Source organism: Pararhodonellum marinum (assembly GCF_015354735.1).
In the GTDB taxonomy this organism is placed as follows: Bacteria; Bacteroidota; Bacteroidia; order Cytophagales; family Cyclobacteriaceae; genus Pararhodonellum; species Pararhodonellum marinum.
In genome coordinates this window covers 229,924-287,594 of sequence record NZ_JACEFJ010000005.1, presented here as the reverse complement: position 1 = coordinate 287,594, position 57,671 = coordinate 229,924, and the positions used below count along the sequence as shown (strand labels likewise).

54 protein-coding genes and 1 tRNA gene (1 of these 55 running past the window's edge) are annotated in these 57,671 nt (G+C 42.2%); 14 read left to right on the top strand and 41 right to left on the bottom strand.

Annotation, left to right across the window (positions count from 1 at the left end; translation table 11 throughout):
- Nucleotides 1–440: 440 nt before the first annotated feature.
- The 7 genes from H1A14_RS12345 to H1A14_RS12315 form a co-directional block, all read right to left on the bottom strand.
- Nucleotides 441–517: transfer RNA gene (locus tag H1A14_RS12345), tRNA-Arg, on the bottom strand.
- Nucleotides 518–782: 265 nt separating this feature from the next.
- Nucleotides 783–1,544: a hypothetical protein gene (locus tag H1A14_RS12340; protein WP_194776557.1), complete on the bottom strand. Its 762-nt coding sequence runs from the start codon at nucleotides 1,542–1,544 to the stop codon at nucleotides 783–785.
- Between the two features lie 27 nt (nucleotides 1,545–1,571).
- The gene (locus tag H1A14_RS12335; protein WP_194776556.1) at nucleotides 1,572–2,867 is read right to left on the bottom strand and encodes a TRAP transporter large permease; all 1,296 of its coding nucleotides are present in this window, start codon (nucleotides 2,865–2,867) and stop codon (nucleotides 1,572–1,574) included.
- 3 nt (nucleotides 2,868–2,870) lie between these two features.
- Nucleotides 2,871–3,350, bottom strand: coding sequence for a TRAP transporter small permease (locus H1A14_RS12330; RefSeq protein ID WP_194776555.1), 480 nt, complete (start codon nucleotides 3,348–3,350; stop codon nucleotides 2,871–2,873).
- Nucleotides 3,343–4,329 (bottom strand): TRAP transporter substrate-binding protein, encoded by a 987-nt coding sequence (locus tag H1A14_RS12325; RefSeq protein WP_194776554.1) that lies wholly within the window; start codon nucleotides 4,327–4,329, stop codon nucleotides 3,343–3,345. Before H1A14_RS12325 ends, H1A14_RS12330 begins: the two co-directional genes overlap by 8 nt.
- Before the next feature lie 18 nt (nucleotides 4,330–4,347).
- Complete coding sequence (locus H1A14_RS12320; RefSeq protein ID WP_194776553.1) at nucleotides 4,348–5,004, bottom strand: beta/alpha barrel domain-containing protein; 657 nt, start codon at nucleotides 5,002–5,004, stop codon at nucleotides 4,348–4,350.
- Between the two features lie 33 nt (nucleotides 5,005–5,037).
- Complete coding sequence (locus H1A14_RS12315; protein ID WP_194776552.1) at nucleotides 5,038–6,033, bottom strand: sugar kinase; 996 nt, start codon at nucleotides 6,031–6,033, stop codon at nucleotides 5,038–5,040.
- A gap of 174 nt (nucleotides 6,034–6,207) precedes the next feature.
- Here H1A14_RS12315 and H1A14_RS12310 point away from each other — a divergent pair, with 174 nt between their 5' ends.
- The 4 genes from H1A14_RS12310 (at nucleotide 6,208) to H1A14_RS12295 (ending at nucleotide 10,780) form a co-directional block, all read left to right on the top strand.
- A complete protein-coding gene (locus H1A14_RS12310) occupies nucleotides 6,208–7,854 on the top strand; it encodes a UxaA family hydrolase (protein ID WP_194776551.1) in 1,647 nt (548 codons plus the stop codon).
- A gap of 128 nt (nucleotides 7,855–7,982) precedes the next feature.
- Complete coding sequence (locus tag H1A14_RS12305) at nucleotides 7,983–8,795, top strand: SDR family oxidoreductase (RefSeq protein WP_194776550.1); 813 nt, start codon at nucleotides 7,983–7,985, stop codon at nucleotides 8,793–8,795.
- Between the two features lie 149 nt (nucleotides 8,796–8,944).
- Nucleotides 8,945–10,111: a mannonate dehydratase gene (gene uxuA / locus H1A14_RS12300; protein WP_194776549.1), complete on the top strand. Its 1,167-nt coding sequence runs from the start codon at nucleotides 8,945–8,947 to the stop codon at nucleotides 10,109–10,111.
- 144 nt (nucleotides 10,112–10,255) lie between these two features.
- Nucleotides 10,256–10,780 (top strand): NADPH-dependent FMN reductase, encoded by a 525-nt coding sequence (locus tag H1A14_RS12295; RefSeq protein WP_194776548.1) that lies wholly within the window; start codon nucleotides 10,256–10,258, stop codon nucleotides 10,778–10,780.
- Nucleotide 10,781: 1 nt separating this feature from the next.
- On the opposite strand, the gene ftsZ is transcribed toward H1A14_RS12295, so the two are convergent.
- The 14 genes from ftsZ to H1A14_RS12225 form a co-directional block, all read right to left on the bottom strand.
- A complete protein-coding gene (gene ftsZ / locus H1A14_RS12290; protein WP_194776547.1) occupies nucleotides 10,782–12,389 on the bottom strand; it encodes a cell division protein FtsZ in 1,608 nt (535 codons plus the stop codon).
- Between the two features lie 112 nt (nucleotides 12,390–12,501).
- Nucleotides 12,502–13,821, bottom strand: coding sequence for a cell division protein FtsA (ftsA, locus tag H1A14_RS12285; RefSeq protein WP_194776546.1), 1,320 nt, complete (start codon nucleotides 13,819–13,821; stop codon nucleotides 12,502–12,504).
- Between the two features lie 2 nt (nucleotides 13,822–13,823).
- A complete protein-coding gene (locus H1A14_RS12280) occupies nucleotides 13,824–14,591 on the bottom strand; it encodes a cell division protein FtsQ/DivIB (RefSeq protein WP_194776545.1) in 768 nt (255 codons plus the stop codon).
- A complete protein-coding gene (murC, locus tag H1A14_RS12275; RefSeq protein ID WP_194776544.1) occupies nucleotides 14,578–15,978 on the bottom strand; it encodes a UDP-N-acetylmuramate--L-alanine ligase in 1,401 nt (466 codons plus the stop codon). Before murC ends, H1A14_RS12280 begins: the two co-directional genes overlap by 14 nt.
- A complete protein-coding gene (murG, locus tag H1A14_RS12270) occupies nucleotides 15,975–17,087 on the bottom strand; it encodes an undecaprenyldiphospho-muramoylpentapeptide beta-N-acetylglucosaminyltransferase (protein ID WP_228527751.1) in 1,113 nt (370 codons plus the stop codon). The genes murC and murG overlap by 4 nt, the downstream gene beginning before the upstream one ends.
- Before the next feature lie 9 nt (nucleotides 17,088–17,096).
- Nucleotides 17,097–18,263, bottom strand: a complete 1,167-nt coding sequence (locus H1A14_RS12265; protein WP_194776543.1) for an FtsW/RodA/SpoVE family cell cycle protein — start codon at nucleotides 18,261–18,263, stop codon at nucleotides 17,097–17,099.
- Nucleotides 18,260–19,615, bottom strand: a complete 1,356-nt coding sequence (gene murD / locus H1A14_RS12260; protein ID WP_194776542.1) for a UDP-N-acetylmuramoyl-L-alanine--D-glutamate ligase — start codon at nucleotides 19,613–19,615, stop codon at nucleotides 18,260–18,262. The genes H1A14_RS12265 and murD overlap by 4 nt, the downstream gene beginning before the upstream one ends.
- Nucleotides 19,616–20,827, bottom strand: coding sequence for a phospho-N-acetylmuramoyl-pentapeptide-transferase (gene mraY, locus H1A14_RS12255; RefSeq protein ID WP_194776541.1), 1,212 nt, complete (start codon nucleotides 20,825–20,827; stop codon nucleotides 19,616–19,618).
- A 2-nt stretch (nucleotides 20,828–20,829) separates the two neighbouring features.
- A complete protein-coding gene (locus tag H1A14_RS12250) occupies nucleotides 20,830–22,293 on the bottom strand; it encodes a UDP-N-acetylmuramoyl-L-alanyl-D-glutamate--2,6-diaminopimelate ligase (RefSeq protein WP_194776540.1) in 1,464 nt (487 codons plus the stop codon).
- Nucleotides 22,293–24,401 (bottom strand): penicillin-binding protein, encoded by a 2,109-nt coding sequence (locus H1A14_RS12245; protein WP_194776539.1) that lies wholly within the window; start codon nucleotides 24,399–24,401, stop codon nucleotides 22,293–22,295. The genes H1A14_RS12250 and H1A14_RS12245 overlap by 1 nt, the downstream gene beginning before the upstream one ends.
- Entirely contained in the window at nucleotides 24,398–24,781 is a 384-nt protein-coding gene (locus H1A14_RS12240) for an FtsL-like putative cell division protein (protein ID WP_194776538.1), read from the bottom strand. The genes H1A14_RS12245 and H1A14_RS12240 overlap by 4 nt, the downstream gene beginning before the upstream one ends.
- 1 nt (nucleotide 24,782) lies before the next feature.
- Nucleotides 24,783–25,688: a 16S rRNA (cytosine(1402)-N(4))-methyltransferase RsmH gene (gene rsmH, locus H1A14_RS12235; protein WP_194776537.1), complete on the bottom strand. Its 906-nt coding sequence runs from the start codon at nucleotides 25,686–25,688 to the stop codon at nucleotides 24,783–24,785.
- A 1-nt stretch (nucleotide 25,689) separates the two neighbouring features.
- Nucleotides 25,690–26,133 (bottom strand): division/cell wall cluster transcriptional repressor MraZ, encoded by a 444-nt coding sequence (gene mraZ, locus H1A14_RS12230; RefSeq protein WP_194776536.1) that lies wholly within the window; start codon nucleotides 26,131–26,133, stop codon nucleotides 25,690–25,692.
- A 547-nt stretch (nucleotides 26,134–26,680) separates the two neighbouring features.
- The gene (locus tag H1A14_RS12225; RefSeq protein WP_194776535.1) at nucleotides 26,681–27,652 is read right to left on the bottom strand and encodes a polyprenyl synthetase family protein; all 972 of its coding nucleotides are present in this window, start codon (nucleotides 27,650–27,652) and stop codon (nucleotides 26,681–26,683) included.
- A gap of 203 nt (nucleotides 27,653–27,855) precedes the next feature.
- On the opposite strand from H1A14_RS12225, the gene H1A14_RS12220 reads away from it, so the two are divergent.
- The gene (locus tag H1A14_RS12220; RefSeq protein WP_194776534.1) at nucleotides 27,856–29,556 is read left to right on the top strand and encodes a 1-acyl-sn-glycerol-3-phosphate acyltransferase; all 1,701 of its coding nucleotides are present in this window, start codon (nucleotides 27,856–27,858) and stop codon (nucleotides 29,554–29,556) included.
- Nucleotides 29,531–30,589, top strand: a complete 1,059-nt coding sequence (locus H1A14_RS12215) for an NAD(P)H-dependent glycerol-3-phosphate dehydrogenase (protein WP_194776533.1) — start codon at nucleotides 29,531–29,533, stop codon at nucleotides 30,587–30,589. The genes H1A14_RS12220 and H1A14_RS12215 overlap by 26 nt, the downstream gene beginning before the upstream one ends.
- Here the strand turns inward: H1A14_RS12215 and scpA are convergent, their stop codons facing one another.
- Together scpA and H1A14_RS12205 are read right to left on the bottom strand one after the other, a co-directional pair.
- Nucleotides 30,590–32,704 (bottom strand): methylmalonyl-CoA mutase, encoded by a 2,115-nt coding sequence (gene scpA / locus H1A14_RS12210; protein WP_194776532.1) that lies wholly within the window; start codon nucleotides 32,702–32,704, stop codon nucleotides 30,590–30,592. It abuts the gene before it with no gap.
- Nucleotides 32,701–33,921 (bottom strand): methylmalonyl-CoA mutase family protein, encoded by a 1,221-nt coding sequence (locus H1A14_RS12205; protein WP_194776531.1) that lies wholly within the window; start codon nucleotides 33,919–33,921, stop codon nucleotides 32,701–32,703. Before H1A14_RS12205 ends, scpA begins: the two co-directional genes overlap by 4 nt.
- Before the next feature lie 127 nt (nucleotides 33,922–34,048).
- Between H1A14_RS12205 and H1A14_RS12200 the strand changes: the two genes are divergently transcribed.
- The 3 genes from H1A14_RS12200 to dnaA all read left to right on the top strand — a co-directional run bounded on the left by H1A14_RS12200 (nucleotide 34,049) and on the right by dnaA (nucleotide 37,246).
- The gene (locus tag H1A14_RS12200; RefSeq protein WP_194776530.1) at nucleotides 34,049–34,801 is read left to right on the top strand and encodes a 5'-nucleotidase C-terminal domain-containing protein; all 753 of its coding nucleotides are present in this window, start codon (nucleotides 34,049–34,051) and stop codon (nucleotides 34,799–34,801) included.
- A gap of 1 nt (nucleotide 34,802) precedes the next feature.
- Nucleotides 34,803–35,732 carry a bifunctional metallophosphatase/5'-nucleotidase gene (locus H1A14_RS12195; protein ID WP_194776529.1) on the top strand — a complete coding sequence of 310 codons (930 nt, stop codon included), beginning with the start codon at nucleotides 34,803–34,805 and terminating at the stop codon, nucleotides 35,730–35,732.
- Between the two features lie 86 nt (nucleotides 35,733–35,818).
- Nucleotides 35,819–37,246 carry a chromosomal replication initiator protein DnaA gene (gene dnaA, locus H1A14_RS12190; RefSeq protein ID WP_194776528.1) on the top strand — a complete coding sequence of 476 codons (1,428 nt, stop codon included), beginning with the start codon at nucleotides 35,819–35,821 and terminating at the stop codon, nucleotides 37,244–37,246.
- A 6-nt stretch (nucleotides 37,247–37,252) separates the two neighbouring features.
- Here the strand turns inward: dnaA and H1A14_RS12185 are convergent, their stop codons facing one another.
- Both H1A14_RS12185 and meaB read right to left on the bottom strand, forming a co-directional pair.
- On the bottom strand, nucleotides 37,253–37,999 hold the full coding sequence (locus H1A14_RS12185) for a DUF3298 and DUF4163 domain-containing protein (protein WP_194776527.1): 747 nt from the start codon (nucleotides 37,997–37,999) through the stop codon (nucleotides 37,253–37,255).
- Nucleotides 38,000–38,052: 53 nt separating this feature from the next.
- The gene (meaB, locus tag H1A14_RS12180; RefSeq protein WP_194776526.1) at nucleotides 38,053–39,057 is read right to left on the bottom strand and encodes a methylmalonyl Co-A mutase-associated GTPase MeaB; all 1,005 of its coding nucleotides are present in this window, start codon (nucleotides 39,055–39,057) and stop codon (nucleotides 38,053–38,055) included.
- A gap of 139 nt (nucleotides 39,058–39,196) precedes the next feature.
- Here meaB and H1A14_RS12175 point away from each other — a divergent pair, with 139 nt between their 5' ends.
- From H1A14_RS12175 to H1A14_RS12165, 3 genes are read left to right on the top strand one after another with little or no spacing between them, the layout of a single operon-like run.
- On the top strand, nucleotides 39,197–39,733 hold the full coding sequence (locus H1A14_RS12175) for a CopD family protein (protein WP_194776525.1): 537 nt from the start codon (nucleotides 39,197–39,199) through the stop codon (nucleotides 39,731–39,733).
- A gap of 27 nt (nucleotides 39,734–39,760) precedes the next feature.
- On the top strand, nucleotides 39,761–40,426 hold the full coding sequence (locus tag H1A14_RS12170) for an SCO family protein (RefSeq protein ID WP_194776524.1): 666 nt from the start codon (nucleotides 39,761–39,763) through the stop codon (nucleotides 40,424–40,426).
- Nucleotides 40,416–40,862, top strand: coding sequence for a c-type cytochrome (locus tag H1A14_RS12165; protein ID WP_194776523.1), 447 nt, complete (start codon nucleotides 40,416–40,418; stop codon nucleotides 40,860–40,862). The genes H1A14_RS12170 and H1A14_RS12165 overlap by 11 nt, the downstream gene beginning before the upstream one ends.
- Here H1A14_RS12165 and H1A14_RS12160 read toward each other — a convergent pair.
- Both H1A14_RS12160 and H1A14_RS12155 read right to left on the bottom strand, forming a co-directional pair.
- On the bottom strand, nucleotides 40,859–41,278 hold the full coding sequence (locus H1A14_RS12160; RefSeq protein ID WP_194776522.1) for a hypothetical protein: 420 nt from the start codon (nucleotides 41,276–41,278) through the stop codon (nucleotides 40,859–40,861). The two genes, H1A14_RS12165 and H1A14_RS12160, sit on opposite strands and share 4 nt — an antisense overlap.
- 53 nt (nucleotides 41,279–41,331) lie before the next feature.
- On the bottom strand, nucleotides 41,332–41,799 hold the full coding sequence (locus tag H1A14_RS12155) for a MerC domain-containing protein (RefSeq protein WP_194776521.1): 468 nt from the start codon (nucleotides 41,797–41,799) through the stop codon (nucleotides 41,332–41,334).
- 18 nt (nucleotides 41,800–41,817) lie between these two features.
- Here H1A14_RS12155 and H1A14_RS12150 point away from each other — a divergent pair, with 18 nt between their 5' ends.
- Nucleotides 41,818–42,639 (top strand): aminotransferase class IV, encoded by an 822-nt coding sequence (locus H1A14_RS12150; RefSeq protein WP_194776520.1) that lies wholly within the window; start codon nucleotides 41,818–41,820, stop codon nucleotides 42,637–42,639.
- Between the two features lie 15 nt (nucleotides 42,640–42,654).
- Here H1A14_RS12150 and H1A14_RS12145 read toward each other — a convergent pair whose 3' ends face one another.
- The 5 genes from H1A14_RS12145 to H1A14_RS12125 are packed head-to-tail and all read right to left on the bottom strand — an operon-like array spanning nucleotide 42,655 to nucleotide 49,631.
- Nucleotides 42,655–43,092, bottom strand: coding sequence for a hypothetical protein (locus H1A14_RS12145; protein ID WP_194776519.1), 438 nt, complete (start codon nucleotides 43,090–43,092; stop codon nucleotides 42,655–42,657).
- A 15-nt stretch (nucleotides 43,093–43,107) separates the two neighbouring features.
- A complete protein-coding gene (locus H1A14_RS12140; protein WP_194776518.1) occupies nucleotides 43,108–44,328 on the bottom strand; it encodes an ABC transporter permease in 1,221 nt (406 codons plus the stop codon).
- The gene (locus tag H1A14_RS12135; protein ID WP_194776517.1) at nucleotides 44,325–44,960 is read right to left on the bottom strand and encodes an ABC transporter ATP-binding protein; all 636 of its coding nucleotides are present in this window, start codon (nucleotides 44,958–44,960) and stop codon (nucleotides 44,325–44,327) included. Before H1A14_RS12135 ends, H1A14_RS12140 begins: the two co-directional genes overlap by 4 nt.
- Nucleotides 44,961–44,964: 4 nt before the next feature.
- On the bottom strand, nucleotides 44,965–46,143 hold the full coding sequence (locus H1A14_RS12130) for a hybrid sensor histidine kinase/response regulator (RefSeq protein ID WP_194776516.1): 1,179 nt from the start codon (nucleotides 46,141–46,143) through the stop codon (nucleotides 44,965–44,967).
- Between the two features lie 56 nt (nucleotides 46,144–46,199).
- Nucleotides 46,200–49,631 carry an ATP-binding protein gene (locus H1A14_RS12125; RefSeq protein WP_194776515.1) on the bottom strand — a complete coding sequence of 1,144 codons (3,432 nt, stop codon included), beginning with the start codon at nucleotides 49,629–49,631 and terminating at the stop codon, nucleotides 46,200–46,202.
- Nucleotides 49,632–49,760: 129 nt separating this feature from the next.
- On the opposite strand from H1A14_RS12125, the gene sucD reads away from it, so the two are divergent.
- Nucleotides 49,761–50,642 (top strand): succinate--CoA ligase subunit alpha, encoded by an 882-nt coding sequence (gene sucD, locus H1A14_RS12120; RefSeq protein WP_194776514.1) that lies wholly within the window; start codon nucleotides 49,761–49,763, stop codon nucleotides 50,640–50,642.
- A 90-nt stretch (nucleotides 50,643–50,732) separates the two neighbouring features.
- Here sucD and cysM read toward each other — a convergent pair whose 3' ends face one another.
- From cysM to rpsD, 9 genes are all read right to left on the bottom strand, one after another.
- Nucleotides 50,733–51,611 (bottom strand): cysteine synthase CysM, encoded by an 879-nt coding sequence (cysM, locus tag H1A14_RS12115; RefSeq protein ID WP_194776513.1) that lies wholly within the window; start codon nucleotides 51,609–51,611, stop codon nucleotides 50,733–50,735.
- A complete protein-coding gene (locus tag H1A14_RS12110) occupies nucleotides 51,608–52,444 on the bottom strand; it encodes a serine O-acetyltransferase (protein ID WP_194776512.1) in 837 nt (278 codons plus the stop codon). The genes cysM and H1A14_RS12110 overlap by 4 nt, the downstream gene beginning before the upstream one ends.
- An 11-nt stretch (nucleotides 52,445–52,455) precedes the next feature.
- Nucleotides 52,456–53,028, bottom strand: coding sequence for a hypothetical protein (locus H1A14_RS12105; protein WP_194776511.1), 573 nt, complete (start codon nucleotides 53,026–53,028; stop codon nucleotides 52,456–52,458).
- On the bottom strand, nucleotides 53,009–53,296 hold the full coding sequence (locus tag H1A14_RS12100; protein ID WP_194776510.1) for a septum formation initiator family protein: 288 nt from the start codon (nucleotides 53,294–53,296) through the stop codon (nucleotides 53,009–53,011). Before H1A14_RS12100 ends, H1A14_RS12105 begins: the two co-directional genes overlap by 20 nt.
- A gap of 165 nt (nucleotides 53,297–53,461) precedes the next feature.
- Nucleotides 53,462–54,739: a phosphopyruvate hydratase gene (gene eno / locus H1A14_RS12095; protein WP_194776509.1), complete on the bottom strand. Its 1,278-nt coding sequence runs from the start codon at nucleotides 54,737–54,739 to the stop codon at nucleotides 53,462–53,464.
- Entirely contained in the window at nucleotides 54,736–55,860 is a 1,125-nt protein-coding gene (gene carA / locus H1A14_RS12090; protein ID WP_194776592.1) for a glutamine-hydrolyzing carbamoyl-phosphate synthase small subunit, read from the bottom strand. The genes eno and carA overlap by 4 nt, the downstream gene beginning before the upstream one ends.
- A 128-nt stretch (nucleotides 55,861–55,988) precedes the next feature.
- A complete protein-coding gene (gene rplQ, locus H1A14_RS12085; protein ID WP_194776508.1) occupies nucleotides 55,989–56,618 on the bottom strand; it encodes a 50S ribosomal protein L17 in 630 nt (209 codons plus the stop codon).
- 5 nt (nucleotides 56,619–56,623) lie between these two features.
- On the bottom strand, nucleotides 56,624–57,613 hold the full coding sequence (locus H1A14_RS12080; RefSeq protein ID WP_194776507.1) for a DNA-directed RNA polymerase subunit alpha: 990 nt from the start codon (nucleotides 57,611–57,613) through the stop codon (nucleotides 56,624–56,626).
- A 33-nt stretch (nucleotides 57,614–57,646) separates the two neighbouring features.
- Nucleotides 57,647–57,671, bottom strand: partial view of a 30S ribosomal protein S4 gene (rpsD, locus tag H1A14_RS12075; RefSeq protein WP_194776506.1) — the end only. Its footprint extends 581 nt past the window's final position; the window shows 25 of its 606 coding nt (coding positions 582–606); its start codon lies beyond the right edge, outside the window; it ends in the stop codon at nucleotides 57,647–57,649.

Below are 57,671 nucleotides of genomic sequence, written 5' to 3'. Positions count from 1 at the left end.
CAAACTCATATGTCCTTATATTCCTTACATGGTTCAAAATAATAAACCATATAAGGGATTTAAGACTATATAAGGAAAAATTTATGGCTGTTTTTTATGGTGAAAAGAAATCAATTCACAGAATAACCATTTCAATGAGATGAGCCTATTTGTCAAAAAGCAAAATCATCATCAAACTCATATGTCCTTATATCCCTTACATGGTTCGAAATAATAAACCATATAAGGGATTTAAGACTATATAAGGAAAAATTTATGGTTGTTTTATGGTGGTAATTTGTTGGCCCGCCGCTAAAAGGAAATCAAAATCTTGGATAAGAAATTTGGTGAAGAGCAAAGCCAGAAAAACTCATATGATCTTCTATTCCTTATATGGTTCAAATAAAATGAACCATATAAGTTTATAAGGCACAAAAAAAGCCCATTAGAAAATGGGCTTTTGGTGATCCTGTCAGGACTCGAACCTGAAACCTACTGCTTAGAAGGCAGTTGCTCTATCCAGTTGAGCTACAGGACCTTGGAAAATTTAAAATTAATGCACTGGATGTCAATTTTTGGAGGGGAATAAGCCCCTTCCTCAAAAGCTGGTGCAAAGATAAAATAATCGGGTTGGGTTTCCAATAGTTCTACCATATTTTGCCAATAATTTTAAAAACAGTCTATTTTTCTTTAAAAAAATCAATTCTTTTTCCCTAATCATCCATCAAGGTAGATCACTGCACAGCAACGGATTTGAAGATAATTGCCTTTTGGCATGTAGCCAACCCGAAGCCCATAATTTTTCACTTGAAACGAATAGCATCCTTGTTTTTCTGAATAAACTTCAAATTCCTTTCAAACATGTTCTTACAAGATGTATTCAAATGGGCTGACCAAGAAAGGTCCATATGCTCTTGATAATTTGCCATCAAAGCAAGCGCATAGGTTGCCATTTCTTCTGGGATATAGCCAATTCTACTTGCTTCCCAACCTTGATGAGACGTTCCTTGCCACTGGGAAAAACTGAATATGGAGTTTGCTTTAAACACACCGAAGCCCATCGCAATAATGTTTAAATCAGTCAATTCTTCATCATTCTCCTCAATGCGACCTTCCCCTAATAAAACTAGATGAGAAAGTTCGTGAGCTATTGTTGCTACAAGTCGGACGGGATCCAACAACAATTGGTTTTCAATGCCTATAGAAAATCGATTCACCCCATTTTCGGAAAATGTCCCTAGTGTATTTCTATTCGAATACTTGCTTCCCTCAATTTCTTGGGCCGTTACCAATCCTCCTGAAAATTTGATCTGATGGTCATTAAAAAAATGAAGTTCAATGTCAACACCTTTAATTTCCAAATATTGGCATATCAGTTTTGTGATTTCATGTACATCTGACTGATTCCCTTTAAAATCAAATGGAAAAAATTCTTTAGTTGGTAGAATAACAGGTACATTTTTTAAATATACTCTGCCATACTCCTCTTCAAACCAGATGAAAACATCTTCAATCCATTGTTTGTCTTCCTCCGTTACGGTAGGCTTTAACTTTCCAAAAAGCATATATACTTCAATTATTCAAATGGAGAATTACATCCCAAACAACCTAGGCAACCAAAGGGTCAAACCTGGCCATAGGGTAATCACAATTAAGCCTATGATCATGGCAATAAAGAAAGGCACGAGCGGTTTGACCACCTTTTCTATACTGGTTTGGGCAACACCCACCCCAATAAAGAGTACAGATCCGACCGGTGGGGTACATAGACCAATACAGAGATTCAACACCATGATGATACCAAAATGGACAGGATCCACACCCAGTTCTATCACTACTGGTAAGAAAATAGGCGTAAATATCAATACCGCTGGTGTCATGTCCATAAATATCCCTACAAAAAGTAAAATTAGATTAATGAAGATCAAAATCACAAATACGTTGTCACTGATGGAAAGGAGGGAATTGCTGATGGATTGGGGAATATCTTCACTTGACATGACCCATGACATGCTCATGGAGGTGGCAATCAGAAGCATCACAATGGCGGTAGTTTCAGAAGATTTCAAGAGGATGGAAGGCAGATCCTTCCATTTGAGTTCTTTGTAGTAGAATGACAAAACCAAACAATAAACCACCGCTATGGCGGAAGCTTCGGTGGCGGTGAATACCCCGCCTACAATTCCTCCCATCACTATAAACAAAAGCATCAGACTGGGAAAAGCCCTGAAAAACTTAATTCCCAAATCCTTGATAGAACTGCGCTCTCCACCTTTTAACTTTTTCTTCTTAATAAATATGGCCGCGGTCAACATCAGAAGAAAACCGATAAACAATCCCGGCAAATAGCCTCCCAGAAACAGGGCTGCAATGGAGACACCCCCACTTGCCAAAGAATATACGATCAGGATATTGGATGGAGGAATCAATAGGCCTGTAGTAGAAGATGTAATGTTTACGGCAGCTCCGAGTTCTCTGGGGTAACCTTCCTTTTCCATTCTTTTGCCCAGAATACCCCCTATGGCAGAGGCTGCGGCCGCAGCAGAACCGGCGATGGCACCAAAAAGCATTGCAGCAATGACATTGACATACAGCAAGCCCCCTGGAAGCCTACCTGTAATGGATTTGGCCAGCTCAATCAGTCGGTTTGCTATGCCACCCCTGTTCATGATTTCTCCAGCCAAAATAAAAAAAGGAATGGCCAAGAGCGCAAAACTGTCCAAACCAGTTCCCATCCGTTGGGCAATGGTGGTAGCTGAGGGAACTATGGCCACTGAAACCAGCAGGGTGAGAAAACTGGAAAGCCCCAAACTCCAAGCCACTGGAACGCCAATACCCATCAAGGTTAAAAAAGTTAGGACCAAAATTAGAATGCTGATGTATTCCATAGGTTAAGCAATTTTCTTTAATTGTGCGATTTGAAACAGCTGGTAATACAAAACCAAAAAGCCACTGAAAGGAATAATGGTATAAACAAAAGCCAACGGGACCTGAAGTGTGGCAGATTTTTGTTCCAGAATAAATGTGATATAAACCAGATTGCTTCCCCCTAAAATCATGACTGCCACCGCAAAAAATGCCACTAAAGCATAAATCAATATTTGTAACCGAACTTTGGGTTTTCCGCTAAGCTTACGGGGTAATAAATCTATTGCAAGATGTTGGTCCTGACCGGCCACGTAAGCAGCTCCCAACATGCCCAACCAGATCAACATGTACCTGGAAAGCTCGTCTGTAAAGGAACTTGGGGACTGGAGCACATACCTTGAGAACACCTGCCAGCTCACATTAATGACCATCACAGCCATCAAAAAAACCAAGCCATTGGCAATGATTTGATCAACCCATTTTTTTAATTTGAGGTCATTCATAATTCCTTATTTTTTGGATGATTTCGTACATTTCAGGTTGCGATTCTCTGTATCCTTCATACATACTTTCCACAGACTGCCGAAAACCCTCCTGTTCAGGATAGACTATCGTGACCCCTGCAGCCTCAAGGAACGCTAAGGATTCTTCTACTGCCTCAGCCCAAAGCTTGTACTGGAATACTGCAGATTCATCCGCAGCTTCCTGAAGCCACTGCTTCTCATCCTCATTGAGTATGTTCCACCATTTGGTACTGATGATCATGATGTCCGGTACAGCAGTATGTTCATTGATAGAATAAAACTTACAAACCTCATAGTGTCTGGAGGTGTATAGACTAGGGGGATTGTTTTCGGCACCATCTACTATTCCCTGTTGCAAGGCCGTATATAGCTCACCGTAGGAGACAGGGGTTGGGGAACCGCCGAAGCTTTTTACCATATTGATCGCAGTATTGCTTTCCATTACCCTAATTTTCAATCCCTTCAAATCCTCGGGATTGGTAATGGGTTGGTTTTTGGTATAAAAGCTTCTTTTGCCTGCATCATAATAACAAAGCCCACGCAACCAAAAATCTTCCCCTTCCAACAGAAGCGATTTGCCGATCTCTCCGCTCAACACTTTTTCACGATGGACATCATCTTTGAAAAGATAAGGCTGGCTCAAAACCTGAAGCTTGGGGGCAAAACTTTCCATCACTGCCGAGGAGACCTTCGTCATGGCAAGGCTACCGATTTGTAGCAATTCTACCAATTCCCTTTCTGAACCAAGTTGTTGGTTGGGGTAAACTTTGACAATCATCTTACCTTCAGACTTCTCTTCCACCCGCTCCGCCAGAAAAATCATGGCAGTGTGTACTGGATGGGTAACACCCAATCCATGGCCTAACTTCAATACCCTTACCCCACCAGGTTTGGTACATGCAGACAAGGTCAATAGAAATGTAAAAAAGAGCAGTAATTTGGATATTCTTGGGTTCATTTTGGGCAGATTCATAGGTTATAAGGATTGAATGATCTGCAAGGTGGCTTTGATTTTTGCCTCAAGTGGTTTGAATTGCTTTTCTGCCAACCATTCTTTCTTAAATAACTGAGAACCCATCCCTACACAGGTCACTCCGGATTTAAACCATGCGCTCAGGTTTTCTTCATTGGGTTCCACTCCGCCAGTTGGCATCAATTTCACTTCAGGTAAAATGGCTTTAATAGCCGAAATGAAACCGGGACCTAAAAGATTTCCGGGGTAGGCTTTGATCAACTTGGCCCCCAGTAAATGAGCTTGATGAACCTCTGTGACAGTCGCACAGCCTGGAATCCACAGCACATTTTTCATGTTGCAGTAATGGGCAACATCCAAGACCAAAGCCGGGGATACTATAAAATCAGCTCCTGCAAACAGAAAGTCCTTGGCTTCCTGTACTGTAAAAATGGTACCAATGCCCATTACTAGGTCTTCATACTTTTCTGCATACAAAACCAATCCTTTGAATACTTTCAAACTATGAGGGCCCCGGTTTGTAAATTCAAAAACCCTGATACCGGCCTGATATGAAGCATCCAATACCTGTTTGGCAATTTCTAAATCTGCATGGTTGAATACAGGAATCAAACCGGTGTCGGTCATGGCATTTAGGATCGTATCACTGGCAAATCTCATTGTAGATAAAATTAGGGTTATTGTTGATTGGTTTTAACGGAGCAGTTTTCCTACATTCTCCCCCTTTACAAGCGCCTCCACCTCCTGTAGGCTAACTAGGTTTGCGTCTCCAGGAATGCTGTGCTTTAAAACTGAAGAAGCAACAGCAAACTCCAAAGCTTCTTGGGAATGGAGGTGAAGCAAACCATATATCAGGCCAGCCATGTAAGCATCCCCTCCTCCAATGCGGTCTACAATATGGGTCATTTCGTAGGATTTGGACCGGATCAATTTGCCATTTTCCCAAAGGACCGCACTTAGTGCATTGTGGGAAGCACTGACTGCATCTCTATGGGTAGTGGTCACATGCGTAATTTGGGAGTTTAGTTGTTGGGCTGTTTCACAGGCCTTTTCATAAGTTTTTTCATGAATGTCCATGCAGTTTTCAAAATCCGTCAAACCTGCTACCAATACATTTGAGTATTCGATGAGTTCCGGCATAACCTCAAGGGGGCTTTTTCCATACTGCCAGAGATTTCTTCTGTAATTGATGTCAGCACTGACTTTCACCCCGTTTTTTTGAGCAGCCTTTAATGCAGACAGGGTAAGTTTAGCGGCTTTTTCGGATAGAGCGGGGGTTATTCCTGTCCAATGAAACCAATCCGCCCCATCAAAAACCCGATTCCAATCTACCTCATTTCCTTCAAAATGAGAAAATGCGGCATCAAAACGGTCATAAATGATTTTGGATGCCCTTTGCATGGTGCCATTTTCCAAAAAATAGAGTCCCATACGCCCTTCCTTAAAATAAACCTGGCTAGTGTCTACCCCTGTTTGGCGCAAGTACCTGCTGGCGGCGTGACCGATATCATGGTCTGGCATGGCAGTTACATGAATGGCGTGTACACCCCACAGTGCCAAAGCTACAGCAACATTGGCTTCTGCCCCACCATAAACCACTTGGTAGCAGTCCGTTTGTAAAAATCTTTCATGCGATGGTGTGGACAATCGCATCATCACCTCTCCTAGGGTGATTACTTTCTTACCCATGTTTGAACGGTTTTTTTGTCGTTTATATCCGAAAGTGGCCCTTCTGTTTTGTTGGAAAGGTCCTTCTTTTTCATCAATTTAGCCCTAGTCTAAAATAAATTCATCAAAATTTAGAATTAATTTTTATTTCAAGTAAATTGCGCAATCGATTGCGCAATATAAATAATAAAACCCATGAACCATAAAATTTTGAAAATTCATCCAAAAGATAATGTTTGGGTAGCCTTACAGGATTTGGAGGAGGGTGTTCAGCTAAACTTGGAAGAACAGAAAATCACCTTGAAAAACCACATTTCAGCAAAACATAAATTTGCAGAGGTTGATTTTATGGTGGGAGACCAAATATTCATGTATGGTTCTGTGGTAGGTAAAGCCCTTCAACCTATCCCCAAAGGAGGAGTGCTTACCACGAAAAATGTTGCACACCAAGCGGAAAAATTTGGCAAAAAAACAAAATATCCCAACTGGTCCCCACCTGATACTTCCAGATTTGCCAACAGGACATTTATGGGCTACCATAGGGAAGACGGTCAGGTAGGTACCGCCAATTACTGGCTGGTTATTCCTTTGGTGTTTTGCGAAAACAGAAACGTCGACATCATCAAACAGGCTTTTGTAGAAGAGTTGGGTTTCAGCAAGCCAAATCCGTTCAAATTGTTTGTGAAGCAGATGGTCGAAATGTACAAGAACGGGGAAAAAGAAGCCATACCCGAACTCACCCTTACCGCAGCCCTGCCCAAAAAAGAACAACGGCTCTTTAAAAACATTGACGGCATCAAATTCTTGACACATGAAGGGGGTTGTGGGGGAATACGGCAGGATTCAGAGGCATTGTGTGCCCTATTGGCCGGCTATATCACCAATCCCAATGTCGCTGGCGCCACGGTCCTCAGCCTAGGCTGTCAAAATGCGCAACCAGCTATTCTTAAAGAAAAATTGAACCTCATCAACCCCAAGCTGACCAAGCCATTGATCCTTTTGGAACAACAAAAAGAAGGAACGGAGCAGCAATTGTTGTCCAAAGCCATACAGCGCACTTTCCTGGCAATGGCAGACGCTGATCAAATTGACCGAAAGCCTGCACCACTGAGTAAGTTGACTATAGGACTTGAATGTGGAGGATCTGACGGCTTTTCAGGGATTTCTGCCAATCCTTCTGTAGGCCATGTCTCAGATTTGGTAGTCGCTTTAGGTGGAAAGAGCATCCTATCTGAGTTTCCCGAACTCTGTGGAGTGGAACAAGAGCTTATCGACCGCTGTGTAAATGAAGAGATTGCGGATAAATTCAGTCACTTGATGAGAACCTATGCGGCTTCCGCAGAAGCGGTAGGGTCTGGATTTGACATGAACCCTTCTCCAGGCAACATCAAGGACGGATTGATCACCGACGCCATGAAATCATGGGGTGCAGCCAAAAAAGGAGGAACCTCGCCTGTGGTGGATGTCCTGGATTATGCTGAATATGTGAAAAAACCAGGTTTAAACCTGTTATGCACCCCCGGAAATGATGTAGAGAGTACTACTGCCATGGTGGGATCAGGTGCCAATATCATTCTTTTTACCACAGGTTTGGGTACACCCACAGGCAACCCCATTACTCCTGTGATAAAAGTGTCTTCAAATTCCAAACTGGCTCAAAAAATGCCCGATATCATCGATGTGGATTGCGGAGATGTGATCTCTGGTGATAAGAGCATTACCCAGATGGGTGAGGAAATGCTGGAACACCTCATAGAGGTTGCCAGTGGAAACGTTCCTGCCAAAGCAGTGAATTTAGGCCAAGATGATTTCATCCCTTGGAAAAGAGGCGTTTCTTTGTAAGTTAGTCAAAATCAAAACATCTGGTCTTCTTTGAAGTATCCTTAAGAAGTTATAAAAAGAAGACATAATTTGAAAGACTGCTTATTTTTGATTTAACCAAAATTTAACAAAAAAATTAACCGCAGCCCATGAACTTGTTTTCAGTTAAAGACAAAAAAATCATCATAACCGGTGCTACAGGAGTATTAGGCAGTCAAATGGCCAAGCACCTGGCCAAAGAAGGGGCACACATCATCATCATCGGAAGAACACTTTCAAAGATATCCGCTCTTTCAGACGAAATCAAAAAGGCAGGTGGACTCGCGACCGGATTCCAGGCAGATGTCACCAATATGGGTGAACTTCAAAAAGCTGCTGAAAAAATAAAAAATGAAATAGGAGATGTGGACATCTTAGTCAATCTGGCAGGAGGAAACATGCCTGGTGCAGTGGTCAAACCCGATCAGACTTTGGCCGACCTATCACCTGAGGCAGTGAAACAAGTTATGGATCTGAACTACCTTGGGACTCTTTTGCCCATTCAGGCTTTTTTACCCTTGATGCTGCCCAATAAAAGAGGCAACATCATCAATATTTCCTCCATGTCAGCACAGAAACCCCTGACCCGGGTCATGGGCTATGGCTCTGCCAAAGCAGCCATCGACAACCTGACCAAATGGCTGTCCGTGGAACTGAACCAAAAACATGGAGAGGGATTTCGGGTCAATGCTTTGGCACCGGGATTTTTCCTTACTGAACAAAACAGGGAACTGCTGACCGAGTCCAATGGGGTTTTGACCCAGCGGGGCAAACAAATCCTGGACCATACCCCCATGGGCCGTTTTGGTGATCCAGAAGACCTCCTCGGAACCTTGCAGTGGCTTTGCTCTGATGCCTCTAAATTTGTTACGGGGACAATCGTGCCAGTCGATGGAGGATTCTCGGCCTATTCCGGTGTCTAAATGACGGTAATTAATAAAGTTTCAGCCACTAAGTCCTCCTCCCCTTAAAATGGTTCTCAGTCAGGCTGCAGGAAGCTGGGCTCATTCCCGAATCCTTAATCCCAATTCGTAAATCCCAATTCGTAAATCGTAAATCGTAAATCAAAAACATGGCTTATAAAATGGAACAAACCATGCGCTGGTATGGACCCAAAGACCCGGTAAGCTTGGCAGACATCAGACAGTCAGGTGCGTCTGGTATTGTAACAGCACTGCACCATATCCCCAATGGAGAAGTTTGGACCCGGGAAGAGATCAAAAAACGAAAAGACCTCATTGAGGAAGCTGGGCTTTCCTGGTCAGTGGTGGAGTCTGTTCCTGTTCATGAAAACATCAAAACGAGATCAGGAAACTACAAGGATTATATCAAAAATTACCAAAAAAGCATCGAGCACCTCGCACAGGAAGGCATCTTTACTGTATGTTACAATTTCATGCCGATACTGGATTGGACGAGGACCGATTTGGCATATGAACTTCCCAACGGTGCCAAAGCATTGAGGTTTGAAATGAAGGCCTTGGCTGCCTTTGATGTATTTTTATTGCAAAGACCCGATGCTGAGAAGGATTACAAAACAGAGATTTTGAAAGCCGGAGAGGAACATTTGGCACAGCTCTCTGAAGAGGGCAAAGAAAAACTGATCCGAAATATCATAGCCGGTTTACCGGGTGCAGAAGGAGGTTATACGCTGGAACAATTTCAAGATGCACTCAACACCTATGCAGGCATAGACGCCGAAAAACTGGCTGACAATCTTCGTCTGTTTTTGGACGAGATCATTCCGGTGGCTCAGAAGAACAAGGTTTACCTGGCCATACATCCCGATGATCCACCATTTCCCATATTTGGCTTGCCTAGGGTGGTAAGCACTGCCAAGGATGTAAGGAGGCTGTTGAAGGACAACAACAGTTCCTTCAATGGCATCACTTTTTGTACAGGATCCTATGGCGTTAGGCCTGACAATGATCTGCCTGCCATGGTGAGGGAATTTGGAGACCACATCCATTTCATCCATCTCCGAAGCACGCGAAGAGATGAGGCTGGAAATTTCCATGAAGACAATCACCTGGAAGGCGATGTCCCCATGGTGGAAGTTGTCAATGAAATTCTCAAAGTACAAGCCAAAAGAGGCAAATCCCTTCCCATGCGACCTGACCATGGACATCAGATGTTGGACGATCTGAAAAAAGTTACCAATCCAGGCTATTCTGGGATCGGCAGGCTAAAGGGATTAGCCGAACTAAGAGGTTTGGAGATGGCCTTACTAAGGGATTGATTCGATATTTAACGCAGGATTTCACCAAGTTCTGAGCGTTTTTCAACTTTCATAAATAAAGATTTTTGAGCTAGAGTAAACAATTTTGGTATCGAAAGTTGTTACATGGGATAGTATTGCCTCACCCAAAACGAAAGTCATTTAATGGTCAACATCATTATTGGAACAAACAGAAAAAAATCATTGTCGAGAAAAATCGGTTCAATCTATCAGGAAATTTTGGCAAAAAAACAGGTGGACTCCGAAATCATTGATCTTAAAGACCTCCCACATGACTTTGTATTTTCTGCCCTCTACGAGAACAACGGTAAAAACCCCTCTTACAATGATTTTCATGCAAAGTTGATCAAGGGATCCAAATTTGTTTTTATTGTGCCTGAATACAACGGTTCTTTTCCTGGGATATTGAAGGCTTTTATTGACGGAATGACTTACCCCAATGCCTTTCGGAACAAAAAATGTGCTTTGGTTGGTCTTTCTTCAGGAATAGGCGGCGGTGGCATCGCATTGAGCCACCTGACCGACATCTTCCATTACCTGGGTATGCATGTATTAGCTCACAAGCCAAAATTGGCCCGTATAGAGGAAAACATGTCAGAAAATCTGCTCACCAACAGATTGTACATGGAATTACTGCAACTCCAGGCTGAAATGCTGATTGACTTTTAAATCAATCCACATTATCGTGCAAGAACCTGTTGTTACCCAGGATCTCATTTTCATCATTTAGGTTGTACCGGGAAATATTGCCCTCGGAACTGTGCTGCACATCCTGAAGCTTCACCTGCTTCCTCATGTAAGCGGGCACTTCCAGTTTTTCCTTGAATTCATCAGGAGTTTGGTTGGCTGCCCTGAGCGTTTTTAATTTTTCAAATCTCTCATGGGCTCTTTGGATGGCTTTCTGCTTGATTTGCTCATAGTAATTGTTGTTGAAAGCCACATTGCTGTCTTCTGCAGGTTCGGTTTTCTTTGGTTCATTGGCCGTTTCTATCGCCCTTGGAACTACCTTTTTGGGCTCAGGTTGCATGAACTCAAATTCCTCCTCCTCATCTTCTACCTGCTTGGCTGCCGGCGCCATTTCTGGTTTGGCCGAAGGGGCTGGCTTTTCTTCAGCAGCAGGTTCTTCACGCATGGGCATGATTGGCTTCTGTATACTAAAGGTAAAGGTCTGTCCAGCACTGGCCGGCGCCTCCTCTTCTACTTTGGAGGTTTTTCCTGATTCTAGATCGATTACTTTCTTGGTGGTTTCCTCCTGTTCTTTTTTTGCTGCTACTGCTGCAATTACATCTTCTTCAATGGGAGTCAAGGCTTCTGGGATAAATCCCGTCGCAATCACTGTAACCCTTATGGATTTATTCAAATCAGGATCTATGCCCTGACCAAAAATAACCTCTGCTTCATCTCCGGCTCTTTCCTGAATGTACTCAGTGATTTCGCTAAGCTCGTCCATGGACAATTCTTCTTCTTCTCCTGACATGATGGAAAGCAGGATTTTCTGCGCACCTTTGATGTCCACATTGTTCAACAAGGGGGATGCAATCGCTTTTTCAGCTGCTTTGATCGCACGACCTTCACCTTCTTCAGTAGCAGAACCCATTACTGCTGCTCCTGCATTTTTCATCACAGTCTTCACATCCTCAAAATCCACGTTGACATCCTGATGTACCGTGATGATTTCTGCAATGGACTTTGCTGCCGTGGAAAGAATATTGTCCGCTTTGCCAAATGCCGACCTGATGGCCAAATTGCCATAGATTTCCCGCAGTTTGTCATTGAGAATCACCAAGACGGTATCGCAGTTCTCCCTCAAGGACTCTATACCCAACTGTGCTGCAGTCATTTTCTTTTTGCCTTCGAAGCCGAATGGAGCAGTAACTATGCCTACAGTCAGGACGTCCATGTCTTTGGCTATTTTGGCTATAACGGGGGCAGCACCGGTACCGGTTCCTCCACCCATACCTGCTGTGATAAATACCATTTTGGTATTGTCGGACAACAGGTCCCTGATTTCTTCCTTGCTTTCTAATGCGGCATTTTTGCCTTTCTCAGGATTGGCACCTGCTCCAAGTCCTTCAGTTAGGTTGGCCCCCAATTGAAGTTTCAATGGCACAGGGCTACTTTTGAGTGCTTGGGCGTCAGTATTGACTACCACGAACTCCACATCCTTGATGCCTTGATTGTACATGTGGTTCACAGCGTTGGAACCACCTCCTCCTACCCCTATCACCTTGATGATAGATTTGTGGTTTTTTGGAAGGTCAAATTTGTAATCTCTCATAATTTCTGACATTTTTCCTCTTTATGGTGAATTGGTATTGTTATTTTTTGATTGTCTTTGGAAAAAGGGAAATAATGGACAAAACCCATTATTTCCCTGAAATAAATAAGCCCTAGTAATTATTGTCTTCTTCGATATCATCCATGATGAAATCTTTCAATCTATCTCTTATGCTGGCAAAGATGTCCTTACCGGGTAGGGCTACCCGAACCGCTTTGCCTTCTTTAACCTTGGCTATGCCATGATCTTGTCTTTGTCTGTAAACATCTTCTCTATCATCCAAAGCCTTAAAGCCTGCCAGGACCAATCCAACAGTTGTGGCGTACATGGGGCTTTTTACCTCCTCTAATACGGTCCTACCCAGGTGCTCATTGGGATAGCCGATCCGTGTATCCAAACCAGTCATGTATTCAAACAACTGGCTCACTCCTTGTAATTGTGAGCCTCCTCCGGTCAATACGATGCCACCCGCAAGCTTTTTATACATGCCGCTCGCTACGATTTCCGACTGCACCATTTCAATGATTTCTTCCATCCTTGCCTCAATGATACTGGCCAGGTTTTTAATGGAAATCTCCTTTGGCGGTCGGTTCCTCAAGCCGGGAATAGAGACAATTTCATTGGGGTTGGCATCTTCTGCTATGGCTTTGCCAAACTTGGTTTTCAGAAGTTCTGCCTGATTTTGCATGACCATACAACCTTCTTTGATATCCATAGTGATGATATTTCCCCCAAAAGGAATCACAGCGGTATGTCGGATGATGTTTTCGTAAAATATGGCTATGTCTGTGGTACCCCCACCGATATCGACCAAGCATACTCCAGCCTCCTTATCCAGATCACTCAAGACCGAAAGCGAACTGGCCAAAGGCTCTAGAATGAGGTCTTTGGAAGTCAGGTTGGACCGCTTGACACAACGGTTGATGTTGTTAATCGCTGTAGTTTGGGCTGTGATAATATGGAAATCTGCCTCAAGACGTGCTCCTGACATCCCTACTGGATCCTTGATCCCATCTTCATAATCGACCGTATAATCCTGTGGCATCACATGAATGATGGTGTTACCGGGTGGCACCACAATGTTTTCCATGTCATTGGATAATCTTCTGACATCCTCCACAGTGATTTCATCGTCTTTGGTATTCCGGATGATGGACCCGTGGTGTACTGCACTTCTGATGTGTTGCCCAGCAATCCCTACGATCACTTCCCCAATGTTGACATCGGCCATTTCAGAAGCATCGTGAACGGCTTTTTGAATGGCATTTACCGTCTTGTCAATGTTGGTCACGATTCCGCGGATTACTCCGTCAGATACCGCCTTGCCCATTCCCAAGACTTCAAGTTTGCCGAATTCGTTTTTCCGTCCGATGATGGCGCAGATTTTGGTGGTTCCGATGTCTAACCCCACCACGAGTTTTTCATTTTCCATAGCTAATCACAAATTATTTGGTCCTTATATTTTACGTTTACTTTGCTGTAGGTATTCCATCCTTTTTGAGGTAGTATCTGTTGGTAGAACACTTCAATTTTTTTGAATTTCTGTTCGATATCTTCGGGCTTGCCAAATTCAATGACCTGCTTACCGACTTGCTGATGCATCCAGATATTTCCTTTCCGATCGATTTCCAAAGAGGCAATCTGCGCTTTCCAGAACTCATTCTGATTGATAAATTCAATTAAATCCATCAAATCGGAATGGTTGACCTTGAGATCGTCTTCTGCCAATAATTCATCAGCTTTACTTCCTTCAATCAGCAAAACCCGGCTGGTGTACTTGCTTGAAGTAGGCAGGATAATGCCCTCGGATGAGATGTAACCATCCGCTGCCATGGGTCTTGTAATCCTTGCAACAGGCTGATGCTGCTCCACTTTGATAATTACTTTACCTTTGAGATCCTTGAAAACCTCCGCATTTTTTACAAAGGGGTGGCTTTCTACTCGATGCTCGATTTTGTCCAAGGCTATTTCCGAAAGCACTGTGTTGCCCTGTATGTGATCGAAATCTGTTTTGAGTATTTTGAAAATATCCTGTTCATCTACAAAGTACACATCACTGAAACCTTTGATAAATACCTCAAAGGAATGAAATCCCCGCTCGGCAGCTTTTTTCTCTACAAACCCGATAAAGACCAAAAGCACCAGGCTGAGGAGCAGGAAGACAAAAGTCTTTTTGATTTTGAAGTTTTTAAATCCTTTCATCTCTGATCCAATTGGTTATAGGTTCTACCATACGGTCTATGTCACCAGCACCTAGGGTCACTAGGACTTCCACGGTGCTTTTTTTCAAATGGTCCAAAATTGCCCCGTTTGTTAGCACTTGCTTTTCTTTACAGGCTATGCCATCCAGCAACATGGTTGAAGACACCCCTTCAATGGGGAGCTCTCTTGCGGGATATATTTCCATCAGTATTACCTCGTCCGCAATGCTCAAGCTTTCTGAAAATTCGGTAGCGAAGTCTCTAGTTCTGCTGTACAGATGCGGTTGAAAGATTACTGTCAGTTTTTTAATGGGATACATGGCTTTCACGGAACTCAGAAAAGCCCTGATCTCTTCCGGATGATGGGCATAGTCATCTATATACACCATGTCTTCACTTTGGTGGATAATTTCAAACCGCCTTTTTACTCCCTTGTAGACATTCAACCCATCTCTAATTTCTTTGGGTTTCAATCCGAAATACAGGGCCACAGAAATGGCCGCCAATGCGTTTTCCACATTGTGGAAACCAGGCACTTTCAGCTCAATGTCTTTCAATTCAATCTTTTGACTGAGGTAGTCAAAAGTAAATGAAGCCAATCCAGCTCTGATGTTGGCTGCATGAATACTGCCTTGTGTAAGTCCGTATTCCAAAGTAGCCAAGCCTTCAAATTGGCTCCTGTCCAGCTTAGTCATTGCATTGTTTTGAATGAACGCCTGCCCCTTTTTATTGGTCTGGGCGAGGAATTTTCCAAAGCTTTTGGTCATTTCCTCCACCTTTTCATAAATGTCCAGGTGGTCCGCATCCAAACTCGTCACCACAGAAATATTGGGATGAAGCTGTAAGAAAGACCGGTCAAATTCATCGGCCTCCACCACGACAATGGGTGCCTCATTTTTGGCCTCATCATGGAGGATTAAGTTGCTGTCGTAATTTTGTGTCACTCCTCCTAAAAAGGCCGCAGTATTAATGCCAGCATGCTTGAGCAAATGGGCAATCATGGAAGAAGTGGTGGTTTTCCCATGGGTTCCTGCCACAGCCACAGTGGTCATTTGGGAAGTAATCATTCCCAATACTTCCGATCTTTTCTTGAGTAAATAATCTCTGGATTTAAAGAAATTAAGCTGTAGGCTGTCCTTTGGAATGGCTGGTGTCCAAATGATCAGTCTGTTTTTGGTATCCGAGGAAACGGCTGTGGGAATGGCATCCACAACGTCCTCAAAATTGATCGTCATCCCTTCACCCTGTAATTGTTGGGTAAAGGCGGTTGGTGTCTTGTCATAGCCATACACAGGTACACCGAGGTGTCGAAACCAGCGCGCCAAAGCACTCATACCGATCCCTCCGATACCTAGAAAGTAGACGCTATGTAGACTTTTCCAATTCATTTTATCAGGTTTTCCAAGGCCACCACGATCTCTGTGGCAGCCTCGGGTTTAGCCAGGGTTATTATTTTTTCACTGAGTTGCTTGCGCACTTCAGGGTTTGACATCAAGTCTTCTACTTCTTTGGCCAAGTTATCCATGGCCTCATTGTCTTTGATCATTTTGGCAGCTCTTTGGCTCACCACTGCCATGGCATTTTTGGTCTGATGGTCTTCTGCCACATTGGGGGAAGGGATAAAGATAACTGCCTTCCCTGCAAGGCTTAGCTCTGAAACCGAAAGGGCTCCTGCCCTGGAAACAACCAAATCGGCCGCAGCATACGCCAAGTCCATGTCCTTGATAAACTCCAAGGCTTTAATCCATTTAAGATTCGCTGCTGTCACCGCCTGATTCATTTCTTCAAAATAAAATTTACCAGTCTGCCACAATACTTGGTATCCCTTCTCCTCAAACTGATGCATGGACTGTAGCATCGCCTGATTGATCGTTTTTGCTCCTAGACTTCCTCCCAATACCAAAAGCACCGGCCTTTCTGCCGAAAGTCCAAAATGCTTCAAAGCAACTTCTCTTTTCTTGTCCGTATCCAGAATGTCCTTTCTTACAGGATTACCTGTATACTTTATTTTTTCCTTAGGAAAGAACTTTTCCATTTGAGGATAGGCTACACAAATCACATTTGCCCTTTTAGAAAGCAGCTTGTTGGTCAAGCCAGCATAGGAGTTTTGCTCCTGAATTAAGGTTGGTATACCCTTGTTTTGGGCAACAAACAACAGGGGTCCGCTGGCATAACCTCCCACACCCACCACCGCATGAGGTTTGAAATTCCGAATGAGTTTGCGGGCCTTGTTGAGGCTATCCATCAGCTTGAAAGGGAAATTGAGGTTGTCCAATGTCAATTTTCTTTGGAGTCCTGCGATTCTCAGTCCTTCTATGGCATATCCTGCTTCCGGTACCTTTTGCATTTCCATTTTTCCTTCGGCCCCAACGAATAAGATCTCAGATTCAGGGTACTTCTCTGTCCATGCATTTGCAATTGCAATTGCCGGGTAGATATGTCCTCCTGTTCCTCCTCCGCTTATCATGATCCTATAGCTTTGTTTCGTTGGGTTCATGTTTTATCATTAAGCCATTTTGGCTGTTCTTCTTATGCTATTGGCCTCTACTGGAAAGGCGTCCTCATGGTCTCCGCGACTTACACTAAGGATGATTCCCAAAGAAACCCCTGTAAATATCAGGGATGTACCACCCATACTGAGCAAGGGCAAGGGCAATCCTGTAATTGGGCCCAAGCCAACGGCCACCGCCATGTTGACCATGGCCTGCAGCACCAGTGCAAAACTCAGCCCTGCCGAGAGTAAGCCACCAAAAGGCCTGTTGGATATGGCTACCACCCGCATGCCCCGATAGAGCAAAGCGAGGTATAGGAAAAGCACCACACCACCTCCGATAAGTCCGTATTCCTCTACGATGATCGCGTAGATGAAATCGGAATAAGGATGTGGCAGGAAATTCCTTTGTTCACTTTTGCCGGGTCCTTTTCCTGCGATGCCTCCTGTGGCAATTGCGATGTAGGATTGCTGTGCTTGATAGGGAATTTCACCTCCCTTGGCCGTGAAGTTTTCTATCCTGGAAAAGAAAGTTCCGCCTCTTTGTCCTACAAAGATCGCAGTGGTCAAAGCCAAACCCCCAATCAGGCATACCATGGCCAGAAATTTCAAAGGTACCCGACCTATAAACATGAGCAACAGGCAAGTGGCAAGCAGTAAAACTGCTGTGGACATGTTGGCCAAAGCGATCAGCATACAGATCAGCCCTATCCAGATGATGATAGGAATAAAGGTGCTTTGAAAGTCCCGAATGTTGCGTTGTCTTTTGGCAAGCATACCTGCAACTGCTGCGATGAGTGCCAATTTGGCCAAATCGGAAGGCTGGAAGGCCTGATTGATGATGGGTATGGTCAGCCAACGGTTGGCATCATTGATATTGGATCCGAAGAAATAAGTGAATATCAACAAGGGTACTGCAACCCATAGCGCTACCAAGGATAATTTTGCATAGTACTTATAGGGGACCTTATGGGCCATCCACATCACCCCTAAGCTGGCCATGACCAATAAGGAATGCTTGATAAGATAGGCTTCCGTATTGCCTCCCATGCGCTTGTAGGCTAGGGTACCCGTAGCGGAGTACACGACCAAGATGCTGATGATGGACAAAAGGATCACGATACCCCATATGATGGAGTCCCCTTTTAAATTTTCATCCAACCACTCTTTAATTGCTATCATTTCGCTTTCACATTTAGGATGCGCCGCACTGCTTTTTTAAACTGATCGCCCCTGTCTTCATAATTTTTGAATAAATCAAAACTAGCACAGGCTGGAGATAGAAGAACCAGGTCTCCAGGTTTTGCCTGATTCCAGGCCCATTCCACCGCTTCTTGAAGGACTTGCGTTTCCATAATGAGAGGAATGCGCCCTTCAAATGCTTTTTTCAATTTTTCATTGTCTTTTCCCAGACAAATCAAAGCTTTTACTTTGCCGGCTATGCTGGCCATCAATTTTTCGTAATTATTCCCTTTATCCACCCCTCCGGCTATCCAAAGGATGGGCTGGGAATAAGCCTCCAGCGCATAGGATGTCGCATCTACATTGGTTCCTTTGCTGTCATTGATAAAAGTCACCCCATTCGCTTCCTCTACCACTTCCATTCTATGAGGTGCATTTTCAAAATTCCCCAAACCAATGAGTAAGTCAACCTCTGATACTCCGGCAAGTAGGGCCGCTTGAGCTGCACACATTACATTGATCATGTTGTGTGCGCCTTTCAGGACAATGGATTCCTTTGGCAGAGAAATGCCTTTACCTGCATTTCCCAAAACCAGCCTATCCCCAGCATCATGGCTGAAAGTGTCTGTTTTTTCCTTCAGGGAAACCCCGTGCATTTGTATATTGGGTTCGAGATCTTCTAAACCTTGTTGAATGTTATGGTCATCTGCATAATAAATCAAATGGTCTTCTTCATCCATGTTGGCCAACAAATTCAGCTTGGCATGGATGTAATTGTAGAAGTAGTACCCGTACCTGTCTAAGTGATCAGGTGTGATATTGGTCAGAATAGCAACAAATGGTTTGAAAGTCCTGAAGCCGTCAATCTGAAAACTGCTGACTTCCAAAACCCACCATTCATGGTCCCTTTCCGTCAATTGCATCGCCCAACTTTGGCCCACATTCCCTGCAAGACCCACATCAAGACCTGCTGTTTTCATCAAATGATAGGTCAATAAAGTGGTGGTAGTTTTACCGTTCGTGCCGGTAATGGCGAGGATTTTACCTTTGCTGTAGCGAAAACCAAATTCCAGCTCGTCAATGATAGGGATACCCGCCTCTTTCAGCAGCTTGACTATTTTTGTTTTTTCCGGAATGCCTGGACTTTTTATGACCTCTGCCGCATTAAGGATTAGGTTTGTAGAGTGTTGGCCTTCTTCAAAAGAAATATCGGCTTTTTGAAGCAAGGCTTTTCTTTCCTCCGATATGTTGCCAGCATCGGATACAAACACCTCATGGCCCATCTTATGGGCCAATAGGGCTGCTCCTATTCCGCTTTCTCCTGCTCCTAATATGACGATCCTTTTATTCATTTATCTCAGTTTCAAAGTAGCCAGCGTAATGATGGCCAACAAGATGCCCACAATCCAAAACCGCGTAACGATTTTGGGTTCAGGAATTCCTTTTTTTTGATAGTGGTGGTGTAAGGGGGACATCAGGAAAATCCGTCTTCCCTCACCGTATTTTTTTCTGGTATATTTAAAATAGCTGACCTGAAGGACTACGGATACATTTTCTATCACGAAAATCCCACAGAGTACAGGAATCAACAATTCCTTTCTTAAGGTAAATGAGAGCACGGCAATCACTCCCCCAAGCATCAAACTCCCTGTATCTCCCATAAATACCTGTGCAGGGTAAGCGTTATACCACAAAAAACCCACGCAGGCCCCCACAAAAGCAGAGCAGAAAATCACCATTTCGCCGGCATTTGGAATAAACATCACATTCAGATACTGGGAGAATATGGCGTTGCCGCTGATGTAGGCGAATATGCCTATGGTCAGGCCTATGATTGCAGAAGTACCTGCGGCTAACCCATCAATTCCATCTGTAATATTGGCGCCATTGGATACGGCAGTAACGATGAAAATCACCAATAGGATAAACAAAACAGGTGTCATGGCATCACCCAAAAAACCCAAGAGGTTTTCATAGTTGAGCTCATTGTTTTTCATAAAGGGAATGGTTGTTTTGGCCACCTTTACATCCTTAAAAGCAGGTGTTTCCACTATGCCTTCCTCTATGGAAACGGGGTTCTGGAATTCCCTCACCACCACATCTTCATGAAAGAATAGTGTACCTCCTACAATAATCCCAATGCCAATCTGACCGATGATTTTAAAACGACCGGCGAGTCCTTCTTTATTTTTTCTGAAAACCTTGATATAATCATCCAAAAATCCGATGAAGCCAAGCCAAATGACCGATACCAGAAGTAGAATGATATAAATATTGTAAACATTGGCAAAAAGCAGGGTAGGAACTAAAATACCAGCGATCATCATAAGGCCTCCCATGGTCGGCGTGCCTTTCTTTTCTTTTTGTCCCTCAAGGCCAAGATCCCGGACAGTCTCACCAATTTGTTGTTTCCTGATCCACTGAATAATGGTTTTTCCAAAGGTAATCGTGATCAGTAAAGAAAAAAGTGCAGCCATTCCAGCTCGAAATGAGATATACCGGAAGACCCCTGCACCTGGCAGGTCTAAAGCTTGATCGAAATAATCAAAAAGATGGTATAACATGATTAACTGGTATGTATAATTTGCAGCATTTCTTTCGCAATCACCCGGTCATCAAATGGATGCTTGACACCTTTGATTTCCTGATAGGTTTCATGCCCCTTTCCCGCTATTAAAATGATATCTCCTTTTTTGGCCATCACACAAGCCGTTTTGATGGCTTCTTTTCTGTCCTCTATGGTTACTGTTTTCTTGTAGTCCACGGGATTTACTCCCTTTTCCATATCCCGGATGATGCTCATGGGAATTTCATCCCTAGGATTGTCAGAGGTAAGGATCACCTGGTCACTGTTCTTGGTGGCAATTTTTGCCATCAATGGCCTTTTGGCCTTGTCCCTATTGCCTCCACAGCCCACCACCGTGATAAGCTTTTCACCACCCATTCGAACACCTTGGATGGTCTTGAGCACATTTTCCAAAGCATCTGGTGTGTGGGCATAATCCACTATGGTAGTGATCCCATTATATTCAAATTGATCAAAGCGCCCTTGTGCACCTCTGACTTTGGAAAGCTGCATCAAGACTTCATCCGGTTCTTCTCCGAGCAACACGGCGGCCCCATAGACCCCCATCAAATTGTAGGCATTAAATTCTCCGATCATTCGAAACCATACCTGCTTACCTTGAATATCCAATTCAAGCCCTTGTAAAGTATTGCTGATGATTTTTGCTTTAAAATCCGCAGGATAGCGTAAGGCAAAGGTTTGCTTGGCTGCTTTGGTATTTTGCAACATGACCATGGCACGCTTATCATCCGCGTTGACCAGTGCAAAAGCATCTTTCGGAAGCTCATCAAATAGTTTCTTCTTTGCTTTGATGTATTCATCAAAACTCCCGTGGTAATCCAAGTGGTCATGGCTGAGATTGGTGAAAATCGCTCCTGTAAACTGCATTCCGGAAGTGCGCTCCTGCACAATGGCATGGGAACTCGCCTCCATAAAACAATAGGTACAACCCGCTGAAAGCATTTTAGACAGCAACTCTTGGATGGCAAGGCTATCCGGAGTGGTGTGCGTGGCAGGCAAGATTTCTTCCCCAATTTTATTTTCCACTGTAGACAAGAGTCCACTTTGGTATCCCATCTCCATAAACAACTGATGCAGGAGGGTTGCTGTGGTAGTTTTGCCATTGGTGCCGGTTACAGCCACCACTTTCATTTTGGACGAGGGATGTCCATAGAAATTTGCAGCCATGATTCCGAGGGCCTTGGCAGAATTGATCACTTGCACATAAGTGACTCCTGCTTGCATGGATTCAGGTAATTCCTCGCAAATGATTGCGATTGCCCCTTTTTCCAGAGCTTGATTGATGAAAGCGTGGCCGTCTACTTGTGTGCCGGTAATGGCCACAAAAGCTGAAGCAGGAACCACCTTTCGGCTATCAAAGACAAGTTGATCCACTTCCACCTCCATATCACCGATAGAGGCAGTAAGTGACACTTTGTACAATATGTCTTTTATGGTCATCATTATCCCAATTCCAGTCTTATGGTTCCATCCTGAGGCAGATTGGTTCCAGCCCCGATAGATTGCCTCTTTACCCGGCCCTTTCCGGAGTAGGTCACCCTCAGTCCCTTGTTTTCCAAAATATAAAGTGCATCCCTCAAAGTCATGCCCTGCACGTCCGGCACTGTGGGCGCTTCTACCTTATTTTCCTTCCAACTGATGGACCGGTTGGCTACGGTGGATTTGACCCAATCCTCACCTCCCCCATAGTGGTTGGAAATTCCAAACTGATTGCATATCAGCTGCAATTCATCCACCTTCCCGGCCTGAATAAATGGAAACTCTGTTTGTTCCATCTCAGCCAAAATCACCTGTTGGTTTACTTTTGGATTTAATTTTAAATCCTGCGCGTAGATTTTATCCGCAATTTCCTTGAAGACCGGAGCGGAAATATCACCCCCGTAGGCATTGAAACCTTTTGGGCTGTCCACAATGACAATCGCAGAATATTTGGGTTTATCAGCCGGAAAATAACCGGCAAATGAGGTATAGTATTTTTGGGTATATCGTCCGTTGATGAGTTTCTGTGCAGTTCCGGTTTTTCCGGCGATCAGATAATCCTCATCCCTGATATTGCTCGCCGTACCTTGGGTCACTACCCCTTCCAGGAGCTCCTGCAACTGCTTTATGGTTTGGTCTGAGGCGATTTTTCTACTGACCACTTCTGGTTTGAATTCTCTCTCCACTTTTGTAGCCCTTGAGATCCGCTGGACGATCATGGGTTTTACCATGGTGCCGTTATTGGCGATGGCATTGTAAACCATCAATGTATGTAATGGAGTGATCTTTAGTTCATATCCGATAGACATCCATGGCAGCGTGGTGCCATACCAATTTTTGGCACCAGGCTTTTTGAAATAGGGAACCCCCTCTCCTTTCAGCTGAAACTCCATAGGCTGATGAATGCCCGCTTTTTCCACATAACTGAGGAATTTACTGGGATTGACCCCAAAATTCTCTTCCACCAATCTGGAAATGGCCACATTGGAGGATTTTTCAAATGCCTCTCTAACGGTGATCTTACCGAAGCCGCCGTTTTTGGCATCCCGCATGGTGCGGTCATAAAACTTAAATGCCCCCTTGCCTGTATCAATAGAATCTTTGAGGTTGACTTTCCCTTCTTCCAGCAAGGCCATCATGGAAATCAATTTGAAAGTGGATCCAGGTTCTGTAAGACCCTGTTCTCCTATGCCATAATTGTAGTATTCGCCATAACCATAGCTGGTTTTGTTTTTTTGTAGATTGGCGATGGCCTTGATGTGCCCGGTAGCCACTTCCATTACTATTACACTCCCAAATTCAGCATCCTTATTGATCAGTTGTCTCAATAAAGCGGATTCTGCTACATCCTGAATGTTAACATCGATGGTGGTGATGATGTCAAACCCATCCTCTGGCTTGATATCTTCAGCATCATGCACTGGTTTCCAGCTTCCTCCGGCAATTTTTTGAAATAAAGCCTCTCCATTTCTACCTTCGAGATAATCGTTAAAGCTGTATTCCAGACCTGCTCCATATTTGTCTTCATTGAGAAAACCTACTGTCCTACCCGCCAGATTTTGAAAAGGACGGTATCTTTTTTCCACTTTCTCAAAAATCACCCCACCACGGCTACGGCCTTCTCTGAAAATCGGCCATGTGGACATTTTTTGCTTCTCCTGATATCCGATTTGCTGTCTGTTGAGAATTAAATATTGCTTACCATTGAGCCTGGCATCATTGATTGTCCTTTTGTATGCTGAGGCAGATTTGTCTTTGTAAAAATTCGCCAACAAAACCGAAAGGGAATCCAAACCTGCCTTGTATGAGTTTTCACTGGCTATAGAAGGATCCATGACCACCCTGTAAAATGGCAGGCTGGTAGCCAGCAAGCTTCCGTCTCCGCTGTATATGTTCCCACGAGTTGCACTGACCTTTCTATATTGAAGGTTGATATTCTGGGACATTTCTCTCCACTTGTCCCCGTCCACCAGCTGAACATGGGTGATTTTATAAAAAATAAGTCCGGCAAATATGGCCACCACCAAAAATGCCATCCTCACTCTGACCAATATGGATCTTTTGATGTTCACTTCTTGACTTTTATTTTGATGGGTGGTTGATCAATTTCAAATAGGCCCAAGGGCTCAATTTTTCTGGCAACTTCCGACTGCTTGCTGCTGAGCATGTATTCCGCTTCCAGTGTAGTGACATCTGCTCTCAAATCCTCCACCTCCTGTTGTACTTTTTCGATTTTTCGGATGGTGTTTTCGGCCCTGTGGTTGCTCCATATGTACATCAAAGCCAAACAGGCCGCATACAGGAATGGAGGCACCAGATTCACCGGGATTCCTTCACCAAGCAATTCACTCACTTTCAATTTTTCTTCAATCCACACAAAAGGGTTCCAGCCCTTTTTGGAGCTGCTTTTCTCTTTTTGCTTGATCTTCTTTTTAAAGGTGTTGGTCGACATCTTACAATCTTTTTGCTACCCTTAATTTGGCACTCCTTGCCCTGTTGTTTCTTGCCAGTTCTTCTTCTCCTGCCACCAATGCCTTGCGGGTGATCGGCTCAAATGGCCTGACCGGGTTGCCATAGAAATCCTTCTCAAGCTCCCCGTGAAATTTTCCTTTCGCCATAAAGTTTTTTACCAAACGATCTTCAAGTGAATGGTAACTCATCACCACCAACCTGCCGTTCGGTTTCAAAATCTCCTTTGCCTGCAGCAGCATTTCCTCCAACGCTCCGAGTTCATCATTGACCTCAATTCTCAATGCCTGAAACACCTGGGCAAAATACTTGTACTCTTTACCCCGCGGGGCGAATTTTTTGAGCAAATCCCTAAAACCGGCTATGCTTTCGAAAGGCTGGGAAGCCCTTTCAGACACCACCTGCCTGGCCAAGGTTTTGGCATTTTTTACCTCTCCATAAATACCAAATATCTTGTGCAATTGACCTTCCTCATAAGTGTTCAGCACCTCTTTGGCTGTCAGTCCCGAGCCTTGATTCATCCTCATATCCAATTCCCCTTCGAACCGGGTTGAAAAACCCCTTTCGGGCTGATCAATTTGATGGGAGGATATCCCAAGATCAGCAAGCATACCATCTACTTTGGCCACCCCGTAAAGCCTCAAGTATCTTTTCAGATCCCTAAAATTGGCCTGAACAAAAGTAAACCTAGGGTCTTCAGGTGCATTTGCCGCAGCATCTTCGTCTTGGTCAAATCCATACAAATGGCCGCCTTTCAGACTTTTAAGTATCTCTCTGGTATGTCCCCCTCCTCCGAAGGTCAAGTCTAGATAAATCCCTTCTGGATCAATCGCCAAGCCTGTAATGCATTCAGAAAGCATGACAGGTATGTGGTATTCAGGCTGATCCATGTTATTCTGAGAGTAACTTTTGGGCCAGCTTTGAGAAATCTGAATTTTCTTGGATCAGGTAATCTTCGTATTTCTCCGGATGCCAAAGCTCCACCCTGTTGCCCATACCCACCACAATCGCATCTCTTTCTATACCTGAATAGCGCAGCATGGTTTTGGGAATCAAAAACCTTCCCGCATTATCCAATTCTACTTCTGTATTGCCTCTGAAAAAGTTCCTTTGAAAATTTCTGAACTCTTCATTGAACTCGTCTAAACCAGCTACTCTGTTGTATATTTTTCTGTACTCCAACATGGGGTACAGCACCAGGCATGGCTCAAATCCACGTCTGAGAACCAGCTCATTGCCGTTGGATTCCGGTAGCGCTGCCTTGATTTTGGCAGGCAATACCAGACGTCCTTTGGCGTCAAGCTTGCACTCATACTCGCTGGTGAAAAATGCCATTTCGGTTTGTTAAAGTTTTCTACAAGGACAAAAGTAATAAAAGGATTGACACATTACACCACTATCTACCACTTTTTCCCACTTAGTGATAAAAGTATCCAAAACTTTAGATTAATACAAAGAAATCTTAAAAAATTAACCCTTTAATTTGATGGATTGAAAAGTCGAGGAAATGATCAAATTAGACTAAAACAGGAGGACATCATCTCTGAACCTTCTTAAATTGTCTCATATGTAGGGTTTAGGGAAATAAACTGCTAAATTAAATTGACCTTACCTACATGATTCTAAAAAGTGGTAGAAAATCCCATAAAAATCTAATGGATTATGGATTTCAATGGAAAAAGGGGAAAAGTGTCAACAATTAACTGGCAAAAACAGATGAGCTCAAAGTTTATCAGGAAACGGTTCAGGAAAAATAGTATCGCATGAAAAATAGGCTCAATTGTGCCTCATTACGGAGATGAATCTATATTCCAAAGCCTTTGAATTGAAGAAGCTTGATGATTATCTCAATTGAAATACATCCTAAAAAATTGGGTTGAAACTATTTTTTTCGCAGAATGGTAAAACTTACCAATGCCTCAAGAGAGGATTTATATGCTGATTCAGGGAATTCGGCCAAAATTGCCAAAGCTTCTTCATAAAACTGGTTCATCACAGACTGGGCATAATCCAGTCCACCTGACCCTTTGACGAAACTGATTACTTCACTGACCGCTTTTTTGTCTTTGTTTTTGTTCCGAATCAGATAAATGATCCTTTTTTTATCCAGCCATTTGGCTTGATTAAGTGCATAGATCAAGGGCAGGGTCATCTTTTTTTCTTTGATATCAATACCTACAGGCTTGCCTACCTCATCTTCTCCATAATCAAAAAGGTCATCTTTGATTTGAAAAGCCATACCTACCTTTTCACCAAAAAGCCTCATTTTCTCTGCTTGGCCATTTACTCCAGCCGTCGCTGCGCCCACTTCGCAGCAAGACGCAATGAGGCTCGCCGTCTTTTGGCGGATGATGGTGTAATAGATTTCTTCGGTAATATCGAGGTTCCTGGCTTTGGCGATCTGCAAGAGCTCCCCTTCGCTCATTTCTCTTACGGCATTGGAAACGATTTTCAGCAAGTCAAAATCTCCATTATCTACACTGAGCAATAAGCCCCTGGAAAGCAGGTAATCGCCAACCAAGACCGCAATTTTATTTTTCCAAAGTGCATTGATGGAAAAAAAGCCTCTTCTGTAATTTGCATCATCCACCACATCATCATGGACCAAGGTAGCTGTATGGAGCAATTCTATCAACGCTGCACCCCTAAAAGTAGACTCGGTGATGCCTCCTGATACGCCCGCTGTCAAAAAAACAAACATGGGCCGCATCTGCTTCCCTTTTCTTTTGACGATGTAATTGGTGATGTGATCAAGGAGTTTGACCTTACTCTTCATGAAAGAGCGGAATTTTTTCTCAAATTCAGCCATTTCATCGGCTATGGGAGCTTGTATTTGCTTAAGGTCTGGCTTCATTTGATTTCCGTGCTGCAATAATACAACCTATTCAGGCTACCTCAAAAGGTGCACCGCTTTAATTTCTCCAATGAAACGGCCAATTTAAGGATTCGTTCGAAATCTATTGCATAATATCCATCAATCCCTTTTGACTGCTAAATTTCGCCGACTGCTTCTACATTTTTTGTTTATCTTTGACAAACCAAAAAATCTGAATTTCCTTGACTGACGAATATATCAAGCGCGAGTATGACCCCATTCTTCCCAAAAAAGACGAATGGCCAGTTGTGAAATTAAGCAAGTCGCGAAAAGAATTTGTACAACAGGTAGCAAAGGCCAGCAAAGACCGGATCGTCAAGATCACCGGAGATAGCGTGGAAATATTAAAGGAAGAACTCGAGACTACCCTTTACAGGGAAAAGCTGCGCATGAAGCAAAACCCGTGGGTGGTGGATCCTGATGATGAGGCGGATTTTTGGAAAAAAGTCAAATCTGCGCTTGTTCATCTTTCTGCTGAAAACAATGCCTCAGAATCCCAGCAAAAAGCCAAATACCAAGAAATATTAGAAAGAATTACTGATAGATATGCCGATGAAATCGCGGGAAATTTTAAACATTCACATTATAAATTAACCCGAGGCATAGTTACCACTGGCTTTTCACGGCTTTTGAATGCGGCACGGGTAAAAGGTATTCGGTCATTTTTTAGTAAGCAATATACCCTTCAGGACAAAATCCAAATTATAGGTGAGACTGATCAGCTGAGGGATCTTGCCTCACAGGGAACCATTGTGATGGTCCCTACCCACTTTAGTAATCTGGACAGTATTTTGATTGGATGGACCATCAGCACCTTAGGTCTTCCACCTTTTATTTACGGGGCAGGTCTCAACCTGTTCAATATCCAGATTTTTGCCTACTTTATGAATGCCCTTGGAGCTTATAAGGTAGATAGGCGCAAAAAAAACCTTCCCTATCTGGAGACCCTGAAAACCTATTCCAGTGAAGCCATACAATTTGGTTGCCACAGCCTTTTTTTTCCAGGAGGTACAAGGTCCAGAAGCGGTATCATAGAGAGCCGCCTGAAGCTGGGTCTGCTCAGTACTGCCATAGAGGCCCAGCGAGCCAATTACCAAAAAGGAATCGAAGGCATTTCAGGAAAAATTTTCATTGTGCCGGTTACCATCAATTACCACTTTGTATTGGAAGCTCCCGGGTTGATCAAAGATTACCTTAGCCTTACTGGGCAAGAGCGTTATTACAAGGAATCGGATGAATTTTCCACTTCATATAAAATCTCGAAATTCCTGTTTAAATTTTTTACGAAAGGATCCGATATTTCTGTTTCCATAGGAAAGGCCATGGATATCATGGGCAATTATGTTGATGAAGCGGGTCATAGTTTGGACAAGTACGGGCGCGTCATTGATTGCAGGGAATATTTCCTTACCAACGGCGTAGTGACTGAGAATCATCAGAGGGAAGAAGAATATACCAATAAGCTCGGCAGAAGAATAGTTGAGGAATTCCATAGGATCAACCGTGTTTTCAGTAGTCATCTCGTGGCCTTCACCGCTTTCCAAATGATCAAAAAAGAACATAAAAAGCTGGATCTTTTCAACCTTTTGAGACTTCCTGAAGAGGACATTGCCATACCTTATGAGGATTTCAAATCCACTTGCCAGATGGTATTGGATCGCATCAAAGAATTGAAGGCAGAGGGAAAGGTCCATATGGCGCCTCACCTTAATCAAGACATGGACACCATCATTGCCCACGGTTTGGACAACGTGGGAATGTATCACGCAAAAAGACCCTTGATTCGAAATGCAGATGGCGCGGTAATTACCGAAGACATGAGTTTATTGTACTATTATCACAACAGACTAGACGGATATGACCTCGAAAAACTCTTCATCTGATAAGCCTGTAGGTGTCATCGGCGTAGGAAGTTTTGGGACTGTGATCGCCAACATGCTCGCTGAAAAAAACAAGGTCATTGTATACGCCAGAAAAAAAGAAGTGGTTGATGAAATCAACAAACAGCACACCGCTGAAGGGAGGCCTCTCTCTAAAAACATCCAGGCAACCAATGATCCGGAATACATCTGTGAAAGGTGTGAGGTTTTGTTTCCTGTAATTTCCTCAAGTGGTTTTAGGGAGGTGATGAGAAATTTTTCTCCCTTTCTGCATCCTTACCACATCTTGATCCACGGGACCAAAGGTCTTGTTTTGTACCTTCCTGAGGGTAAAAGCATCGCAGATGTCAAACAGATTCGGAGAAGTCAAATCTGCACCATGAGTGAGGTCATTCTCAATGAAACAGTCGTGGTGCGCGTCGGTTGTATGGCTGGACCCAACCTGGCCAAAGAATTATCCGAGAAACAACCGGCTGCCACGGTTATCGCGAGCAAATACAATGAGGTAATTCTAGAAGGTCAAAGACTTTTAAGGTCTGACAAATTCCAGGTCTATGGGAATTCTGATATAATAGGTGTGGAACTCAGTGGGGTACTAAAAAACATCATTGCCATAGCCGCAGGAGCATTGGCTGGCATGGGCTTGGGGGAAAATGCCAAAGGGCTATTGATTTCCAGAGGAATGGTGGAGATCGTGTATCTGGGAAATGCACTGGGTGGAAGTGTCAAATCTTTTATTGGATTGGCAGGCATCGGCGACATGGTGGCTACCTGTAATTCGACCCATTCCCGAAACTACACAGTAGGTTACCGATTGGCTCAAGGTCAGTCCCTTGAACAAATCTTAACCGAAATGGATGAAGTAGCGGAAGGGATCAACACCATCCGTTTGATCAAAACTTTTTTGGAAGGGACTGGAATGAGGGCTCCAATTACAGAAAATTTATATAAGGTGCTCTATGAGGACCTTAAAATCGAGGAAGCTCTTCAATACCTGATGAAGTATCCCTTCAATGTGGACGTGGATTTCCTCTGATCAGTTTTCCAACAACTTGGTCAATATTTCGGAAGCAGCTTTAGGCAGAACCGTTCCCGGCCCAAAAACTGAGGATACGCCTGCTTGAAACAGGAAATCATAATCTTTTTTGGGGATAACGCCTCCGGCAATCACCATGATATCGCCTCTTCCCAAGGAATGAAGGGCATTGATCAGTTGCGGAATTAGGGTTTTATGTCCCCCTGCCAAGGAGGAAGCGCCTACTATATGAACATCATTCTCGGCCGCTTGACGAGCCACCTCCTCGGGAGTCTGGAACAGGGGTCCTATATCCACATCAAAACCAAGGTCTGCAAATCCGGTTGCTATGATTTTTGCTCCTCGATCATGGCCGTCCTGCCCCATTTTCGCTACCATGATCCTAGGTCTTCTGCCCTCAAGTTCTGAAAATCGGTTGGCCAGAATTTGGGCCTCTTTGAAGCTGGTATCATCTTGGGCTTCTTTGGCATACACTCCGGAGATGATTTTGTTGTTTGCTTTATGTCTGCCAAATTCCTTTTCCATAGCCAATGAAATTTCACCTAAAGTAGCCCTTTTTCTTGCAGCTTCCACCGCCACTTCCAACAAATTTCCTTTTCCTGTCCGAGCAACTTCCTGAATTTTGGCCAAGACCATTTCAACGGAAGACTGATCTCTTTCAGATTTCAGCAGAGCCAGCCTTTTAATCTGCGAATTTCTTACTGCATCATTGTCTACTTCAAGGGTCTCAAAAACAGTATCATCCTTAACCCGGTATCGATTTACGCCTACTATCACATCCTTTCCACTATCAATCCTAGCCTGTTTTTTAGCTGCAGCTTCTTCTATCCGCATCTTTGGAAGTCCTGCTTCTATGGCTTTGGCCATACCGCCCATTTCTTCTACCTCTTCTATCAATGCCCAAGCTTTTTTTACCAATTGGTCCGTGAGGTATTCAACATAATAAGAACCTCCCCAAGGGTCAACGGTTGCGGTAATGCCTGTTTCTTCTTGTAAAAATTTCTGGGTGTTCCTTGCAATCCGGGCTGAAAAATCCGTTGGCAAGGCAATAGCCTCATCAAACGAATTCGTGTGCAGAGATTGCGTATGGCCCATTACTGCGGCCAAGGCTTCAATTGTGGTTCGGGCCACATTATTGAAGGGGTCCTGTTCGGTAAGAGACCAACCGGATGTTTGGCAATGGGTCCTTAAGGCCATAGATTTGGGATTTTTAGGATTGAATTGCTGCACAAGTTTCGCCCAAAGCAACCTGCCTGCCCTCATCTTTGCAATCTCCATAAAATGATTCATCCCTATGGCCCAGAAAAAGGACAAGCGAGGTGCAAACTCATCGACATGTAGACCAGAGGCAATACCGGTCCTTAGGTATTCCAAACCATCGGCCAAAGTATAGGCCAGCTCCAGATCAGCAGTAGCACCAGCCTCCTGCATGTGGTAACCGGAAATGGAAATGGAATTGAATTTTGGCATGTGTTGCGCCGTGAATTCAAAAATATCAGATATGATGCGCATCGAGGCCTTGGGTGGATAGATATACGTGTTCCGCACCATGAATTCCTTCAGAATGTCATTTTGGATGGTTCCGGTAAGTTGTTGCGAGTTCACTCCCTGCTCTTCTGCGGCAACAATGAAAAAGGCCAAAACAGGAATCACCGCACCGTTCATGGTCATGGAAACAGACATTTGGTCTAAGGGAATCTGATCAAAGAGCACCTTCATATCCAAAATGCTGTCTATTGCTACACCAGCTTTGCCTACATCTCCCTGCACTCTCGGATGATCGGAATCATAGCCCCTATGGGTTGCTAAATCAAAAGCCACGGAAAGCCCCTTTTGACCGGCAGCTAAATTTCTACGATAAAAGGCATTGGACTCCTCTGCCGTAGAAAATCCGGCATATTGCCTGATGGTCCATGGCTTTTGGGTGTACATGGTGCTGTAAGGCCCCCTTAGGTATGGCTCTTGGCCAGCTATAAATCCTATGTGCTCGATGCTTTTCTGGTCCTCTGGATGAAATACTGGGTTTACCACTATGCCTTCTGCACTTTTCCAGAAACCCGTAGGTTTGGGTTTGGGAAATTGTTTTGTTTTCCAGTTTTGAAGATTTGGCCTCATGACTTTCCTCCTTTTGAGTTTTGACCATGATTGGCCTTTACCAAAAACTTCCAGCCCCCTTCATTTTCCAAATGGACCAAATGGTCCCAGGCCAATTCTAACATGTCTTCTGTCAGCCGATCCAGAAAATAGCTCCCTGCCATAGGATCTATCACCTTATCCAAATGGCTTTCTTCCCTTAAAATTGTTGACGTGTTTCTGGCCATTCTTTTGGAAAATACCGAAGGTTCCCGAAAATTCCCATCATGTGGTTTAACATGTAGGGTATTGGCACCACCCAGAATGGCAGACATAGCTTGGGTAGTATTTCTTACAAGGTTATCTTCTGCTTGAGCTTCTGTTTCAGAACCAGGATTGGTTTGGACAAATAGTTTAAAATCCTCAGGCTTCAAGTCCGATCCATAAGTTTGGGCAAGCCGAAAGATACCCAATCGTACTGCTTTTATTTTGGCCATCTCCAAAAAATAGGAATTTCCGACCGTCATTTGCAGGCAGAAGTCTTTCAGTAAATCTCCTGTAGAGCATCCCTGTTGATTTAACATGTCTATCTTTTCAATTACTCCTGCAAGGGAATAACTGATTTGGGAAACATGATCTAGGTTATTAAAATGCCTGTCCATCATGGTGGTGCATTTGAAATTGGGAAAAGGTTTTCCCTCTAAATAGATATCCACATTTTCCAATAAGATAGGTTGATCACTTAATGAACCTTCAAAACTATCCCAAAGTAGGCCTCCACGGAGATCAGACTTATCCACATGCTGTTTTTTAATCCAGCCGAAGAAATGCCTCATTACATCCAAAGGACGGTTTTTGGGCTTTATCCACAATTCTATATAGGCCAAAAGCACCTTATTCAGTAGTACATCCAAGTCAGTTTCCTCATCCATTTCCAAAATCAAGGCATCAGCTCCCTGATTAAGTACCATCAAAATTTCCTCGTTTCCCGACTTCTCGTTAGTTGCGTCGATCAATACTGCATTGTACCATACTCTTGGAGATATGCCCTCATCATCTATTAATGAATGAAATGCATGATGGGGAATAGGAATGACGGGTAGGTCTTCCTCGGTATAAAAAGGTTGGATGGTCAAATTATGTGGATAAGTCTTGGAAAGTGTCTTTTCCACATCTTGGCCTTTCAAATCATTTTGGGCTAAGGCAAGCCAATCGGATTTATCCTGCTTCGGGAATGCTGAAAACAATATTTGGGTCATCTGAAGGTTTAATTTCCGCCGTTTGAAAAAGTTATCTAGAACTTTTTTTCATTTAGCATATACCCAAAAATAAGGTTTTGTATATTGAAAAACCATTAATATATCTTTTATTCTATCCATAGGGACCATGTCCAAAGCAACAACAAACATCCGATTTTGGGGATTCCCGATGTTATTCTTGTGGATAACATCTTGTGCCCCATATTTGATTCAGCACCACGAGTACAAACTCGTGGATGTGGATAACCAGGTTTCCGAAAAAACAGAATTCATAGCCTTCATACAGCCATATAAGGCCCCCCTAGATGCTGAAATGAACAGGGTCATAGCAGAAGGGGCAAAAGAATTGAGTAAGAAAAGAGGGGAATCCCCTTTAGGAAATTTGGTGGCTGACTTACAAAAGGAATTTACAGAAGAGCATTTTCAAATAAGTATTGACATTTCGTTGATGAACAACGGGGGCTTGAGAAATTCTCTTCCGGAAGGAGATATCACAGTTGGAAGTATTTTTGAGTTGTCCCCATTTGACAACTATTTGTATGTATTGGAAATGCAGGCTTCAGATATCAAGCGTCTTGTCAATTACATCATAGCGTATCAAAATCTAGGAATAAGCGGAATGACCTTGGAAACAGAAAACAAAGAGGTAAAGTCGTTGCTGATTCAAGGTAAGCCCTTGGATGAATCGAGCACCTATTCAGTAGCTATCAATGACTATCTTGCCAACGGTGGGGATCAAATGGAATTTTTAAAAGATCTTCCCAGGCTGTTCATTTCGGAAATCACATTAAGAGACATGTTAATGAAAAAAATTACGTCTAAAGGCGAACAAGGCATAAAAATAGATGCTCAAATAGAAGGCAGACAAATATTTAACTGACATGGAAAACCGAAGAAAATTCCTTAAAAACCTGGTGGTTGGCAGTTCTGCCCTTATCTGCGCGCCTACCTTATGGTCAGGAGAAACCTTTGCCGCCTCTTCTAAGAAAATCACCATTTTGCACACCAATGATACCCATTCCCGAATAGAGCCTTTTCCAGATGATGGCAGTCGAAATGCCAATCAGGGAGGGGTTGCTGCGAGGGCAACGCTGATAGAAAAAATCCGATTGGAAGAAGACAATGTATTGTTGTTGGATGCTGGAGACATCTTTCAAGGAACTCCTTATTTTAATTTTTATGGAGGGGAAATAGAGTTGAAATTGATGAGCAAAATGGGCTATGATGCCAGCACTTTGGGCAATCATGAATTTGACAATGGTCTAGAAGGACTCTTCGAACAACTGGAACATGCCAAATTCCCACTGATCAATTCCAATTATGATTTTAGCACTACCTTATTGCGTAACGAGTTTCCACCATACAAAGTATTTAAGAAAGGTGGTATAAAAGTAGGTGTATTTGGATTGGGAATTGAATTAGAGGGCTTGGTGGCTGACAAACATTATGGTGGTACCCGCTATTTGGATCCAGTGGGTATTGCAATGGAGATGGTGGAAGAGTTGAAATCTCAAAAATGCCAGTTGATCATCTGCCTTTCCCACTTAGGTTATGCTTACCAATCAGAAAAGATAGATGACTTGAAACTAGCGGCTCAAGTAAGTGGAATTGATCTGATCATCGGAGGACATACACATACCTTTTTGGACGAACCTATCGCTGTACAACATGCTGATGGAAATATCACTTTAGTCAATCAGGTTGGATGGGCAGGAATCAAAATGGGCAAAGTTGATTTTGTCTTTGATAAAGATGGCCGAATAAATAACTTGAGCAGCAGTAGCATACTTATAAACCGAAAAGACAAGTGAAATTTCATTTTTTATTTAAATATATTTTGACCAAATTTGATGCCCTTTCAAAATAGTAAGGTCAAAAAAAGGATCATAATATTATAATGAGTTCAGAGGCTACAGCGGTATGGAATGAATGCTTGCGTGTGATAGAACAGCACGTAAACGACCAGAGTTTTTCGACCTGGTTCAAACCCATCAATCCAGTAAGGCTAAATGGAAGTAGTCTCACCATTCAGGTTCCAAGCCAATTTTTCTATGAGTGGTTAGAAGACAATTATGTTCAGGTTTTGAAATTGGCCATCAAGAACGTCATGGGGCCCAATGGCAAATTGGAATATGCTGTGGTGGTGGACCGGGGTAATTCCCAAAACCAACCTTACATGGTAAGTTATCCACATGGAAATGCCGCAACCAATAAAAGGCCCTTACAGAAAAGTGAACAACAGGAAAGCAAATCTCCTTTCGATATGCAATCGCTCCATAGCGATATGTTGCTCCAATCCAACCTAAATGCCAATTATACTTTCAACACTTACATTGAAGGTGACTGTAATAGACTGGCAAGATCTGCTGGATTTGCGGTAGCCACAAAGCCCGGAATCACTTCTTTTAATCCCTTGATGGTTTATGGAGGAGTGGGATTGGGAAAAACGCATTTGGTACAAGCTATTGGCAATGAGATCAAAAACGGACTAGAGGACAAATTTGTGCTTTATGTGTCTTCCGAAAAATTTGTCAACCAATTCATGGATTCCATCAAGGATGGGAATGTCAAAAGTTTTACCAATTTTTATATGCAAGTGGATGTCCTGATTATTGATGACATTCAGTTTTTGGCCGGAAAAGACCGTACACAGGAGATGTTTTTCCACATTTTTAACCACCTGCACCAAAGTAAAAAGCAGATCATCATGACTTCCGATTGCCCCCCTAGAGATCTCAAGGGATTAGAGGAAAGATTGCTTTCAAGATTTAAATGGGGACTGACTGCTGATCTTCAGATGCCGGACTTTGAAACCCGAGTGGCCATCATCAAAAGGAAAATGCAATCAGAGGGTATTTCCATCCCAGAGGATGTACTGGAATACCTAGCCTATACTGTGGATACCAACATCCGTGAATTGGAAGGTGTACTGATTTCTCTCATTGCCCATGCTTCCCTCAATCGTGTGGAGATAGACCTTGGTCTGGCGAAGAACATCATGAAAAACATTGTCAAAGACATTGAAACCGAGGTCGGCATAGATTTTATCCAAAAGACAGTTTCAGATTATTATGGCATCAAACTGGAAGACTTGAAGGCCAAAACCAGAAAGAAAGAAATTGTTACTGCAAGGCAGGTCGCCATGTATTTTGCCAAGGAATTCACCAACCACTCACTTAAATCCATTGGCTATCACTTCGGAGGTAGGGACCATAGCACTGTCATACATGCAGTTCAAACAGTCAATGACCTGATGGAAACAGATACCAATTTCAGAAATGCGGTAAATGACCAACGGAAAAAGTTCAAAATGAGATCCTATTGATCGTCGTTAATAGACCGTAAGCACTTCTTCAAGTTCTGCCAAATTAAATCGGATCTCAGTGGATCCCATTACATAAGGACCAATTTCGTAGGGGTTATAAATCAAAACAAAATCATTTTGATCGAATCCCATACTTACAGGTAGAAAAAATTCCCCTTCATTCAGAAAAAACCTAGGATCATCCTTCAAATCAATGTCTTCTTCCACTCTATGTATTTTTCTGAAGGCCCTTTCAGTCAGCTTCTTCAGCTGGGCTTCATCACCAACAAAATCTGCCTTATTCAACAGCTCTCCTGTTTTCTTATTAAAATTCAAAAAAATCTGATAACCTATGGGATGGGCACCTCCCGTATAGGAATAGTTGGTAAATAAAAGGCTGAGGATTTCGTCAGATTGATAACCTACCTTTCCATTGACCTCCATGGTCCATTCCTGCGTACTTTCCGGATAATCCCGCATGTAAATCTCGTGGGCCTCCAATACAAAATTGATGGCTTTTTCGACACTTTCCCATTCCTGAGGTTCACCCAGTTGAATGTACATTTTTAACTGTTCCTGCACATGTTGGTTGACCCGTTTAGCTCTGTTTCTTCTTCCCGTAAACTTTGGATAGCTTATCTCCACTGTTGCACACTGCTCGTCAACGCATGACTTTTCTTCAATGTCCACCATTTCATATTTCATGTCACCTTTAGGAGTACAGGAAAAAATGCAAATCACAAAAAACAGGAAAATTAGGCTGTGATTTTTCATAAGCGATTGATTTTATACTTTCGAAAGTAAGATTTCATACATTACAATGAGGTTCAATTTTTAATCTCAGCAAAATAACTTTTAAGCAATTTTCTGGCCATTGCGATGGAAGAGGTTTTGCCCGACTTTATTTCGGGCAGGACGCTTTCAATCTGGTCCCGAATTTTTCGGTTGGAATAAAATTGCCTTTCCAGCATGTATCGGATGTTTTCATGCATCCAGGCCACCCTTTGTTGAGAACGATTTTCTTCAAAATAGCCATTTCTTTTCATTTTCATTTGAAAAGAGAGGATCATCTCCCAGATATCAACAATGCCTTCATTTTTTAGCGCAGAACATACACTCACTTTTGGAGTCCATCCAGAGGCATTTGGAGGAAAGAGATGTAATGCATTGGTGTATTCTCTTCGGGCTTTTTTGGCCGCTTTCACATTCTCTCCATCGGCTTTGTTGATAACTAGGGCATCCGTCATCTCAATGATGCCTTTCTTGATACCCTGCAATTCATCCCCTGCCCCTGCCAGCATGAGCAAAAGAAAAAAGTCCACCATCCCTTTGACTAGGGTTTCCGACTGCCCAACACCCACCGTCTCTATAAAGACCACGTCATAGCCTGCGGCCTCACAGAGCAGCATGCTTTCCCTGGTTTTTGCCCCAACTCCACCCAAGGCTGTACCTGCTGGACTTGGTCGGATAAATGCCCTTTCATCCGCTGCAAGGGACTCCATTCTTGTTTTGTCACCTAGGATACTTCCTTTGGTCAAGGAACTGCTGGGATCTATGGCCAAAACTGCCAGCTTATGGCCCTCATTTAAAACCAGCTTCCCAAATTGTTCTATAAAAGTACTCTTACCGACCCCAGGTACGCCAGTAATACCAATCCTCATTGATTGACCTGAATGGGGCAATACTTTTTCCAGGACTTTGGAAGCCAGTTCCTGATCCTCTTCCAACTGGCTTTCAATCAAAGTGATGGCTCTACTTAGAATGATCCTGTTTCCATCTAAAATGCCTTTGACATAAGTGGTCGGCTCCAGCCTTTTCCTTTTTTCCTTCAAACCTTTTCCCTTTAAAAAAACGTAGCTTAAGATAAGTCATAAATTCAAGAAACAGAAGAAATTCCAGCAACTGCTTTGTTTTCTTTGATTATTGCGGTGGTTTGATCTTTTCACCGTAATTTAGTTGAAAAAATTGAGCATGGGATTTGAGTACCTGAAAGCACTTCACATCATTTTTATTGTTACTTGGTTTGCAGGTTTATTTTATATTGTCCGCCTTTTTATCTATCAGACAGAGGCTATGGAAAAACCATTGGAGGTGCAAAAAATACTAAAACCACAATTGGATCTGATGGCCAAAAGACTTTGGCTGGGCATTACCTGGCCATCTGCCATCCTAACCCTAATATTTGGGTTTTGGGTCTTGGTCTATCGCTGGGGATATCTTCAAATGCCTTTCATGCAGGCCAAACTTTGCTTCGTATTCCTGCTTTATCTTTATCATTTTCAATGTCACCGGCTATACCAACAGCTTCAAAAGGGAATTTCAAAATGGTCCTCTTACAAACTTCGAATTTGGAATGAGGCGACTACCGTTCTTTTGTTTGCCATAGTTTTTCTGATTGTACTTAAAAACCTTACGGATATGGTTTGGGGAATCATTGGCTTACTGATTTTGAGTGGAATGCTTTTGTTGGCCATTAAGCTGTACAGAAAATCAAGGCAAAGGAACTAATGCAAAAGGTTTTGTGTAAATAAAAATATGACTAAATACAACCTCGGAATAGCCGGAATTTTAGGCTTGATTTTATTGGTGTGGAACTGTACTTCCAAAACAGAGACAGATTCAAAATTACCCATCCTCGGCAATCGATATACCGAAGAGAGAATGGAAAACGGTCAAAAAACAGTTGATACTGTTTACCATACCATTGCTTCATTCTCGCTGATCAACCAGGATGGCATAATTGTCACCAATGCTGATGTGAAAGGTAAAGTTTATGTGGCCGATTTCTTTTTTACCAGTTGTCCTACCATATGCCCTATTATGAAAACTCAAATGCTCAGGGTTTATGAGAAGTTTAAAGAGGAACCTGATTTCAAAATACTCAGTCATTCCATTGATGCTGAATATGACACAGTGGCTCTGCTGAAAGACTATTCCCAAAGGATTGGGGTGGAAGATGCAAGTACCTGGCATTTTTTGACGGGGGATCAAGAACACATTTTTGAGATCGGACAGACCAGCTATCTGACCACTGCCATGGAAGATAAAAGCGAGCCGGGTGGATTTTTACACAGCGGGGCATTTGTCTTGATAGATAGAAAAGGAAGAATAAGAGCCATTTATGATGGGACCAAAGAAGATCAGGTCAACCGTTTAATGAAGGATATCCCGAAATTATTAGAAGAAAGTGATGGGATTTAGGTCATTTTGGGCCGGAATCTTTTTTTTGGTAGGTGTATTGGCCTGTGGTACTTCAGGTAATGAAAAACAAAATTCCCTAACCCATATCTCTGATACCAAAACCATGAAATATGCCATTGAGGGCAAAATTTTGTATGAGCAATACTGTGCAAATTGTCATCAAAAAGATGGAGAAGGGCTTGGGAAATTGATCCCGCCACTTGCACAGGCAGATTACATGTTAGAAGATGTGGGAAGGACCGTAAGGATAATAAAATACGGGATGAAGGGGGAAATCAAAGTCAATGGCACCATGTATAACCAAGCCATGCCGCCAAACCCCCAGCTTACCAATTTGGAAATTGCAGAGATTACTACTTACCTCTACAACATCTGGGGTGAAAAAAGGGGATTGGTCTCGACAGAAGAAGTGGCAAATTATTTAAATGAAAATTAATTTTCAAGTAACCTTTCTGCTTCATTAAGGGCCCTTTTTATGGCAATGTTTACTTGGGTAACTTTTTCTTTTTGGTCCAACAAATAGGTTTCCAATTCTTCAGGGCTTTTTTTCTCCGGTTCGGGTTGGTATTGCCTCATCCAAACAAACATTCCTTCATAAGCATCGTCCAATTGCATGGCGACAGCTTTGTGTTCTGCTACCCGTAGCGAATCAGCCTCCTGTACCTCTAAAGTGTTGGCTTTTTCCAGAATCTGTTTTCTGGCTTCTTTCAAATTGGACATTTTGGGCATCACCTCGTCGTGGATGGCCAAAACCTCGTTTTTCAACAGATCATTTGACTTGTCTTTGTCTTGACAGGCCCCTAATATCAATAATAGACCTAGGGAAAAGGTAAGCCATTGAAATTTTTTCATAAGTTGGTAGTTTCGAACTACCAATATTCAGAAAATTTAATTAAAAAAAGAAATTATTTGCTTATAACCTTAATGCCTCTATGATTATTCCAATTAATAATATGTAAGAATATTAGGGCAATTGAGCTGCCAATAGAAACATTTACCATACCAGGTATCCATTCATGAACCAAGACACTGACTGAAAAAACCAAAACAATTGACCATAAGCATATTTTGATAATGCCATTGCTGTGCTTTTTTGTGGAAAAATAAACTGCCATTACTGCCAAGACAATAAAAATCAAATCCCAGATTTCATGATTAATGCCAAAAGGAAACTGTAAGACATAGCCCATAGTCAGCAAAACAGGTACTGCCAAGCAATGGATCAGACATAAAAAAGAGGCTGAAATACCGAATAAATCGGAAAAAGAAATCGGGGTAGTTTTTATTTTATGCAACATAGTTGCAAATATAGGAACCATTCGATAAATAAACCAAAGTAAGTCCGATATTATTTCTATTTTTATGTTGGACATCAATCAAATTATGTTGACATGAAACCCTATTGTTTTTCCATTGATTCAATTATTCCTTCATCCTCAGCCTCCATTCACCCACTTGATATCGGATTGATAAGGGGTTACGCGATATTTGATTTTTTTCGATCGGTCAATTTCCAACCTTTATTCTTGGATGATTACCTGGATAGGTTTATCCGATCTGCAGAAAAAACCCGCTTACCTCTAAAATATTCCAGGGAAAAGCTCAAAGATATCATCTTAGTATTGATTCAAAAAAACCAGTTGGAATTTGGAGGAATTAGAATGGTGCTTTCAGGTGGAATATCCATGGATTATTTCAGCCCATCAACTGGGAATCTGTATATTTTCTGTGAAGAATTGAACATGCCGGTGGCCAAGAAATATGAATTGGGAGTGAAATTGCGGAGTTTGGAATACCTTAGGCCAATTGCCGATGTCAAAACCACTAACTATACCCTGGCAGTAATGGCAAGTGCTGACTGGAAATCGGAGGAAATTGAAGACGTTATGTATCACCATGAGGGTGTTATTTCTGAATGTTCCAGAAGCAACCTTTTTATGGTCAAAAATGGGGTTATCAGCACCCCCAAAAAGAATATACTCTACGGCATCACCAGAAAATATGTCATAGAACTCGCTGAAGGGGTAGAGGAAAGAGACATTGCCTTAAAAGAAATCATGGAAGCAGATGAAGTTTTTTTGACAAGTTCTACCAAAAGAATTTTGCCCATAAAACAAATAGACGATCAGCTCATCGGAATGGGTAATCCCGGACCAGTCACTCGGCAAATGATGGTTCGTCTGAAGGAATTGGAAGAAAAAATCTCTGTATAGGCAGTGATTTTAAATTTATTTGAGGACCAATTCTGCATCCTTTAGAATATACATAAGCTTTTCAGGATCTCGGTCATTAAGCACCAGTTTCCCTTTGACCTGAACTCTCTTTGAGGTGTATTTGATGGGATCTTTTAGCAAGACCTCCATTACTGTTTCCGGCCCACCTGAACCGCAAAAAAAACATTCAGCTAGAGGAAGGGAGGAAAGAATAATATGCTCTGGTTTAAACATGCCTTCAAAAGGAATGATATAACCATCAGCACTGACTTCTTTTCCCTCTAATGACTTGATCTCCTCACTAAATACAGGTAAATAAAGTTCTCCAAACTCGTCTTCGCCGATTTTATAGGTGACCTCTGATAGTGAACGCCATACATTTCCTTCTTGGGCAAGGGCCAAGCCTGAAATCAAAATACAGCAGATAATGGTAGATATTCTAAATATTTTCATGGTTGATTGTTTCAATTATCGGGTCAATTGTGCGGCAATGTCAGTTCTGTAGGCGTTCCAAGCTGGAATTAACGAAGCGAATATACCAACAATTAAGGCAAAACACAGGATCCAGATTTCTTCTTTTAAGAACACCCAAGCGCTCAATCCAGACAAGGCGCCTTGTTCATTGGTATAAACAACAAAAGCAAGAAAAAGGTGTCCAAGAATTATTCCAAAGAGGGCTCCCAAGAAAGTAAGAATCAAACCCTCAAGAATAATATGCATGAATAACTGCCCTTTGGAAGCTCCAATAGTTCGCATTACTGCCAAATCATACTTCCTTTCCTTTAAAGAATTGAAAAGGGCGATAAATATGCCTAATCCTGAAATGATGATAATTACTATAGCAAGACCCTGAACCAGTTTGATCCCTACCCCTAAAAGTTCAAATAATCGGGAAATCTCAAATGATGGAGATGCTGCCTGTAATGAACTTCGGCTGTTAATGAAGCGGGGCAACTGCACCGCTGCAATGGGATTCCTATACTGAATTAAAAGTGAGGTTACCTCCCGGGGTTCATCTGATTCTGGAAAGCCTGATTTGACCACTTGCTGCTCAAATTTTTCATGGTCATGACCTTCATCATGAGTATACCAGACTGATTCTATGCTGGTGAGGATCAAATTATCTAACACCTTATTCTGCTTTTCCAAAACACCTGAAACAACATAATCATGCTCGTCGTGGTCATGGCTACTGCTTCCGATACCATGCGACCCCACAAACCTATCACCGACTTTGAGCTTTAATTTCTCAGCCACATCATTACCCAAAACCACCTCAAAAGGAATTTGCCATGCTTGACCAGTTTGGAAATTGACTTGATAAAGCTCCAAATAATCGTGGTTTGTACCTACTATGCGAAATCCTTGGTAATTGTCCCCCATCCCCAGCGGAATGGAGTTTTTTACCAACCTGTTTTTAGAAAGGCTTTTTGCTTCCTCCATATCAATGTTACCAGTGGGGAAGTCAATATGGTAGACACTGGAAAGAATCAATTGCAAAGGACTTCCTTTTGCACCTACCACTAAATCAATTCCCTCTGCATCTCTTGACATTTTATTTTCAAATTGATCCTGGATCAGGAGCAGAACCGTTATGATGGCTAATCCTAAAGCCAATAATAAAATATTGAGCCCCGTATTAAGGGGTTTGTCAATAAGGTATTTCCAACTCAATTTGATTAGATTCATAAAGCCCCTCCCATGATGGTTTGGTTTTCAAAATGATCTTTTACCCGTTGATCATGCGTAACGATGATCAATACAGCATGGTATTTTTCAGCTTGCTCCTTTAATAATTGGATTACTTTACTTGCATTTACATCATCCAGACTTGCGGTAGGTTCATCTGCTAAAATTACTTTTGGATCATTGGCCAAGGCCCTGGCTATAGAAAGCCTTTGAGCTTCTCCTTCACTGAGGGTGGATACCAGAGATCTTCTTTTCTGTCCGATACCCAGGTCTTCTAAGACTTGACTGATCCTGTCTGATTGTTTTTTACCTACAAAGAAATTAGCCAAACTCAAGTTTTCCTCAACCGTAAGGGGACCAAGAATATGCGGTTTTTGAAAAATAATGCCAATATTATTCCCTCTGAATTTATCCAATTTTGCTCCACTCAAGGAATATATGGGTATTTGATCAATCAAAACTTCTCCTTTGTCCGGAGCCAATAAACCCCCCAGAATATTGAGCAGCGTTGTTTTTCCTGATCCAGATTCACCCAAAATCAAAAGCTGGCTTCCTGCCTGACATGATATGTCTGGAAATACAAACGAATTACTGTTATTATACTTGAAGGAAACATTCTTGATAGAAAGCATACGCTTATTCTTTTACTGGAATGTTGACGTAAAAAGTGGTGCCTTTGTTTGCTGCACTCTCAAAAGTTATTTCACCTCTCAATACATCCACACATTTTTTGACGATGGAGAGCCCTAAGCCAGAACCTTCTCGGATGCCCACATTTTTTGCTCTAAAAAACCGGTCAAACAATTGACTTTGTTCTGCTTGAGGTATCCCAATTCCCTGGTCTTTGATTCTGGATTTCAGTATCCCACCTTCCATCCAAACCTCAAATTCAACAGTGGTGTTTTCCTGAGAATATTTCACTGCATTGGAAAGAAGATTTTCATAAATCTGGTAAAGCAGTTCTACATCAGAAGTAATGGTTTTCGGCAATTGGCGCATGTTTAGGTTGATTTTAACCTGATTTTCGGAACCTGCCTTGACCACATCCACCAGATCATTAAAAAATGCACCTGTAAAGAGTTTCTTTGGCTTAAAATCTATTTTGTCTGCATCCGCTTTGCCAAAAAACAACACACTGGTCAAAAGACTGTTGAGGTTTCTAACGGAATTTTCTATCTTTTGGGCATGCCTTCCGATTTTAGCCTTGAAAGGGTGGTCTTTTTCTGCATATTTCTGCAATAGCTGTGCTGAACTCAAGATTGAGGTAAGCGGAGTCTTAAAACCATGGGAAACATTTTGAACTATCCTTGATTTCAGTTCACTGATCTCTTTTTCCTTCTCTAAAGCTCTCCTCAGTTCCTTGTTGGCATCCCTAAGATCTGCAGTTCTCTGCCTAACTTTCTCCTCTAGTTCATTATTGAGCTTTTGCAGTTCCTTTTCTTTCCTGTCTTTGTATATGGCCAGCTCGATGACCATGTGTAATTCCCTGGTATTGAAGGGTTTGATGACATAAGCACTGGGATTGGTACCTACAACTTTGTTTAGTGTTTCAGTGTCCGAACTGGCGGATAAATAAACTACGGGAATACCATATTTTTCATTGATGATCTCTGTGGTTTTTATCCCGTCAAGTTCACCTGAAAGGCTGATATCCATCATGACAAGATCTGCTGAATTTTCTTCCAACATATCAAGGGCTTCTTCGCCCGAATCACAGATTCCGATGATGTGGTGACTATTTTTTTCTAAGGCTTTTTTCAAAAGTAAAGCCGATACATGATCATCTTCTGTGATCAAGATTCTTAATGAAAACATGTTTGACATAATATCCCGGTAAAATTAATGGCAAGAAGAAAGTGTAAACATAATATTTAATTGAGAGGTAAAATAATATGAACGGTGGTTCCTTCATTTTTTTTACTTTGGATATCAATCTTTCCTCTCAGTATATCAACGAGGCTTTTGGTAATCGTCAATCCCAAGCCTGTCCCCTCAAATGCACGCCCATAGCCTACACTTTCCTGTTCAAAGGGTTTGTATAGGTTTTTCAAAAAATCCTCCCCCATTCCTATTCCGGAATCTTTGACCAAAAATTCAAGATTTTTCCCATTTCTTTTCAGCCTGACTTCAATAAGTCCTTTTTCAGAATATTTAATGGCATTGCCTACCGTGTTGTTGACAATCATTTCAAAATATCGCCTGTCTATTTGGTCAATAAACGGTTTGGATTCATATTTTGCTGTTAATAGAAGACCCTTTTTAATGGCAATGGACTTGAGAGGAAGAAGAATTGTGGAGAGAAAATCATTGACATTGGTCTCCTGCTTAACTACTTCCATTTTATTGGCCTCTATTTTTGACATGTCCAGAATACTGTTGATCGTATTCAATAACCTTTCTGAGCTTTCCATGATGATAGACAATTCATTGACCAATTGGCTATTGTTCTGGTTCCTATCAATGATGTTTTCAGTGCTTCCAAGAATCCCATTGAGTGGAGTACGAATTTCATGGCTCATGTTGGACAAAAAGTTGGTTTTTAGTCTATTTGCCTCTTCTGCTTTTTCTTTCGCTTCTTTCAAACCCCTTTCATAGGCCTTTTTAGCAGTGATATCTGTAAAAACGGTTAACAATACCGGCTTATCTTCGTATTTTATATCCAATTTAGTCATGTACAATTCTATTTCCTTTAGACCGGTATGAAAGGGCATCAACCATTCAAAGATCACTCCTTCACCATCATGCTCTTTTAACTCCGCCAAGGCTCTTGCTCTTTCCCTTTCATAATAACCTGGATCTGTGAACAAATCCGCTACGACACCTGTTTCCAATTTCTTCAAGGGAATGCCAGCCAATGTTGCCATTGCCGGATTGGCGGCAATTATTTTTCCTCCTACCAAAGAAAGGAGTAGCCCGTCCTTAGAACTTTTCCAAACATGCCTAAACTGTTCTTCTGCAGAGCGAATCTGCTTCACTTTTTGATCTATGGTACTTTTGAGAATTCCTTGATTTCTTAGTTGGTTAAGCAATGTGTTGAGTAGGAAACCTATAACCAGAAACCCAAAAAGGATCAAAAGGATGAACCAGTTTTGAAGGTAAAAGGGTTTAGCAATTGAAAAAGGGGCTGAATATACCGTTTCACTTTCAAATTGACCTCCTAGGGATGCTTTTAACTCAAGATGATACTCTCCCGGTGGGAGGTTATTGAAAAAAATTGACGTATTCCTAGGGCTTTCTATCAATTGCCATTCATCTTGAAGACCTACTAATCTATAATGGATTAATAGGTTTGCCTCTTCAAGGAAGCTGATGGCTCGGTATTTGATTTCTATATTATTGGTATTAAAAGGAATTTGACTCAATTTGGGGTTGATGGTATTGTCTTCATTGATAACTATAACTTCCTCAATGGCCACAAATGGAGGTTTAGGAAAATATTCATCCTCTTCAGGAATAAATATGGAAAGCCCGCTTTCTGTTCCGATCAAAACTTTACCCTGATCTCCCATTATCATTGCCCCTCTGTTCACTTCTGATCCACTTAATCCGCTTTTTTGATCAAATCTACGTAAAACTCCATCGTTGATCAGGTAGACTCCATTTTCGGAACCTGCCCAGATAACTCCTCTTTCGTCCTCTAAAATGGCATAAATTGGCCTGTCTATGACGTAGTCATTGATGGTAAAAAAATCCCATTTTCCATCCTTGTAGTATTTTAGTCCACCTTCTGTAGCGAGATAAATTACACCATCCTTCTCGAAATAATCATAACCTACAGTAATCACATATTCATTGGTAGATTTAAAGTAGTTCTTAGGAAGTTGGTTTCCTCCTTGCAGCAACATCAATCTGCCGTCACTTAGCTTGCCTATCTTTCTGATGAATATTTCCTTTTGGTCCACCCAATCAAGGATATTTTGGGTGATCTCTTGGTCAAAAACCTGAGCAAGACTTTGATTGATATCTCCTAAATAAATCTTATTGGAACTGACCACAAACAAAGAATCGCCCACTGCCTCCACAAAATTGACGAAAGCCTTTTCTGGATGGGGCTGAAAACGGATGGTTTTTTTATCAGGGTCAAGGAAACCCACTCCTGCCTGATTGGAGGAAAACCAGACTTTGCCGTTCCTGTCTTTAGAAAAATTGGTAATTCTATCAACGGGCTGACCTATGTAATTTGGATTTTGGACACCCACTTTAAATTCATCATTTTCCCAGAATTGAAGGCCGTTGTTAAACCCAAAAATAAAATACCCTGGTCTGATTTTTATCAGTGCGGTGACCTCATCATCAAGCAAGTCGCCTGTGGAATTATAATTTTGAAATCGCAAAGAAGAAATGTTGACCAAACCTCTCTGTGTACCTATCCAAATTACTCCCTGTAGCCCCACCAAAGCCGTGTAAATGCTGTAGGAGTTGGTGGCTTTGAATGCCGATATTTCATAAATATCATTGGTATTGGGATTGAATTTGTACAGTTGTGAATTGTAAAAAAAATATATCCTGCCATCTTGTACCTGCAAGCTATAATAATTGTTTCTGGTAAATATATTCTTGGAAAAATTTTCGAAGATGGTTTCATTTGCTTCTCCAAAAACCTTGCTTCTACTTAAAAAATTGTCCCCTAAATAATAAAAATAGCCCGATTCTTCGCAGTAGGCCACCTGAATTGCAGGTCCAGGCAAATCTTTAACGTAAAAGGGTTTCAAATTGCCCCCTTCCAAAACAAAGGTGCTTTTTTCAAAGAAAAAGTAATAATCCCCATCATAAAACAAGCAACTTCCCAAAGTCCCAGAAATATCCACGTTGTTGGGGATAATTTGCCAGGTTTTGGCAGCAAAATCTCCTAAAGCCAATTGATCCTGAGTAATTAAAACAAACTTTTTCTCTTCCCCTTTCCTCAGTACTTGAAGCGCTATATATGAAAGAAATTCGCCTCCGGGATTCAAAGAATCAGGGAATTCAAATTCATACCATTTCAAGTCAAAAAAATAAAATGCCTTGATGGTATCCTGGCTATTATATACCCAAATATACCCATCTTCATCTTTCATCAGGTTTAGTTGATCACTCAATTTGTTTTGGATACTGTCTGGAAGGGCATAGGTCTGAATCCCATCATAATAAAAAACACCCCTAGAGGTAGAAAACCAAATCCTTCCTTCATTGTCTTGTATAATCTTCCTTATGTTCTCGGAGGGCAGATCCAAACCTTTGATTTGTTCATTCAATTGAAAGTACTGGGCGATTGATGTCTGTGAACAAAACAGGCAGATCAAGCCAAATAAAATTTTTCGCATAAGCATTAAAACCCTGCTTCTAAATTATGAAAAATATATACCAATCAAATTAAATCGATAATGTTTGCCAATTCTTTTTGAGTAAGGGCTTATTGTTTTATTTTTGTGTCGAACTATAAAAATCGCAACATGAGTGTTTTAGTCAATAATAATTCCAAAGTAATCGTACAGGGGTTTACAGGGTCAGAAGGGTCCTTCCATGCCCAACAAATGATAGAGTATGGCACGAATGTCGTAGGGGGTGTGACTCCAGGCAAAGGCGGCTCCATTCATTTGGATAAGCCAGTTTTTAATACTGTTGCAGAGGCAGTTGCTAAAACAGGAGCTAACACCTCGATTATTTTTGTTCCGCCAGCATTTGCAGCTGATGCTATCATGGAAGCAGCTGATGCAGGTATCGAAGTGATCATTACCATTACTGAAGGAATTCCGGTTGCGGACATGATGAAGGCAAAACCATACATCAAGGAAAGAGGTGCCATTTTAATCGGTCCCAATTGTCCGGGTGTCATCACCCCAGGAGAAGCAAAGGTAGGTATCATGCCTGGTTTTGTGTTCAAAAAAGGAAGGGTGGGTATAGTTTCTAAATCCGGTACTTTAACCTATGAAGCTGCTGACCAAGTGGCCAAAGCTGGACTTGGTGTTTCTACTGCTATTGGAATAGGTGGAGATCCTATAATTGGTACTTCTACCAAAGACGCAGTTAAGCTTCTGATGGATGATCCAGAAACGGATGCCATTGTCATGATTGGAGAAATAGGTGGAAACTATGAAGCCGAAGCAGCAAAATGGATCAAAAACAACGGTAACCAAAAACCTGTCGTAGGCTTTATCGCTGGACAGACAGCACCTGCCGGAAGGAGAATGGGGCATGCAGGAGCTATAATAGGTGGGGCTGATGATACTGCCGAAGCTAAAATGAGAATCATGAGGGAAAATGGCATCACCGTCGTAGACTCACCTGCAGAAATAGGTGCCGTTATGGCCAAAGTACTGGGTGTGAAAGCCTAAAAGAAAGACCAATTTTAATTTTCTTGCCACACAATAGTGGAGATTAATATGAAAAAAAACCACTTCAGGTCTGTTCTTGAGGTGGTTTTTTTACTTAAACAATTCCGAACTCAGATATCGATCTCCTCTGTCACAGGTAATGCATACAAGATAACCTGTCTCCAACGTTTCGGCCAGTTTCAAGGCTGCAAAAAGGGCTCCTCCACTACTCATTCCTGCTAAAATCCCCTCCTCCTTAGCCAACCTTCTGGTCATTGAGGTCGCCTGTTCCGAACTGACATCTATGATTTTATCCACCCTGCTTGCATCATAAATTTTGGGCAAGAATTCGGGCGACCACCTTCTTATCCCTGGAATGTTGGATCCTTCGGTAGGCTGGGTTCCCACTATTTGAATGGCTTGGTTTTGTTCTTTGAGATAACGGGAAACCCCCATAATTGTACCTGTTGTCCCCATAGCCGAGATAAAATGGGTTACTTCCCCCTTGGAGTCTCTCCAAATTTCCGGTCCTGTTCCTTTATAATGGGCCAAGAAATTATCCTCATTGGCAAATTGATCTAGCATAAAATACCCCTGATGGGTGGCCATCTCTTCCGCTAAAGTTCTGGAAAATTCTATCGTTTTTTCTGCGGGGGTCAAGATGACTTCAGCCCCATAGGCTTTCATCGTGATCACACGCTCTTCAGTGGAATTGTCAGGCATGATCAATGTCATTTTTACATTCAGTAAGTTCGCTACCATGGCCAGTGCGATCCCTGTATTCCCACTGGTCGGCTCAACGAGTTTATCTCCTTGTTTGATGGCCCCACTTTTGATCGCATTATTGATCATGTTGAAGGCAGCCCTATCCTTAACACTCCCCCCAGGATTCTGACCTTCCAGTTTACAAAAAATCTTTACGTTGGGATTTAAAGGAATATTAACCAGCTCCACCATTGGGGTGTTTCCTATCAACTCAAAAAGTTTCATGAAGACTTGCTTTTTAAAACATACATGTCTGTGGTTTTGGCATTGTCATCATAAAAATTGGTCTGATAATAGATTTTGCTTCCTGCAGGTATGCTTCGGGTCAACCAAACATTTCCCCCAATGATGCTGCCTCTTCCTATTTTGGTCTCTCCTCCGAGAATGGTAGCACCAGCATAAATGACCACCTCATCCTCAATGGTTGGGTGTCTTTTTTTATCGGCATCTTCCTTGGCCACACTCAATGCTCCTAAAGTGACGCCTTGGTAAATTTTAACATTTTGACCAATTTGTGTGGTTTCTCCTATGACGATACCGGTTCCGTGGTCGATACAAAACTTTCTTCCAATTTGCGCATTAGGATGAATATCGATGCCCGTTCGACTATGTGCATACTCTGTAATCATTCTTGGAATCAGTGAAATGCCCAAATAATGAAGCAAATTTGCGATCCTGTAAGCCGCTATGGCATAGAAACCCGGATAACTTCTGATGATTTCGGTTTTTGATTTTGCGGCCGGATCCCCTTCATACATGGCATCGATATCCTCGTGAACCCAATCAAATACCCTTTCCAAACCTTGAAAAAAATCTGAGGTGATTTTAAGCCCATCTTTTTCATGAAGGTGCTTGTTTTTAACTAAAATTTGCTCTAATTGAAGTTGTAGTTGATCAAGTTTAGCCTCCACTTCATTAGGATGCTCCAACACTTTCGATGCGAATTCAGGAAAAAGTAAAGCCAAGAGCTCGTCAAAGAAATTTTGGATGACTTTTGGGGAAGGGCATTGAGGACAGGCTTGATGAGATCGATAGATTTTGTTAACAAAAGCATCCATAGGGTGGTGTTTTATAGAACAAAACCTACTCGGATGATTAATGGTTCAAAGTAAGGTGATCTTACATTGTCATGCAGGATATTGTACAATAAAGTGACATTGGCCCCCCCTCTCCTGCCAAAAGGGACAAAATAACCTCCCCCCAAAAAAAGACCTGGTACCCATTCCCTGACGAAAGCCGTTTCATTAGTGGCAGGATCTACTCGGGTGAATACTGTATTCAGGCTTTCATATTCCCCATGTAGGAAAATATTATTGAACACGTTGTACCTGGTAAAAACCCTACCTCCGTAAATGTTGTTGCTTTGGTTGAAAAAACGAAAATTGAGGTATTGGTAGGTTACGCCGAGACCCGTAGAAAACCTCGGGGTGACCATGAGGCCTGCAAGTGGGGAAATATCGATAAAAGTTACGTCTCCAAATTGTAAACTAAAATTTCCCCCAAAATACATCCTGTCGAGCAATGGTGCTTTTTGCTCAGGATCATATTCTATCTGGGCGTGGCATTTGCCCGAAATCAAACCAGATCCAAGCAGCAAAAAAGGGATAAGGATAAACTTTTGTTTAATCTTCGACAATAACATATAGGTCCTCCGTTTTCTTCTTCATCAAGTATCTTTCACGGGCAAACTTCTCCAAAAGTTCGTAATTACTCATCAATTCTTCTCTTTCTTCTTTGATCTTTTCTTTTTTATCCATGTAATAGTCCTTCTGCTTTTCCATGTCCTTCAATTTGGATTGCAGTTGGAATTGGCTTACAATGTCGTTGGAATCGATGAAAACCATCCACATAACAAACAATACAGTGAAAACGAAATAAAAGTTTTTGGTATACTTCAGGTACTTGGACATTTCTAAGGATTTAAATCAATTAAATTAAAGCTCATTTTACAATGAAACGACCATTTGGCCATTTTCTTTGAAAATTTAGACATAATTTCCTACTAAAAAAACCATCTTTTCATTTAACAAAAAAAAGCAGCCCGTTTAAAGGCTGCTTTTTTAAGATTTGATGGCTTAAAACTTTTTCCCTGGAAAATAAGCCGATTCGCCCAATTGTTCCTCAATTCTGAGCAATTGGTTGTATTTTGCCATCCTATCTGATCTGGAAGCTGATCCTGTTTTGATCTGTCCTGTATTCAAAGCGACAGCCAAATCAGCGATGGTGGAGTCTTCCGTCTCTCCAGACCTATGGGACATCACAGATTTGTATTTGTTTCTATGGCAGAGATCCACTGCATTGATCGTCTCAGTCAGCGACCCGATTTGGTTTACTTTTACCAGCAAAGCATTGGCGATGCCTTGGTCAATGCCTTTTTGCAATCTTTCTACATTGGTCACAAAAAGGTCATCTCCCACAATTTGGATCTTGTCTCCGACGGCATCCGTCAGCGCCTTCCAACCCTTCCAATCATCTTCTGCCATACCATCTTCGATGGAAATAATGGGGTATTTTTTGGCCCAATCTGCCCAATAATCCGCCATTTGAGTGGAAGTTAATTGGTCTCCGGTTGATTTTTTAAAAATATAAAGACCTTTTTCAGCATCATAGAATTCGGAAGAGGCTGGATCCAAGGCAATGAATACGTCTTCTCCAGGTTTGAAACCAGCCTTTTCTATGGCCTGAAGTGTCACTTCTATGGCTTCCACATTGTTTTTGAGGTCTGGTGCAAATCCACCTTCATCTCCTACATTGGTGGAAAGTCCTTTGGATTTCAGTACTGACTTAAGGTGATGAAAGATTTGAGCACCCATTCTCAGGGCTTCAGAAAAACTTGCCGCACCGGAAGGCATGACCATAAATTCTTGAAAATCAATCCCATTGTCCGCATGTGAACCGCCATTCAGAATATTCATCATTGGAACAGGAAGTGTATTGGCATTGACACCACCGATGTAACGGTATAGAGGCTGACCGGCCTCCATAGCTGCGGCTTTGGCCACGGCAAGGGAAACTCCTAAAATGGCATTAGCACCTAATTTGCTTTTGTTTTTGGTGCCGTCCATTTCTATCATGATCTGGTCAATCTGATTTTGTTCGAAGGTATCAAATCCTATCAATTCCGGTGCAATGACGTCATTGACATTGGCTACTGCTTTGAGGACGCCTTTACCCATGTATATGTTTTTGTCTTCATCCCGCAATTCCACTGCTTCGTGAATTCCAGTAGAGGCTCCACTAGGCACAGCAGCCCTACCAAAAGCGCCGTTTTCTGTAATCACATCCACTTCTACAGTGGGATTGCCCCTTGAGTCAAGGATTTGTCTGGCATGAATAGATTGAATCAATGTCATGATTTTAAAAGGTTTAATGGTTCTAATTGGTTATGAATAAGTGAAATAAAATCGTCGAAAAGGTATCTGGAATCATGAGGTCCCGGGGAAGATTCGGGATGGTACTGTACGGAAAATGCGGGTTTATTTTTTACTTTAATACCAGCCACTGTCCCGTCATTGAGGTGGATATGGGTAATTTCAATGTCAGGATTATTTTCAATGTCTTCTTTATTGACTACAAAACCATGGTTTTGAGAGGTAATCTCACTGGTTCCCTTCACCAGATTTTTGATGGGGTGGTTAAGTCCCCTGTGTCCGTGGTGCATTTTATAGGTGGAAATACCACAGGCCTCAGCAAGAATCTGATGCCCCAGACAGATCCCAAATACCGGTTTGCCTGATTCCAAGATGGCTTTTGTGGTATTGACGGCATACTCCATTACGGCAGGGTCACCTGGGCCATTGGAAAGAAAATAAGCATCAGGTTCCCAATCATCCATTTCTGCAAAATCTGATTTAGCGGGGAAGACCTTACAATACACATTTCTTGCTGCCAAACTCCTAAGGATATTGGTCTTGATCCCAAAATCCAAACAAGCAACTTTGATAGAGGCTGCTTCATTACCGTAAAAGTAAGCTTCTTTGGTAGAGACAGTGCTCGAAAGTTCTAAGCCCTCCATATCAGGAACCTTATCCAGTTCACGTTGCAGGCCTTCAAGATCCCCTTCATATTCAGAACTAATGATGGCATTCATGGCCCCTTTGGAGCGGATATGCCTAACTAACTTACGGGTATCGATATCTGCAATTCCCGTTATAGCATGTGCTACCAAGTAATCCTGCAAGGATTGTTTAGCGTCAAGCCTGCTATACACCTCAGAAAAGCTATTGACTACGAGTCCTGCAATTTTTGGAGAATCAGATTCAACTTCGTCATCAATCACACCGTAATTTCCAATATGTGCTGTGGTATTGATGATGATCTGTCCAGTGTATGAGGGATCAGTGTAGATTTCCTGATATCCGCTCATTCCAGTGTTGAAACAGATTTCACCGCCATTGGTACCAGACTTTCCGATCAGGTTGCCATGGAATACCATTCCATCGGCCAAGAGAAGGGTTGCTTTTTGTTTTTCCATCATGTTAATTAAGTGCTCAAATTTAAGGAATTTATCAGTAAGTGACAGGGATTTATGCAAAGGATATAAAAAAAGGGACTGAACGTTTGTTCAATCCCTTTTTTTACAATTGTTGGCTGCATGAATGACTATTCCGTTTTGTCCTCATCCTTTTTATCGTTGGCATCCGCTTCTGGAGCTTGCTCTTCGCTTTTCGCTTCCGGAGCATCCACTTCAGCTTTTGCTTCAGGAGCATCCTCCACTACCTCAGCCTCAGGTGCCTCAGTTTTCGCTTTCGCTGCAGGAGCTTTTTCCTCTTTGGCTGGAGTTTCTGAAGTAGCTGTAGTTGATTTGCCAGAACCGCCTCTTCTACTTCTTCTGGTAGTTTTCTTGGCTGGTTTGGTATCTTTCAGCATCAGTTCGTTAAAGTCCACCAGTTCGATGATACACATTTCGGCATTATCACCTAATCTGAATCCGGTTTTGATGATCCTGGTGTATCCACCTGGTCTGCTACCCACTTTCTCTACCACTTCTCCGAATAATATTTTAATGCCTTCTTTGTTTTGAAGGTATGAAAATGCAATTCTTCTATTGTGGGTAGTATCTTCTTTGGCCCTTGTCACCAAAGGCTCTACATATTTCCTCAATTCTTTGGCCTTGGCAAGCGTAGTTGAGATACGCTTGTGAAGAAACAAGGAATTCGCCATATTGGAAAGCATCGCTTTTCTGTGTGACGCCGTCCTACCAAGGTGGTTAAATTTTTTACCGTGTCTCATTTTAATTATTCTTCATCAAGTTTATACTTAGACAAATCCATGCCGAAGGTCAGGCCTTTTTCTTGGATTAACTGTTCCAATTCCGCAAGTGACTTTTTACCAAAATTCCTGAATTTCATCATATCAGATATTTCAAGCCTGGCTAAATCACCCAAAGATTTTACATCTGCAGCTTTAAGGCAATTGAAAGCCCTAACGGACAAATCAAGATCACTGAGAGGCGTTTTGAGAAGCTTTCTCATATGAAGGAATTCCTCATCAATCGGCTCCACCTCACTGGCTCCTGGAGTATCCAAAACCATGGTTTGGTCAGAAAACAACATGAAGTGTTGGATAAGGATTTTAGCCGCCTCTTGAAGTGCCTTTTCAGGATGGATAGATCCATCTGTACTGACCTCTAAGATCAACTTTTCAAAATCCGTCTTTTGCTCTACCCTTGTATTTTCAACGCTGTATTTCACATTCTTAATTGGGGTGAAAATTGCATCGATGGGTATTACTCCAAACACCTGATCTTTAGGTTTGGATTCCTCAGCAGGAAGATATCCCCTTCCTTTTTCAATGGTCAATTCTAACTCCAAACTTTTTGAGTCGTCCAAATGGCAAATGATCATTTCCGGGTTCAATATCTCAAATGAGGTCGTATGTTTGGCGATATCACCTGCAGTAAATACCTTTTTACCACTGATTTCTACCGTGATTTTACCGTCAATTGAATCATGAATTTTTCTGAATCTCACCTGCTTGAGGTTAAGAATGATGTCGGTGACATCTTCCACTACCCCTTCAATTGAAGAGAATTCGTGCACCACACTGGGTATTTTTACCGAAGTGATGGCATATCCTTCCAAGGAAGAAAGTAAAATTCTTCTTAATGCATTACCAATAGTGACCCCGTATCCTTTTTCAAGCGGTTTAAAAGTGAATAAGCCATGAAAATCGTCGGCTTTTTCCATTACCACTTTTTCGGGCATTTGAAATGCTAGTATGGACATATCAATAGTTCTTTTTTAGTAAGAGATAAAATTTTACTTAGAGTAAAGTTCAACAATA

Coding starts and splice junctions, on each gene's coding strand:
- H1A14_RS12340 (WP_194776557.1), bottom strand. CDS start 1,544: ATGCTTTTTGGAAAGTTAAAGCCTACCGTAACGGAGGAAGACAAACAA.
- H1A14_RS12335 (WP_194776556.1), bottom strand. CDS start 2,867: ATGGAATACATCAGCATTCTAATTTTGGTCCTAACTTTTTTAACCTTG.
- H1A14_RS12330 (WP_194776555.1), bottom strand. CDS start 3,350: ATGAATGACCTCAAATTAAAAAAATGGGTTGATCAAATCATTGCCAAT.
- H1A14_RS12325 (WP_194776554.1), bottom strand. CDS start 4,329: ATGAACCCAAGAATATCCAAATTACTGCTCTTTTTTACATTTCTATTG.
- H1A14_RS12320 (WP_194776553.1), bottom strand. CDS start 5,004: ATGAGATTTGCCAGTGATACGATCCTAAATGCCATGACCGACACCGGT.
- H1A14_RS12315 (WP_194776552.1), bottom strand. CDS start 6,033: ATGGGTAAGAAAGTAATCACCCTAGGAGAGGTGATGATGCGATTGTCC.
- H1A14_RS12310 (WP_194776551.1), top strand. CDS start 6,208: ATGAACCATAAAATTTTGAAAATTCATCCAAAAGATAATGTTTGGGTA.
- H1A14_RS12305 (WP_194776550.1), top strand. CDS start 7,983: ATGAACTTGTTTTCAGTTAAAGACAAAAAAATCATCATAACCGGTGCT.
- uxuA (WP_194776549.1), top strand. CDS start 8,945: ATGGCTTATAAAATGGAACAAACCATGCGCTGGTATGGACCCAAAGAC.
- H1A14_RS12295 (WP_194776548.1), top strand. CDS start 10,256: ATGGTCAACATCATTATTGGAACAAACAGAAAAAAATCATTGTCGAGA.
- ftsZ (WP_194776547.1), bottom strand. CDS start 12,389: ATGAGAGATTACAAATTTGACCTTCCAAAAAACCACAAATCTATCATC.
- ftsA (WP_194776546.1), bottom strand. CDS start 13,821: ATGGAAAATGAAAAACTCGTGGTGGGGTTAGACATCGGAACCACCAAA.
- H1A14_RS12280 (WP_194776545.1), bottom strand. CDS start 14,591: ATGAAAGGATTTAAAAACTTCAAAATCAAAAAGACTTTTGTCTTCCTG.
- murC (WP_194776544.1), bottom strand. CDS start 15,978: ATGAATTGGAAAAGTCTACATAGCGTCTACTTTCTAGGTATCGGAGGG.
- murG (WP_228527751.1), bottom strand. CDS start 17,087: ATGAACCCAACGAAACAAAGCTATAGGATCATGATAAGCGGAGGAGGA.
- H1A14_RS12265 (WP_194776543.1), bottom strand. CDS start 18,263: ATGATAGCAATTAAAGAGTGGTTGGATGAAAATTTAAAAGGGGACTCC.
- murD (WP_194776542.1), bottom strand. CDS start 19,615: ATGAATAAAAGGATCGTCATATTAGGAGCAGGAGAAAGCGGAATAGGA.
- mraY (WP_194776541.1), bottom strand. CDS start 20,827: ATGTTATACCATCTTTTTGATTATTTCGATCAAGCTTTAGACCTGCCA.
- H1A14_RS12250 (WP_194776540.1), bottom strand. CDS start 22,293: ATGATGACCATAAAAGACATATTGTACAAAGTGTCACTTACTGCCTCT.
- H1A14_RS12240 (WP_194776538.1), bottom strand. CDS start 24,781: ATGTCGACCAACACCTTTAAAAAGAAGATCAAGCAAAAAGAGAAAAGC.
- rsmH (WP_194776537.1), bottom strand. CDS start 25,688: ATGGATCAGCCTGAATACCACATACCTGTCATGCTTTCTGAATGCATT.
- mraZ (WP_194776536.1), bottom strand. CDS start 26,133: ATGGCATTTTTCACCAGCGAGTATGAGTGCAAGCTTGACGCCAAAGGA.
- H1A14_RS12225 (WP_194776535.1), bottom strand. CDS start 27,652: ATGAAGCCAGACCTTAAGCAAATACAAGCTCCCATAGCCGATGAAATG.
- H1A14_RS12215 (WP_194776533.1), top strand. CDS start 29,531: ATGACCTCGAAAAACTCTTCATCTGATAAGCCTGTAGGTGTCATCGGC.
- scpA (WP_194776532.1), bottom strand. CDS start 32,704: ATGAGGCCAAATCTTCAAAACTGGAAAACAAAACAATTTCCCAAACCC.
- H1A14_RS12205 (WP_194776531.1), bottom strand. CDS start 33,921: ATGACCCAAATATTGTTTTCAGCATTCCCGAAGCAGGATAAATCCGAT.
- H1A14_RS12200 (WP_194776530.1), top strand. CDS start 34,049: ATGTCCAAAGCAACAACAAACATCCGATTTTGGGGATTCCCGATGTTA.
- H1A14_RS12195 (WP_194776529.1), top strand. CDS start 34,803: ATGGAAAACCGAAGAAAATTCCTTAAAAACCTGGTGGTTGGCAGTTCT.
- dnaA (WP_194776528.1), top strand. CDS start 35,819: ATGAGTTCAGAGGCTACAGCGGTATGGAATGAATGCTTGCGTGTGATA.
- H1A14_RS12185 (WP_194776527.1), bottom strand. CDS start 37,999: ATGAAAAATCACAGCCTAATTTTCCTGTTTTTTGTGATTTGCATTTTT.
- H1A14_RS12175 (WP_194776525.1), top strand. CDS start 39,197: ATGGGATTTGAGTACCTGAAAGCACTTCACATCATTTTTATTGTTACT.
- H1A14_RS12170 (WP_194776524.1), top strand. CDS start 39,761: ATGACTAAATACAACCTCGGAATAGCCGGAATTTTAGGCTTGATTTTA.
- H1A14_RS12165 (WP_194776523.1), top strand. CDS start 40,416: ATGGGATTTAGGTCATTTTGGGCCGGAATCTTTTTTTTGGTAGGTGTA.
- H1A14_RS12160 (WP_194776522.1), bottom strand. CDS start 41,278: ATGAAAAAATTTCAATGGCTTACCTTTTCCCTAGGTCTATTATTGATA.
- H1A14_RS12155 (WP_194776521.1), bottom strand. CDS start 41,799: ATGTCCAACATAAAAATAGAAATAATATCGGACTTACTTTGGTTTATT.
- H1A14_RS12150 (WP_194776520.1), top strand. CDS start 41,818: ATGAAACCCTATTGTTTTTCCATTGATTCAATTATTCCTTCATCCTCA.
- H1A14_RS12145 (WP_194776519.1), bottom strand. CDS start 43,092: ATGAAAATATTTAGAATATCTACCATTATCTGCTGTATTTTGATTTCA.
- H1A14_RS12140 (WP_194776518.1), bottom strand. CDS start 44,328: ATGAATCTAATCAAATTGAGTTGGAAATACCTTATTGACAAACCCCTT.
- H1A14_RS12135 (WP_194776517.1), bottom strand. CDS start 44,960: ATGCTTTCTATCAAGAATGTTTCCTTCAAGTATAATAACAGTAATTCG.
- H1A14_RS12130 (WP_194776516.1), bottom strand. CDS start 46,143: ATGTTTTCATTAAGAATCTTGATCACAGAAGATGATCATGTATCGGCT.
- H1A14_RS12125 (WP_194776515.1), bottom strand. CDS start 49,631: ATGCGAAAAATTTTATTTGGCTTGATCTGCCTGTTTTGTTCACAGACA.
- sucD (WP_194776514.1), top strand. CDS start 49,761: ATGAGTGTTTTAGTCAATAATAATTCCAAAGTAATCGTACAGGGGTTT.
- cysM (WP_194776513.1), bottom strand. CDS start 51,611: ATGAAACTTTTTGAGTTGATAGGAAACACCCCAATGGTGGAGCTGGTT.
- H1A14_RS12110 (WP_194776512.1), bottom strand. CDS start 52,444: ATGGATGCTTTTGTTAACAAAATCTATCGATCTCATCAAGCCTGTCCT.
- H1A14_RS12105 (WP_194776511.1), bottom strand. CDS start 53,028: ATGTTATTGTCGAAGATTAAACAAAAGTTTATCCTTATCCCTTTTTTG.
- H1A14_RS12100 (WP_194776510.1), bottom strand. CDS start 53,296: ATGTCCAAGTACCTGAAGTATACCAAAAACTTTTATTTCGTTTTCACT.
- eno (WP_194776509.1), bottom strand. CDS start 54,739: ATGACATTGATTCAATCTATTCATGCCAGACAAATCCTTGACTCAAGG.
- carA (WP_194776592.1), bottom strand. CDS start 55,860: ATGGAAAAACAAAAAGCAACCCTTCTCTTGGCCGATGGAATGGTATTC.
- rplQ (WP_194776508.1), bottom strand. CDS start 56,618: ATGAGACACGGTAAAAAATTTAACCACCTTGGTAGGACGGCGTCACAC.
- H1A14_RS12080 (WP_194776507.1), bottom strand. CDS start 57,613: ATGTCCATACTAGCATTTCAAATGCCCGAAAAAGTGGTAATGGAAAAA.